The following is a 54359-nucleotide window of genomic DNA, read 5'->3' on the forward strand; positions in this document are numbered from 1 at the left end:
GACCGCGCGCTCGGCCGTGCGCACGGGTGCCGGCCGCGCCGGCACGATCGGGGTCGGGGCGGAAGGCGGCGGCGCGGCCGCGGGCCGGGTTCCGGCCGGCGGGGATTTCGGTGCGGGCTGAACGGGCGCCGGCGGCGGTGCCACAGCCTTCTCGGTTGCCGGCTTCTCGGGCGCGGGCTTCTCGGTCGCCGGCTTCGCCGCGGGCGGCTTCCCGGTCGCGGATTTCTTCGGCGGCGCCGGCTCGTCGGCGGGCAGGAAGTCCACCGCCACCTTGGTGCCGTCGCGCAGGACGCGATGGCTGGCCGCCGGATCCAGCGCGACCCGGACGGCACGATCGGAGACCACCTCGATGCCGCGGATCGGATCGAGGGTACGCCCCTTGAGCTGGCTGCGGTCGAATCTCGCGTCGGTATCGAAGGTGATCAGTGCACCGCCATCCTCGGCCTTCACCTCGACCTCGACGGCGCGGGTCCAATCGAAAACGAGGCGGCTGAAGGTCGGATGCTGGCCGCCACGGATCGCGACCAGCGGCGCGTCGGCGGCGAGCGCCGGCAGCGCGACCAGGCCGACGACGGCGACCAGGAAGATCAGATGCTCAGCGAGACGGCGCATCGGCGACGGCCTCCCGGACCACGATGTCGATTCTGGCCGAGCGGCGGCGCCGCTCGGCCTCGTCCAGATCCGCCGGCAGCGGCGCCAGGCGGCTTTCGCCATGCCCGAACACGGCGATCGGCTTGTCATAGCCGGCGGCGCGCAGGGCGCCTGCGAGCGCCACGGCACGGGCCAGCGAGACTTCCCAGCTGGCGGGCGCGCCATCGGGCCCGACCACCGATGCGGAATGCCCGTGCACCTCGATCCCGTTGGCGATCGGCATCAGCGCCTGGGCCAGCGCGGCGGCGGCGACATCGAGCTCGGCCGGCATCGTCTCCGCCTCGGCGGCGAGACCGGCGAGACGCACCACCACGGCATCGGGCAAGGGTTCGACCGTCACCATGAGCCGGTTGCCCGCCGCCTGCAGCTTGGTGGCCAGCAGGCCTTCGAGATAGCCGGTATCCAGGCCCGCACGCTGTTCGATGGTGCCGACGCCGTCGCGGCCCCACAGCGCCTTGAGCTCGCGCGCGCGCTCCGGGTTGAGCCGCTCGACCACCGAGCCGGCCACCGTGCGCCAGGCATCGGTGTTGATGCCGTAGGAGGCGAACAGCAGCACGAAGAACACCGAGATGAGCGACATCAGGTCGACCATCGTCACGATCCACAGCGTGCGCTGCACGCTTCGCCCGGCCGGCATGGCGCTGATCATCGCGCGCCCTCCGCCCGGCGCAGATAGAAGGAGAGCCGCACCCGATCGGGCGCCGCCGTCTCGATGCCGACCGCGATGCGGCGCGCCGGCGCGCCGCGACGGATCAGCTCGCGCGCCAGAGCCCCGGCCCGTTCGGGGACCAGCGGACGGCTCGCATCCTCCGGCGTCGCGAAGACGGCTTCGAGCTCGACGACGCGGCCATCGACCGGCTCGGCGATCGGCGCGGCCAGTGCCTCGATCAGGGCGGCGCCGGCCGCGGAGACGCGCGCCGAGCCGCGCTCGAACAGCCGGGCGGTCGGCAGCGCGACGGTGAGATTCGGTCCGTCACCGAGGCCGACCACCAGGACCTCGCCGGTATGCGGCGCCAGGCGCTGGCGCAGGTCGGCGGCCAGCGCCGCCTTGCCGTCGGTAACGGAGTCCGGCCCCGGCACGAAGCCTTCCGGACGCGCACCGCCGGCGCCGAAGGTCAGCGCCCGCTGCTGCGACAGCGCCACCAGCATGATGAAGAAGCAGAGCAGGATGAGGAACAGCGCCAGCAGCTGCGAGGCGTAGGCCATGTGCCGGTCCGCGGACCGGCTCGCGCCGGCATGCCGGACCGGTACGATCATGGCTCAGTCGAAGCTCGCCAGCAGGGCGTCGATCTCGGCCTGGGAGTTGCCCTGCCCGTCGAGCTGCGGCCCGTGCAGCAGCTTGGCATCCGGATCGCCCTCGTCTTCCTCGACGGCAGGGGCCGGCGGCGGGGCCGCGCCATCGGCGATGTGCGCCAGCGCGCCGATGCGCTCCTCGATATGGCGGATCGCCTTGATCACCTTGGAGATGCGCTGGCCGGTGATGTCCTGGAAGCTCGACGCTTCGTAGATGTTGGTGGCGATGTCGCGCAGAATGTCGCCGGTCGCCGCTTCCAGCTTCTCGGCGAGATCGGTGAGCTGCTCGGCGGCGCCGAGGAAGGTGCCGGCGGCCTGCTCGGTCGCCGCCACCACGGCGTCGAGCTCGTCCTTGGCCTGCGGCAGGCGCGAACGGATGTCGTCGGAACGGATCGCCGCCACTTCGCGGCGGGTATCCTCGATGAACCTGGCGAGCTCGGCGAGCTCGCGCCGCATCCCCAGCTCGCTTCCGGATAGATCGCCCTCGAGCGTGGCCACGACCTGTTCGGTCGCCGCCACGAGCTCCGCCATCGGGACCGTGTCGCCCATCTCCCCGCGCAACGCGTCGAGCCGGCTTACCAGCACCTGTGCCACCTCGGCCATCGTTGTCTCCCCGTCGCCCCGAAGGGCGGCTTAGAACTCGCCGATGACGCTCGACATCTTCTTCTTCAGGGTGTCGGCGTTGAACGGTTTCACGATGTAGTTGTTGACGCCGGCCTGCTTGGCGGCGACGACGTTCTCGGTCTTGCTCTCGGCGGTGACCATGATGAACGGCATGTCCTTCAGCCGCTCGTCGGCGCGCACTTCCTTGAGCAGCTGGAGGCCGGTCATCGGCTCCATGTTCCAATCCGAGATCACCAGGCCGTATTTGCCGGCACGCAGCTTCTCCAGCGCGGTGCTGCCGTCGGTCGCGAAATCGACGTTGTTGAAGCCAAGCTGCTTCAGCAGGTTGGTCACGATCCGGATCATCGTCTGGTAGTCGTCGACGACCAGGATGGACATTGCCTTATCGACCGCCATTTCCTACTCCACTCCGTCTCGCCCGGCCCGTCCGGCCATACTTCGTATGTGTACCCGCGAGGCTGTTACCTCGTGGTTAACTGGCGCCGCAAAGATCTCAGCCGGGCTTGCCTTTCGGCAGGATCGCCTCGGCTTTGGGCGCGGGCGCCGGCTTCGACGCCGCCTCCTCAGCCTTCGGCGCCGGGTCGCCCGGGTTGCGCCGGCCGGCCAGCTCGACCGTCATCGCCCGCGCCTTCTGCGGGTTCATCTGCGCCAGGATCGGCCCGAGCTTCGCCTCCTTCATGCGCTCGGCCACGTCGAGCAACACCGGCATGTCGAGCTCCTGGAAGATCCGCGCCGCATCGGCCGGCTTCATGCTCTCGTAGACCTTGACCAGGCCGCGCAGCCGCTTCTCCTCCTCCTCCTCGCGCTTGTCGGCGAGGACGGTGAGCTTGGCCTCGAGCGCCTTGAGCTCGTTGATGCGGCCTTCGATCCGCTTCTCGGCGGCGGCGAGCAGCGCCTCGCGGGCCACAATCCCCTGCTCGCGCTGCTCCAGCTCCTCGCGTCGGCGCGACAGGCTCTGCAGCACCTCGACCTCGGCCGCGGAAAAGCCCTGATCGCGCGGCAGAACGTTCGCGGTGGTCCTGGGCTCGGGCGTCTTCGGCGGCTCGGGCGTCGCCGACCGGACGGTGGCCGGCGGCTTCGGGGTTTCGGCATGCTTCGGTTCCGGCGCTTTCGCTTCGGCCGGCTTCGCCGCCTCGGCGGCGGGCTTGCCGGGCACCAGAGGCGTCGGCGCGCCCGCGGCCGGCTTGGCCGAGGGCTGGGCAGCGGTCGGGGCCGGGGTCTGGGCGCCGGCAACCGGTGCGCCGAGGAAGCGCCCGCCCTGCCAGAGATCGACCGTCTTCAGGCCGGCCAGCGCGGCAACGCCGATCAACGTCACCGGCAGCAGCCGGATGCGCGAACGCAACGTGCCCAACATCACTTCACCCGGCGCAGCACGCGGGCGAGATCGCGCTCGGCCTCGGTGCGGAGCTCGACCGGTTGAATGGCCGGCTGGGCGGCGGCCGGCTGCGTCGCACGCCGGGCCGAGCCGATGCCGTCCTCCAGCTTGTCGGCGAGGCGGTTGCCGGATTCGAGCATCAGCTGCAGATCGTCGGCCAGCACGCGCGCACCGCCCATCTTGTCGTCGAGCGCGGCGCCGATGCCTTCGCTCGTGGTCTTGAGGTCGGTGATCGCGGCGGCGGCGCGCGTGGTCGCGCGGTCCAGCTCGCCGATCAGCTTGCCCATCTCGGCGCGGGCATCGCGCAGCTCGCCGAGCCGGGCGTTGAGGCGCCAGCAGAACACGATGGTGGCGATCAGCAGCAGCGTCACCATGCCTTCGAGCAGCAACATCCAGTTCACGTCGGCACCCCGCTCATGGCAAAATCGGTTCGGGCTCAGCCCTGGCTCTGGCCCGGGCTCTGGTTCTGGCTCTGGGCGCCGGGCCCGCGCAGCACGCGGTCGACGCGCACGGCGACGCGGCCGCCGGCACGTCCCATGCGCCCGGTGACGATGTCGACCTCGCCACAGCGCAGCATGATCGAGCTGTCGGGCGCGGAGTTCAGCATGATGGTGGTGCCGACTTCGAGCGCCATGACCTCGGAGAGCATCATCACCTGCTCGTCCAGCACCGCCTCGATCTCCACCTCGGTGGCCCAGAGCTGGGTGGCGAGATGGTTCTCCCAGATCGAGTCACGACCGAACTTCTCGCCCATGAACATCTGCAGCAAGAGCTCGCGCACCGGCTCCAGGGTCGCATAGGGCAGCAGGATCTCGAGCTTGCCGCCACGATCCTCCATGTCGATGCGCAGCCGCACCATGATGGCGGCATTGGCGGAACGGGCGATGGTGGCGAAGCGCGGATTGGTCTCGATGCGGTCGTACAGGAACTGCACGGGCGAGAGCGGCTCGAAGGCGGATGACATGTCGGTCAGCACGACCGCGACCATCCGCTCGACCAGGTTGCGCTCGATCGTGGTGTAGGGCCGGCCCTCGATGCGCATCGCGGCGGTGCCGCGGCGGCCGCCCAGCAGCACGTCGACGATCGAGTAGATCAGCGACGAATCGACCATCACCAGGCCGTAATTGTCCCATTCCTCGGCGCGGAAGACCGAGATGATGGCCGGCAGCGGGATCGAGTTCAGGTAGTCGCCGAAGCGGATCGAGGTGATCGAATCGAGCGAGACTTCGACGTTGTCGGAGGTGAAGTTGCGCAGCGACGTCGTGAGCAGCCGCACCAGGCGGTCGAACACGATGTCGAGCATCGGCAGGCGCTCGTAGGAGACGAGCGCGCTGTTGATGATGGCGCGGATGCCGGAGCGGTCCTTGTCGCCGTCGCCGTCATTCTCGAAGCCGAGCAGACTGTCGATTTCGTCCTGGTTCAGGATGCGGGTCGACTTGCCGGGCGCCGCGGGCGCGCCGCCGGCATCATCGCCTTCGGCGCCGCCGTCTTCGGCGCCGCCGGCATCTTCCTTCTCCATCATCGCCGCCCATTCGGCGGCGGCTGCTTCGTCGTCGGTCGGTTCGGCCATGGGGTTACTGCTGCACCAGCATTTCCTTGAACAGCACGTCGTTCACCTTGATCGGCTGCACCGCATGGCTGACGCGGAGCAGGAGCTCTTCCTTGATGCGGTAGAGCCCGGCGGAGCCGGCAAGGTCGTCGGCGCGCAGCTCGCGGAGATAGACCTGGAAGTTGTCGATCACGCGGGGCATCAGCGCCTCGACCTTCTTCGGCGCCTCGATCTCCTCGAATTCCAGCGCGACCTTGAGCTTGAGATAGCTGGCCCGCCCGGTGCCGCCGGTATTCAGGTTCACCAGCATGTCGGGCAGGTCCAGGAACACGGTGTGCTTGGGCGGGGCTTCCTCAGCCGCGTGATCGTCCGACTTGTTGAACACGAAGAACCAGGCGCCGGCGCCGCCGATCAGCATCAGCAGCAGCGGCAGGACCACCAGTATGACGATCTTGCGCAAGCCGAAGCCTGCCTTGGGCACCGGCTGCGCCTGGCCATCGGCGCCTTCGATCTCGGCGTCCTGATCCTTGTCCTTCGCGGCCATCGGCGCCCTTGCATCCCCGAACGGAACTCGAGCCCAAACGGGCTCTTCGGTCCGGCGAAGGTGCGGCGTCCCTGGTTAAGATCCCATGAAAGCAAAGGTGTTTTCGGCAAATTTTGCCGGGCAGCGACTGCAGCCGGGACACCTCGAGCCGCGCTGACGATCGCGCCAAGCCCATGCGCCGAAACGGCTTTCGGTGTTGGCATGTTCCCTGCTGATCGGAAGCGCGACGCAGAACGCTGACCACACCGGACCCGAGGCTCATGGAAAACGCAGGTTACATCGGGCTCTCCTACCAGATGGCCCTGCACCGCCAGCTGGCGGTGATCGCCAACAACATCGCCAACTCGAATTCGACCGCCTTCAAGTCGGAGCGGCCGCTGTTCGAGACCGTGCCGGTGCGCCAGCAGGGCCGGCTGTACGAATTCGTGCAGGACAACGGCATCGTGCGCTCGCTCAATACCGGCCGACTGCGCGAGACCGCCAATCCGCTCGACATCGCCATCAACGGCAAGGGCTTCCTGACCGTCGAGACCCCGGCCGGCACCCGCTTTACCCGCAACGGCAGCCTGCGCCTCTCCGAGGACGGCCGGCTGGTCACCGCCGATGGTTACTCGGTCCTTAACGAGCAGGGCCAGCCGATCAACCTGAATCCGGCCGACGGCAAGCCGCTGATCGCCGAGGACGGCACCGTCTCCACCCCGGCGGGCGCGGCCGGCCGGCTGCGCGTGGTGCAGTTCGACAACGAGCAGCAGATGCGCAAGGTGTCGACCGCCCTCTACGCCACCGACGAGGAGCCGCAGCCGGCGCCCGCGGTGCAGATCCGCCAGGGCATGATCGAGGATTCCAATGTCGAGCCGGTGCTGGAGATGAGCGAGATGATCGAGGTCTCGCGCAGCTACCAGGCCGCGCAGCGCCTGATCGAGACCGAGCACGAACGCGAGCGCAAGGCGATCGAGCGCCTGGCGCGCGCCGCCTGACCCTATCGCAGTCCCTTCACTTTCAGACGGACGTTAGACCGCCATGCGCTCCCTCAACATCGCCGCCACGGGCATGCTGGCCCAGCAGACCAACGTGGAAGTCATTTCCAACAACATCGCCAACCTGAACACCACCGGGTTCAAGCGGCAGCGCGCCGAGTTCCAGGACCTGCTGTACCAGAACATGCGCCGCATCGGCGCCTCGTCCTCCGATGCCGGCACCATCGTGCCGACCGGCATCCAGATCGGCCTGGGCGTCAAGACCGGCGCGGTCTACCGCATCTCCGAGCAGGGCAACCTGCAGCTGACCGACAACACCTACGACATCGCCGTGTCCGGCACCGGCTATCTGCGCGTGCTGCTGCCGACCGGCGAGACCGCCTATACCCGCGCCGGGTCGTTCCAGCTTTCCCCCACCGGGCAGATGGTGACGCAGGAGGGCTACGAGGTGCAGCCCGGCATCACCATCCCGCAGGATGCGATCGGCGTGACCATCGACGCGACCGGCCAGGTGCAGGTGAAGATCGCCGGCCAGGTGGCGCCGACCAATGTCGGCCAGCTCGACCTGGCCATCTTCTTCAACGATGCCGGCCTCGAGGCGCTCGGCGGCAATCTCTACATGGAGACGCCGTCCTCCGGCGCGGCCCAAGTCGGCACGCCGGGCTCGGCCGGCTTCGGCAGCATCAAGCAGGGCTATCTCGAGACCTCGAACGTGAATCCGGTTTCGGAGATCACCAACCTGATCACCGCTCAGCGCGCCTACGAGATGAACTCCAAGGTCATCACGGCCTCGGACGAGATGCTGAGCCAGATCTCGCAGATGCGGTGAGGCAATCATGCAGATGATCCACTTCCTCCGCCCGATCGTCTTCCTCAGCGTCCTGCTGCTGGCCGCGCCCGGGGTGCAGGCCGAGACCGCGGACGAGCGCGCGGTGGCGCGCGAGCTGGCCAAGGCGCTGACCCGCGCCACCGGCGAGCTCGGCAACGTCACCCTGGCGAGCGCGGTGCCGGCGCTGGCCGGACCCAAGGCGGAGCTCGCGGTCAGCGAGGTCGATTTCGACCCGCGCTCGCGCCGCTTCACCGCCATGGTGGCGAGCGGCGGCGAAAAGATGCAGGTGGCCGGCCGCTTCGTCGTCGTGCAGCGCGTGCCCGTGCTGCGCCAGCGCGTCGCTTCCGGCGACGAGATCCGCGCCGCCGACGTGCAGTGGATCGAGATGGAAACCGCCCGCATGTCCGGCGACATCATCGACAGCGCCGGCGACGTGGTCGGCATGGCGGCGAAGCGCGACCTGATGGCGGGGCAGCCGATCCGCGGCCGCGACCTGACCCGGCCGGTCATGGTCGCCAAGGGCGCCATGGTCACCATGGTCTTCCGGTCGCAGTTCATGAGCCTGACCGCCACCGGCCGCGCCATCGAAGGCGGCGGCCGCGGCGACGTGATCCAGGTGATGAACCTGCAGAGCAAGAAGACCGTCTACGCCACCGTCACCGGCCCGAACCAGGCGATCGTCGGCGCCGGTGGCGCTCCGGTCGCATCCAATTGATTTCCTCCTGCGAGGACTTTTCCCGATGACCAGTTCCCGCCGCGCCCTCGCCACCCTCGCCGTGGCCGGCCTCGCCGCATCGCTCTCGGCCTGCAGCTTCGGCCAGCGCATCGCCAATGTCGGCACCGAGCCGAAGATGTCGCCGATCGAGGACCCGACCGAGCGGCGCAACTACCAGCCCGTCTCGCTGCCGATGCCGCGGCCCGATGTGGCGATCCGCCAGGCGAACAGCCTGTGGCGGCCCGGCGCGCGACAGTTCTTCAAGGACCAGCGCGCCGCCCGCATCGGCGACATCCTGACGGTCAACGTCAAGATCGCCGACAAGGCCAAGGTCAACAACACGACGACGCGCAGCCGCGACAATTCGGAAGGCGCGTCGATCCCGAACTTCCTCGGCTTCGAGACCAGCAAGATCCCGAAATGGTTCCCCGGCATCGACGTGGAGAACGCCGTCGGCGTGTCCTCCACCTCGGGCTCGACCGGCGTCGGCAAGGTGACACGCGACGAGACCATCGACCTCAAGGTCGCGGCAGTCATCACCCAGGTCCTGCCGAACGGCAACCTCGTCATCACCGGCAGCCAGGAGGTGCGGGTGAATTTCGAGGTGCGCCAGCTCTCGATCACCGGCGTGGTGCGGCCGGAGGACATCACGGCGACGAATTCGATCAACCACACCCAGATCGCCGAGGCCCGCATCGCCTATGGCGGCCGCGGCCACCTGACCGACGTGCAGCAGCCGCGCTACGGCCAGCAGATCTTCGACATCATCTTCCCGTTCTGAGCGGGAGCCGGGCTTAGGTCGGGGACGAGACGAAGGCGGCCGGTCGCTGGCATCAGCGGCCGGCCGTCGTCACGACGGGCCCTCGGCCCATCCGCGCTAGATGCCCAGTTCGCGGCGTTCCGGCACGACGACGGGCACGCCGTCCGGCTGAAATCTCGAATCCAGGGAATTGACGGTCGCGAGCGGCCGCGTCTGCGTCACCGACGCAGAGACGATGACGGCTCTCTCGCCCGGGCGCTCGCCGAAGCCGGCGTGACCGGTTGCCAGAAGAGCAAGGCCGCAGGCCGCCAAGAAGAGATCGCGCGCTGGCATGCGACCGTAACGCGCAGTCGGCCGGCGGGTTCCGGCAGCTTCGGGATTTCGACCGGCTCCGCCTGTCCCTGGCGGTCGATCAGTGCAGCAGGGCGGAGCGGTCGAGACGGTCGGCCCCGTCGACGGTGCGCAGAGCGCGAACGACCCGGCGCCAGAAGGCGGCTTCGGCGGTCTGGCCCTGCACCCGGCAGACATCGACTTCGAGCTGGGCCCGGGCCGTCGCCGCGGCGCCGTGCTCCATCAGCATCTCGTTCGCGTGGTCCAGCACGTCTTCGTGGCTACGCATGATCGGGAACCTCGAACTGAACGATGGCGTCAGGTTGCGGCGGAAACCGCGCGCGGGAAATTGCGCAGGTGGCCTATTCCGTTCGTCTAGTGGACCGTTTCGGCCGGGGCGTCAAATGGCGCCCGCCTCGCGCAAGCCGGCGATTTCCGGCGCCGAATAGCCCGCTTCGCCCAGCACCTCGGCGGTGTGCTGGCCGAGCCCGGGCGGCGGACGGTCGACCCCGCCGCCGCCATGGGCGAGCCGGAAGCCGGAGCCGGCCAGCGTCACCGGGCCCCATTCCGTGTTAACCGTCTGCAGCAGGTCGCGTCCCGCCACCTGCGGGTGGCGCACGATCTCCGGGATGGACCAGACGCGGGCCGAGGGGCAGTCCGCGCCCTTCAGCCGCTCCGCCCAGGTCTCGGCATCGGCGCTGGCCAGCGCGGCCTCGATCAGCGCGTGCAGCGCCGGGCCGTTGGCGATGCGCGAAGGCCAGTCGGCGAAGCGCGGATCCTGGAGCAGGTCGGCGCGGCCGATCGCGTGCATCAGGCTCGCGAACTGCTTCTCGGTCAGCACCGCGAGGACGAGATAGCCGTTGCCGCCGGTGCGGTAGAGATCGGCGGTCGGCTTGCGCGTCACCGAGAGATTGGCCGCCTGGCCGTGCACCCGGCCGGTCACCATATGCTCGGTCACCTGCTGGCCGAGGAAGCTCAGCATCGCCTCCAGCATGGCGACGTCGATCAGCTGACCCTTGCCGGTATGGGTGCGCTGGAACAGCGCGCTGGCGACGCCGAACGCTGCCGTCGCGCCCGCCGTCACGTCGCAGCCGGCGAAGCCGACCCGGGTCGGCCCCATCTCCGGATGGCCGGTGATCGACATCAGGCCCGACATCGCCTGGATCATGCCGTCGAAGGCGGCGCGGCCGCGCTCCGGCCCGGTCTGGCCGAAGCCGGAGACGGCGCAGTAGATCAGGCGGGGGTTGATCTCCGACAGTGCCTGGTAGCCGATGCCGAGCCCGTCCATCACGCCGGGCCGGAAGTTCTCCATCACCACATCGGCCTTGGTCACGAGGCGACGGACCACCTCGATCGCCTTCGGATTCTTCAGGTCGAGCGTCAGGCTGCGCTTGTTGGCGTTGACCGCCATGAAGCCGGGCGGCAGGCCGCGGCCCTCCCATTCCGCGCTGCCGCCGCCGCGCCGGGCGTCGTCGCCGCCCTTCGCCTCGACCTTGATCACGTCGGCGCCGAGCAGCGCGAGCTGGTAGCTGGCGAACGGGCCGGCCAGGACGCGGGTGAAGTCGAGGATGCGGACGCCCGCGAACGGCTTGGTCATTCCGCCGGCTGCGCCGCCACGCCGCTATCGATCCGCACCTTCTTCGCCACTTCCTTGCCCTTGTCGAATTCGGCGCGGCGCCGGGCGACTTCCTCCGGGCTCATGCGGGCGAGATTGTTGTAGTCGAGCTTCCAATCGGCATCGGCCGACCAGCGGATCGGCGACTGCACCGTGGTGCGCGGGCCGGGCGCCGTCTCCAAGGTGCGCAGCGCCAGTTCCAGCGTCTGCCGCTGGCTCGCCGGATCCTTCGGCTTGCCCGCGCTGTTGCCGAGCGGGAAGTCGCTGAACATGAAGCGCGGCACGCCGGCGAATTCGACGATGTCCTTGGCGCAGCCCATGATCACCGTCGGGATGCCGTTCGCCTCGAGATATCTTCCGACCAGACTCACGGTCTGGTGACAGACGGGTCAGGTGGGCACCAGGATCGCCGCGTCGATGGCGTCCTGGCGACAACGCCCGAGTATCTCGGGCGCATCCACGTCGAGCGTGGTGCGGTGGCTGCGGTTGGTCGGCGCGCCATGGAAGCGCGGGCTGAGCTCGAAGCGGCCTTCCTGCGCCAGCTGCCGCATCAGCGGCAGCGGGAACCAGGTATTGCTGTCCTCGGCGCTGGTGTGCTTGCGGTCGTAGCCGATATGGCTGATGCGCAGGTCGTGGTCGACCGCGCTGTCGCCGGAATAGACCTTGAAGAACTTGGCGGCCGAGTTGTACGGCGCGCCCGGCCCCTGGTCGCCCTTCTCCGGCTGATAGGGCGCCGCGGTGGTGATGAGCCCCAGCCGGGACTGCGCCAGCGGCTTCTTCAGCGGCGTGAACGGCACATCGACATACTGCGCCCAGCGATAGGGATTGTCGTAGCCCAGCGCCAGATAGTAGTCGCGCGTGCGCTGCATGTACTGGATCGGCACGTCATGCGGCGCCGCGAAGCCGAACTCATCCTGCTGCATATGGCGTTCCGTTCCCGCAACCGGTCATTCTGACGCGTACCGTATGATCCCCCCACCTCGCTTGGCAACCGTCCGGGCGCGGCGGCAGACCCAGGAGTTCGGCATGGCTCGACCCGAGAGCGACGGGACCCGGAGGCGGCCGCCCCGCCGCGACGGCGCCTGGCCCGCGGCCCTGCCGGCCCGGGTCGAACGCGCCATCCTGGCCCAGCAGGACCATAGCGAGCGGATCATCGGCTGGATCCATGCCGCGATCGTCACCCTGTTCGGCGTCCTCTACGCCCTGTCCCGCCCGGCCGAGGGGCGCGCGGTCGACCCGATGCCGTGGATGGTCCAGGACCCCGCGCTGATGCCGGCAGCGGATGCGATAGCCCGGCTTCTCACCAACCCGGTGCCCTGGGTGCTGATGCTCTATTCCCTGGCCACGGCCATCCGGCTCGTCTGGTCGTATCGGGCAAGGCTGCCGCCCTGGTCGCTCGTCGTCTCCATCGTCATCGACATGACGCTGCTGATGGCCCTGATCTGGAGCTTTCACGTCCAATACGACCAGCCGCCTGCCTTCTATCTCAAGGCGCCGACGCTGCTCTATGTCTTCATCTTCATTGCGCTGCGGACACTGCGCTACGAGGAGCGCTATGTGCTGATCGCCGGCGTCGTGGCTGCGGCGGGATGGCTGGTCCTGGTCGGCTATGCAGCGGCCTTCGATGCGAGCGGCGTGCCGACGACCCGGAACTACGTCGAATACATGACCAGCGCGCGCATCCTTTGGGGCGCCGAGATCGACAAGATCGTCACCATCCTGGTGGTCAGCGCCTTGCTCGGCCTTGCCATGCACAATGGCCGCAAGCTGCTGGTGCGGGCGATCGCCGAGGGCGAGGCGGCGCGGGACCTGAAGCGCTTCTTCTCGGACGATGTCGCCCGGCAGATCACCGGCGCCGACGAGCCGATCAAGCCGGGCGAAGGGCGGATCTGCGACGTCGCCGTATTGTTCATCGATCTGCGCGACTTCACGCGGCTGTCGCGCGACCTGCCGCCCGAGCAGACCGTCGCGCTGCTGGCCGATTATCAGGCGCGGCTGGTGCCCGTGGTCCGCGCACATGGCGGCTCGATCGACAAGTTCCTGGGCGACGGCATCTTGGCGAGCTTCGGCTGTGCGCGGCCTTCGCCGACCTACGCCGCCGATGCGCTGGCGGCGCTCGACGCCGTGATGGCGGAGGCGGCGCGCTGGAGCGACGAGCGACGGTCGGCCGGATTGCAGAGCATCAGGGTCGGCGCCGCCGTGGCCGCGGGCAGCGTGCTGTTCGGGGCGGTCGGCGACGACAACCGTCTCGAGTACACGATCATCGGCGATGCGGTGAACCTGGCGGCGAAGCTGGAGAAGCACACCAAGGTCGAGGGCGTGCGGGCATTGACCGACGCGGCGACCTACGAGCTGGCGCGGCGACAGGGTTATGCGGAAACCAAGCCGGCGCTGCCCGCAGCACGGCCCGTCATCGGGGTGGCGGAGCCGGTCCGGCTCGTCGTGCTGGCCTGATCCGGCACTGTTGTCACCGCCAAAAAGCGGAACGGCGCGACGCCCGGGCGTCGCGCCGCTTCGAATTCAACGTCCGTGGGACGGCTTCAATCGTCGCGATAGGTGCGCTCGCGCCGCTCGTGGCGCTCCTGCGCCTCGATCGACAGGGTGGCGATCGGCCGCGCCTCCAGGCGCTTCAGGCCGATCGGGTCGCCGGTCTCCTCGCAGAAGCCGTAGGAGCCGTCCTCGATCCGCTTCAGCGCGGCGTCGATCTTGGCGATCAGCTTGCGCTGACGGTCGCGGGCGCGCAGCTCCAGCGCCCGGTCGGTCTCGCTCGACGCGCGGTCGGCGATATCGGGCTCCTGCGCGGTGTCCTCCTGCAGGTGCTGCAGGGTCACGTTGGACTCGCGAACGATCTCTTCCTTCCAGCGCAACAGCTTGCGGCGGAAATATTCGAGCTGACGCGCGCTCATGAACGGCTCGGTCTCGGTCGGGCGATAGTTCTTCGGCAGCTGAATCCCCATCCCTCACTCCTCATCCACCACTCGCCGCCACCCCGTCCCGGATAACCCCTTGAATCGGGTCGGGTTTGCGGGGCGCGGAATATAGGCAGCACCACATGGCGCGGCAATATCGGTTCGATGACGCTGGGATGACGGCCGGGCGCTGCAGGCAATGTCAGAGGCCGAGCTTGGCAAGCTCCACCTCCGCGCGCAGTTCGATCTCCGCCAGCACCTCGGCCAGTCTCGGGTCGTCAATGGCCGGACGGCCCTCGCGCGCCAGCCGGGCCAGCTGCTGCAGGCCCTCGCGCGAGATCTGTCCGGTCAGCAGGCCAATTCTGATTTCTTCAAGCCGATCAAGAAGATCGTTGCCGCGGCGCACGGCGCGCTTGCGTCCGCTGCCGGCCTGGTCGACCTCCTGCAGGGCGAGCAGGGCATCGACCGCGCTGGCCGGCGCGGCGCCGCCGCTGCCCGGCGCCGCCGGGGTTTCCGAGGCCAGCGCCGAGGTGAAGCTGCCGTCGCCCGACCGCCCGCGCCGGGCGGGGCCGCGCGTCTGTACCTGGTTCGGACCCGCAGGGCCGGTGATCTTCATACGGCGGCTCTTCTAGTGCTGCCCAAGGCGTTGCTCAAGCGGAATGGCGGCAGGTTTTGCCGGCCTCCGGCTTCCTTTGCCCGGCCCGGTCGGACAGCACTTTCATACGACATTGAAATTAATGGGAGATTTCTACGGACAGCGATGGCACGGATCTCGCTAGCAGGAAACCCGACAGAACGCCCTCGGATTCAGCACAGAACGCGCCCGATGCTCTCCTTCCTGCCCCGACTGCTCCTTGCGACGGTCCTTGCCCTGGCCTCCGGGCCGGCCTGGTCGGCCTATCGAATCAAGGACATCGCCGATTTCGAGGGGGTCCGCGACAACCTCCTGGTCGGCTATGGCCTGGTGGTCGGCCTGAACGGGTCGGGCGATTCGCTGCGCAACTCGCCGTTCACCAAGCAGAGCCTGGAGGCGATGCTGGAGCGGATGGGCGTCAATATCCGCGACAACAACGCCAAGACCGACAACATCGCCGCCGTGATGGTGACCGCCGCCCTGCCCGGCTTCTCCCGCCAGGGCACGCGGATCGACGTGACGGTCGGCGCCATCGGCGATGCCAAGAGCCTGCAGGGCGGCACCCTGTTGGTCACCCCTCTGATGGGCGCCGACGGCGAAGTCTATGCCGTTGCCCAGGGATCGATCGCGATCGGCGGCTTCAAGGCACAAGGCGCGGCGACTTCGATCGTCCGCGGCGTGCCGACCTCCGGCAAGATCGCCAACGGGGCGATCGTCGAGCGCGAGGTCGGCTTCGAGCTGGCCAGCATGCCGTCGGTCCGCATCGCGCTGCGCAATCCCGACGTCACCACCGCCCGCCGGGTCGCCTGGGCGATCAACCGGCATCTCGGCCTGGGCGCAGCGCGCCTCAGCGATCCCGCCACCGTCACTGTGGTGGTGCCGGAGAAGTACAAGGACAATGTCGTCGAGCTGATCGCCGATATCGAGCAGCTGCAGGTCGAGCCCGACCAGACCGCCCGCGTGGTCATCGACGAGAACAACGGCATCATCGTGATCGGCAACGAGGTCCGCATCTCGACCGTCGCCGTGGCGCAGGGCAACCTCACCGTGAAGATCACCGAGACGCCGCAGGTGTCGCAGCCCGGCCCCTTCGCGCCCGGCCCCGGCGTGGTGCCCGGCATTCCCGGCGCCCAGGGCACCGGCGCCTCGACCGGCAACGTGCCGGTACCGCGCCTCGACGCCCAGGGCCGTCCGGTGCTGGACGCCGGCGGCAATCCGGTCTTCGACCTGGTGCCGCAGGCGATCCCCGGCACCGGCACGCCCAACATCCAGCCGACCCCCGGCCAGATCGGCGGCGGCGCACAGACCGTGGTGGTACCGCGCACCGACGTCCAGGTCGACGACCAATCCGACCGCCGCCTCGGCGTGCTGAAGTCGGGCGTGACGCTCGGCGAGCTGGTCAACGGCCTGAACAGCCTCGGCATCGGCCCGCGCGACATGATCTCCATCCTGCAGGCGGTCAAGGCGGCGGGCGCGCTGCAGGCCGACATCGTGACGCGCTGACATGACCGACGCCGTCTCCTCCCGCCCCGACGCGCTGCTCGGCCTCGGCCCGCAGGCGCCTTCGCCGAAGCAGGGCGCCGAAGCGCGCGCCCGCGAGGCCGCGCAGCAATTCGAGACCATGTTCATCACCCAGATGCTGGAGCAAATGTCGACCGGCCTGAAGGCGGACCCGAATTTCGGCGGCGGCCCGGCCGAGGGCATCCACCGCTCCATGCTGAACGAGGAATACGCCAAGCAGATCGCCAGGCGCGGCGGCATCGGCGTCGCCGACGCGATCTATCGCGAGATGCTGCGCATGCAGGAGGTCAAGCCGTGAGCGCGAACCCGGCCCCGACAGCAGCTCAGTCCATGAGCGTCGCCGACAAGTTCCTGGCCGCAGCGGCCGAGCTGGTGCCGGCGCTGGAAGCGGAGACCGAGGCGCTGCGCGCCTTCGATCTGGCGCGCCTGCCGGTCTGCCTGGTCGCGAAGGAGAAGGCTGCCAACGTCTATGCCGAGCAGGTCGCGGCCGTGCGCGCCGAAATGGCCAAGGGCACGCTGCCCCCGCAGGCTCGCGAGCGGCTGAAGGTGGTGGTCAGCCGGATCGACATGGCCGGCGCCCGCAACGCCATCGCGCTGCAGGCGGCGACGGCCGCGCATCGCAAGGTGATCGACGTGATCGCCCGCGCGGCGGAGCGGCGCTCCGGCCGCGTCGCCGCCTATAGCAACAGCGGCCGCATGGCCGAGGCGCCACGCGGCGCCCGTCCGGCGACTTCGCTGATGCAGAGCCAGGTGGCCTGAGCCATGTCGCTGAATATCGGCATCCTCAACGCCGTCACGGGACTGCGCGCCTCGCAGACGGCGCTGGTCACCATCTCGACCAATATCGCCAACGCGAATACCGAGGGCTATTCGCGCAAGACCATCCAGTTCCAGAGCATGGAGCTCGGCGGGCTGGGCGCCGGCGTCAGCATCGCCGACGTGCGCCGCGAAAGCTCCGAGGTGCTGGTGCGCGATTCGCTCGCCGCCGGCTCGGGCCTGGAGCAGCGCCGCACTATGGAAGCGATGCTCGGGCGCATCGAGACGCTGTTCGGCGGCGTCAACGACGACGACAGCATCGGCGCCACCATCGGCCGGTTCCGCGATGCCATGCAGAAGCTGGCCGAACAGCCGGAGAATACCGGCCTGCAGATGGCCACCGTGCAGCGGGCAACCGAGGTCGCCACGCTGTTCAACACGCTCGCCCGGCACATTCAGGCGCAGCGGCTCGACGCCGAGCGCGGCGTCGATGCCGGCGTCCAGTCGATCAACACCGAGATCGCCAATATCGACGAGCTGAATCGGAAGATCGCCCAGCTGCGCGCCATCGGTCAGCCGATCGGCGACCTGGAGGACAAGCGCGACCTGGCGGTCAAGCGCATCTCCGAAGAGGTCAACATCCAATCCTATACCCGCGAAGACGGGTTCATGGTGATCGCCACCGGCAACGGCCGCGTGCTGGTCGATTCGAGCGGCACTTATCCGCTGGATTTCAGTCCAGCGTCCTTCGTCGGCCCGTCGAGCCCGTTCGACACCATCGATGTCGGCGGCTTCGACATCACCGGCGAGATCCGCACCGGCCGCATGGCCGCCTATATCGAGATGCGCGACACCGTGCTGCCGGCGCTGTACAACGAGCTGAACCAGCTCGCCCAGAGCTTGCGCACCAACGTGACGGCGACCGGGCTCGCCACCACCGACAGCGCGGTCGATCCGGGCGTCGACACCAACCTGCTCTTCGTCGCCACTTCCGCGACCGATTTCGTCGGCACCTTGCAGGTGCATCCCGACCTGCTGGCCGACCCGGCCCTGCTCGCCGGCACGCCGACCATCGACCTCGACATCAGCCGCGACCTCGCCGACGCCCTGACCAACACGGGCTATACCTTCGCCGCGGTGGCGAACGGCCTGCCGGCGCTGACCAAGAGCTTCGAGACCTATGCCCAGTCGATCCTGGGCGACATCGCCAATCGCCGCGCCAGCGCCAAGGCCGATTTCGACTACCAGGAGACCTTTGCCCAGGCGATCAACGCCAAGCTGAGCGCCGTCGCCGAAGTGAATATCGACGAGGAGCTGGCGCAGCTCCTGGTGTTCCAGAAGTCCTATGCCGCCGCCGGCCGGGTGATCCAGACCACGAACGAGATGTTCGACACCCTGCTCAGCGTGATCACCTAGTGACGAGGGCCTGAACCATGAGCTCGCGCGTCGGATCCGCCACCCAGCAGGCCTTGCTCCTCGCCCGCATCCAGGAGGTGCAGGCCCGCCTGACCACGTCGCAGGGGCAGCTCTCCGACGGATTGAGGACCGACAAGTTCTCCGGCCTCGGCGTCAACACGACCAAGTTCCTCGATCTGACCCTGGACCTGGAGAAGACCGACACCTATCTCGACAACATCCGCGTCGCCAAGGACCGCATCAAGCTGACCGACCAGCTGCTGGGCGGCATCAACGACGTGACGCGCGACCTCTACGGAGTCACGCTGGCGACCCCCGCCGACTATGCCGGCCTCGCCGTCTCGGCGCGCGGCAACCTGATCTCGTTCGCCGCGCTCGCCAACGAGAAGGACGGCACCCGGTCGCTGATGGGCGGCACCAACGTTTCGGGACCGGCCGTGGTGATCTACGAGCCCGGCACCGGCCCGGTGGCCGACGGCGTAACGGTATTCGGCTCCACTGCCGCCGGCGCGACCAATACCGGCTATCGCTATCAGATCCTCGCCACCGGCACGGATACCGATACGGCGATCCAGCTCGACGAAAGCTCGCGCGTGCAGACCCAGGTCAATCTCAATCCAGCGGCGCCGGCGACGCAGAATGCCTTCACCATGGCACTCGACGCGCTGGTCAACCTGGCGGACTTCACGTCGGCGGCGAATCCGAACCCGACCGATGCCGAGATCGTAACGGCCCGCGACAGCCTGCGCGTCGCGCTCAACGGCTCCACCACCATCACCGGCATGGATGCGCTGCGCACCCAGGCCAGCGCCCGCGCGACCACGGTCGACGCGATCGAGAGCAACCACAACAACTTCAAGAAATACGTCGAGGACAGCCTGACCTCGATCCAGGGCATCGACACCGCCGAGATCGCGGCGCAGATCACCCTCGACCAGACCCGGCTCCAGGCCTCCTACTCGGCCCTCGCCCGCCTCAACCAGCTCACCCTGCTCGACTACCTGCGCTGATCGCACGGGCAAGCCCGGCGGCGCGGTCGAAGCCGAGCGTCGTGCTGGTCAGTACCGGCACGGCGAGATCGGCGAGCCGCTCGGCCGCCGGGGCCATCGAGGCCTGGGCCAGCACCACCACTTCCGCATCGCCGAGCGCCGCGCGCACCGCGTGCTCGATCGCGGCGGCATAGCCCGCCGCGTCGCCGGCGCGGAACAGGTCGAAAGCGCCGGCGGCGAGCTGCAGCCGGCATGAGACCTCGCGGCCAGACGATGCCGCCACCTCCTCGAACAAATCGCGCGTCGGCCGGAGCGTGCTCTCGACCGTCGCCACGATCAGGATGCGCCGCGCCGCCGCGACGGCCGCCTCGGCCATGACGCGGTCGACGCGCAGCACCGGCACGCCGAGGCCCCTGCCCGCCGCCTCCGCCGCGGCGCCGATGGTCGAGCAGGTGCAGAGCACCGCATCGGCATCCTGCGCCGCCGCGCGCACCGCGGCGCCGATGCGTGCCGCGAGCGCGGGCGAGATGCCGCCTTCGGCCAGCGCATCGGCGAGCAGGCCGGCTTCCACTTTGTGCCGCGTCGCCAGGCCCGGCGCGCGCTCGCGCGCCAGCCCCTCGAAAGTCGGCACGTGGGCGTCGGCGGTGTGCAGGAAGGCGAGGCGGGCCAAGGTCAGTACATGCCGGTCTTGTAGTTCTCCTCCAGCCGCTGCTCGGCCGCCGGCACGTCGAAGCCGCCGCCGACCTGGTCGGAGATCATGCGCGCCAAGGTCGGCAGCGCGCTGCGCGGCTGCTTGTAGTCGTCCAGCCACAGCTTGGAACGGCGCAGCGCCTTGGCGCAGTGGAGCATGGTCTCCTCCACCTCGACCACCAGCGCGGATTTCGGTGTCTTGCCCTGCACCACCATGCGGCCGAGCAGCGCCGGATCGGTCGAGACCCGGGCCTTGCCGTTGATGCGCAAGGTCTCGTCGATGCCCGGGATCATGAAGAACAGGCCGACCGCCGGGTTCTCCAGGATGTTGGAGAAGGAATCCATCCGGTTGTTGCCGGGCCGGTCGGGGATGGCGATGGTCTTGCGGTCGAGGACCAGGACGAAGCCCGGCGCGTCGCCGCGCGGGCTGACATCGCCGGCGCCGTCCTTGCGCGAGGTGCCGAGGCAGAGGAAGGGCGACAGCGCGATGAAGGCGGCGCAGTGCTTGTCCACATGGTCGATGCACTTGCGCTCCGCCAGCGGCGACGGCTTGCCGTACAGCGAGCGCAGGCTCGCCTCGCCATCGATCCCTGTACTGGCGATCTCGGTCGCGACTGAGGGTTCGTCCATACGGTCCATTACCCCTACTCCAGAACTGGTTGCGTCGACCCGGAAGCCATTTCAGCATTCCCCGCGGCCGGGTACAAATCGGGAATGTCTCTGCTTGCGCCCAAGCTGCCGGAATCGCCGCTGCCGGACTCGCCGCTGCCCGAGCCCTTCGCCGGCTGGTTCGCCGGGCGCGGCTGGCATCCGCATGCGCATCAGGTCGAGCTGCTGGCCGCCGCCGAGGCCGGTCACTCCGCCCTGCTGGTGGCGCCGACCGGCGGCGGCAAGACGCTCGCCGGATTCCTGCCCTCCCTGGTCGACCTGACCCGCAGCCCCCGCGCCGACAAGCGCAGCCTGCACACGCTCTACATCTCGCCGCTCAAAGCGCTGACCGTCGACGTGCACCGGAACCTGGAAGTGCCGGTCGGCGACATGCGGCTGCCCATCGAGATCGAGACACGCACCGGCGACACGCCGGAGAACCGCCGCGTGCGGCAAAGGGTGCGGCCGCCCGACATCCTGCTGACCACGCCGGAGCAGATCGCGCTCCTCACCGCGCATCGCGACGCGCCGATCCTGTTCGGCCAGCTCCGCTACATCATCGTCGACGAGGTGCATGCACTGGCCGGTGGCAAGCGCGGCGACCTGCTGGCACTCGGCCTCGCCCGCATCGCCGGCCTCGCCCAGCAGCCAAGGCGCATCGGCCTGTCGGCGACCGTCGCCGACCCCGAAACGCTCGGCCGCTGGCTCGCGCCGCTCGCCCCGCCGAGGCTGGTGCGCGGCGCACCGGGACCCAAGCCCGCCGTGCGCATCCTCGCCTCCAAGCAATACATCCCCTGGGCCGGGCACACGGCGCGCTATGCCTACCCGGAGATCCTGCAGGCGGTGCGCGAGGCGAAAACGGCGCTGATCTTCGTCAACACGCGAAGCCAGGCCGAGCTTATCTTTCAGGAGCTCTGGCGCATCAACGACGACAACCTGCCGATCGCGCTGCATCACGGCTCGCTCGAGGTCGGCCAGCGCCGCAAGGTCGAGGCGGCGATGGCGCGCGGCGACCTACGCGCCGTGGTCTGCACCTCGACGCTCGATCTCGGCATCGACTGGGGTGCCGTCGACCTGGTCATCCAGATCGGCGCGCCGAAGGGGGTGAGCCGCCTGCTGCAGCGGATCGGGCGGTCAAACCACCGCTTCGATGCGCCGTCGCGCGCGCTGCTGGTGCCGTCCAACCGGTTCGAGGTGCTGGAATGCCGCGCCGCCATCGCGGCCATCGCCGAGAACGACCTGGACGGCGACCGCGCCCGGCCCGGCGCCCGCGACGTGCTGGCGCAGCACATCCTGGGCGTCGCCTGCGCCAGTGGCTTCGACGCCGCCGAGCTGCACGCCGAAGTCGCCAGCACCTTGCCCTACAGCGATCTCGACCGCGCGGAGTTCGACCGCATCGTCGATCTGGTCGCCACCGGCGGCTATGCGCTGCGTGCCTATGACCGCTATCGCCGCATCCGCCAAGGCCCGGACGGCAAGTGGCGCGTGGTGCATCCGGACGTCGCCCGTCTCTACCGGCTGAACGTCGGCACCATCGTCGAGGAGCCGATGATCCGGGTCCGCCTCGGCAACCGCGTGCTGGGCGAAGTGGAGGAATACTTCATCGAGCAGCTGGTGCCGGGCGACACTTTCGTCTTCGCCGGCGAGGTGTTGCGCTTCGAGGGCCTGCGCGACATGGCGGCCTTCGTCACCCGCGCGCCCGGCGCCGACGCCAAGGTGCCGGCCTATGCCGGCGGCAAGTTCCCGCTCTCCACCCTGCTCGCCGCCCGGGTGCGCCGGCAGATCGCCGACGCCGCCAGGCGCAAGACCAGCCGCGACCAGGTCGACGAATGGCTGCAGATCCAGGCCTGGCGCTCGGTGCTGCCGGAGCCGGACCAGCTGCTGGTGGAGACCTTCCCGCGCGGCAACAGGTGGTATCTCGTCGCCTATCCTTTCGAGGGCCGGCTCGCGCACCAGACGCTCGGCATGCTGCTGACCCGGCGGATGGAGCGCATGCGGTTCCGCCCGACCGGCTTCGTCGCCAGCGAATACGCGCTGGCCGTCTGGGGCCTGCACCGGGCGGAGCGGATCGATGCGCTGTTCGCCGAGGACATGCTGGGCGACGACCTGGAAGGCTGGCTCGCCGAATCGAGCCTCTTGAAGCGCACCTTCCGCCACTGCGCCATCATCGCCGGCCTGATCGAGCGCCGGCATCCGGGCCTCGAGAAGAGCGGACGGCAGGTGACGTTCTCGTCCGACCTGATCTATGACGTGCTGCGCAAGCACGAGCCGGATCACGTGCTTCTGAAGGCAACCTGGGCCGATGCGGCACATGGCCTGTTGGACGTGCGCCGCGTCGCCGACATGCTGGTGCGGGTGCAGGGCCGGATCGTGCACCGCGCGCTCGACCGCATCTCGCCGCTTGCCGTGCCGGTGATGCTGGAGATCGGCAAGGAGCCGGTCTGGGGCGAGGCGCAGGACGCGATGCTGGCCGAGGCGGCCGACGTGCTGATCGAGGAAGCGACGAGGTTGGTGTAGCGCATGATGGTCAATGGGGCGCGGCTGGTGCCGGATCCGTCTGGGGCGTTGTGGTGGCCGGGCGAGAAGACGCTCGTGGTGGCGGATCTGCATTTCGAGAAGGGCTCCTCCTTCGCGACGCGCGGGCGCAACTTCCTGCCGCCCTACGACACCCGCGCGACGGTGGAGGCGCTCGCCCGCCTGGTGCGGCACTACACGCCGAAGCGGCTGATCGCGCTCGGCGACAGCTTCCACGACGACGGCGCCGCCGGCCGCCTCCACATAGACGACGTCGCGCGGCTGAAGCGCGTGGCCGAGCAGACCGAACTCGTCTGGATCGCCGGCAACCACGATCCCGTCCCGCCGGACGGCCTCGGCGGCCGCGTCGAGGAAGAAGTCGTGATCGGCCCGCTCCGCTTCCGCCACATCCCCGAGGGGCGCGAGGCCGGCGAGGTGGCGGGCCACCTGCATCCCAAGGCAACCGTGGTGGTGCGCGGCCACGGGCTGACCCGGCGCTGCTTCGTGACCGACGGCGTGAAGCTGGTGCTGCCCGCCTTCGGCGCCTATGCCGGCGGCCTGGATGTGCGCGACCCGGCCTTCCTGCCGCTGTTCCGCCGCCGCTTCACCGCCTGGATGCTGGGCGATGCCCGCGTCTTCCCGGTGCCCGCCGCCCGGCTCGGCGCCGCAGAGAGCGAGGCGACGGCCTGACGCGAGATGAAATCAGATCGCGCTGCGAGGTGATGCAAACTGGAGCGCCGGGAGCCCCCACTCTCGGCGGGCTACTTGATTCACACATCTCTCAGCCATCGCGGTGAAAGCCCTCTCCGCCCTCGAAGAGGGGGGAGAGGGTTGGGTGAGGTGGGGAGGATATGGGTCGGGATTGTGCGCAAGCGCGGATGCGTTGCGTGCAGTACGTATTCGGTTAAGCCAAATCAGCGAAGTCGTCATTGAACCGCTCGGCGGAATATCTCGCACGCCAACCGCCGCTTCCCATGTACCAGCCAGACAGCTCACTCCCGCCATCAGTAGCCAGATCGATCTCCCTCCCGCTCTTGCTCACGAACTTGAGTCGCAGCAGACCCTGGTCAATGGCATTCAAGAACTGAAATAGGACCTCGTCCACCGCATCCGGTATCACACCGGCGATGGCAGCGGGTTCTTCGACACAATGCCGCCATCGCATCGCGGCCGGCGAACGAGCGTCCGGCTGTAGTAGGCCGTCGCAGTTGCGAACGGCAGCATCCCTAATCTGCTGGATCAATACCGCGGCAAACTCTTCAAGGTCGGGATCTTGCATAGATCGCTCCATGGGGCGCCCACCGACGAAGACTACTCCAGGCTCCGATGCTCCGACATCGTCCACCCCGCATGCCATGGGCCGCGGTCTTTGCCGGATGCCGACTGCGCGCACACGAATCTCGTCGAGAAGCGGCGCGCCCCACCTCTCCCCAACCCTCTCCGCCCCTAAGGGGCAGAGAGGGCTTCCCGCACCGATTTTGGGAACGCGCTCGTTTGCTGGTCCGCGATTCTCTAGATCAGCGCGCGCAGACCGTAGGCGAGTAGCGCTACTGCCGCGAGGCCGCCGAGGTAGAGGGCGGCGAACCAGAGGGCGCGGGTCAATGGTAGCCCTCACCTTCGGCCACCTTGCCGCGGAACACCCAGTAAGCATGCGCGGTGTAGGCCAGGATGATCGGGATCAGGATGACGACGCCGACCAGCAGGAACTTGAGGCTGGAGGGCGAGGCGGCGGCCTCCCAGATGGTGATCGCCCGCGGCACCGCGTAGGGCCAGAGGCTGATGCCGAGGCCGAGATAGGCGAGCAGGAAGATCGCGACCGTGAGCAGGAACGGCGCGAGCTCGCGGCCACGCCGGAGGCTCTGCCAGAGCTGCGCGCCGGCCGCGACAGTAGCGAGCGGCACCGGGGACAGCAGGAGCAGACGCGGCCAGGCGAACCAGCGCTCGGCGATCGCCGGCTGGGCGAGCGGGGTCCACAGGCTGACCACGCCGACGAAGCCGAGCACGACGACGACGAGGCGCATCGCCCAGTCCCGCGCCCAGGCCTGCAGGTGCCCGTCGGTCTTCAGCACCAGCCAGCAGGCGCCGAGCAGCGCATAGCCGGCGACGAGGCCGAGGCCGGTCATCAGCGCGAAGGGCGTGGCCCAGGCGAAGGGGCCGGCCGCCGCGTCGAAGCCCTCGACGAAGCGGCCGAGCACGATGCCCTGCATCAGCGCCGCGACGGTGGAGCCGCCGGCGAAGGCGGCGTCCCACAGGCCGCGGTCGCGGCCCTGCGCCTTGGGATGGAACTCGAAGGCGACGCCGCGCAGCACCAGCGCGATCAGCATCAGGATGATCGGCAGGTAGACCGCCGGCAGCACGGTCGCGTAGGCGACCGGGAAGGCGGCGAGCAACCCGCCGCCGCCGAGCACCAGCCAGGTCTCGTTGCCGTCCCAGACCGGGGCGACCGTCGCCATGATGCGGGCGCGGTCGCGTGTGTCGGCGAAGGGCGCCAGGATGCCGAGGCCGAGATCGAAGCCGTCGAGCAGCACGTACATCGCCACCGCGAAGGCGATGATGCCGGCCCAGATGATGGGTAGGTCGAGCTCGCTCATGCGCGGCCTCCGTGCCAGGCGATGCCCGGCGGCGCGGCCTCCTTCGGCGCCTCGATGCCACGGTTGATCAGCCGCGCCACGTACCAGAGGAAGGCGCCGAGCAGGCCGACATAGACGATGACGAAGAGCGCGAGCGAGGTCAGCACCTCGCCCCGCGTCACCGGCGAGACCGCGTCGGCGGTGCGCATCAGGCCGTAGACCACGAAGGGCTGGCGCCCGACTTCCGCCACCAGCCAGCCGGCCAGCACGGCGATGAATCCGCTCGGGCTCATCGCCGTCAGCGCCCAGAGGAGCCAATTGGGCAGCCAGCGGCTGCCCGCCAGCCTGCGGCGCCAGAGCCGCCAGGCCGCAACCCAGGCCACCGCCACCATCAGGAAGCCGATGCCGACCATGACGCGGAAGGCGAAGAACACGATCGGCACGTTGGGCCGGTCGGCCGGCGGCACTTCGGTCAGGCCCTTCACCTCGCCGTCCAGGTCGTGCGTCAGGATCAGGCTGGTCAGCTTGGGGATGGCGATCTCGAAATGATTCTTCTCCGCCGCCATGTCGGGCAGCGCGAAGAGGACCAGCGGCACGCCGCGCGCGGTCTGCCAGAGCCCTTCCATCGCCGCGACCTTGACCGGCTGATGCTCCTTCACGTTGAGCCCGTGCTGGTCGCCGAGGAAGACCTGCAGCGGTGCCAGGATCGCCGCCAGCACGACGCCGAGCGCCAGCGCGCGCCTGGCCTCGTCGCCGGCAACGCCGCGCAGCAGCTGCCAGGCCGAGACGCCGGCGACCGCGAAGGCGGAAGTGAGGAAGGCGGCCGTCACCATATGCGCCAGGCGGTGCGGGAAGGACGGGTTGAAGACGATGGCCCACCAGTCCTCCGGCACGAAGCGGCCGCTGACCAGGACGAAGCCGGCGGGCGTCTGCATCCAGGAATTGGCGGCGAGGATCCAGAAGGCGGAGATCACCGTGCCGACCGCCACCATGGCGGTGGCGAGGAGATGGAGGCGCGGCCCCACCTTGTCCCAGCCGAACAGCATGATGCCGAGGAAGCCGGCTTCGAGAAAAAACGCCGTCAGGACCTCGTAGCCCATCAGCGGCCCGAGGATGTCGCCAGTCGCCTGGGAGAAGGCGCTGAAATTGGTGCCGAACTGGTAGGAGAGCACCACGCCGGAGACGACGCCCATGCCGAAGGCGAGCGCGAAGAGCCGGACCCAGAAGCCGTAGATGCGGCGCCAGGCCGCATCGCCGGTCTTCAGCCACAGTGCCTCGACGACCAGCAGGAAACCGGCGATCCCGATGGTGAAGGTCGGGAACAGGATGTGGAAGCCGATGGTGAAGCCGAACTGGATGCGCGCGAGCAGGGTCGCGTCGAAATGTTCCATCCCGCCCTCCTGACGCCACGGCCCTCACCCAATTCACATAGGGCGCCGCGGGTTTCCGTGCAGTGCGAGATTCCGCCGCACCGCCTCCGGCAGGAACTAGTTGATCGCCGCTTCGCTCGCCGGATCGCCGGCAATCCGGCTGTGCCACATGATGCGCGGCTCGGTCATGTCCCAGGGCATCGCCCGGTGCAGCAGGCAGCGATTGTCCCAGATCACGGCCTCGCCCGGCTTCCAGCTGTGGTGATAGGTGCGCGGTGCCTGGCAGGCGAACTCGACCAGGCCGTCGAGCAGGCGCTCGGATTCCTCGGGCTCCATCCCGGGGATGTTGTGGGCGTGGCGGCCGATCAGCAGCGACTTGCGGCCGGTTTCCGGATGCGTCTTCACCAGCGGGCGGAGCGGCACCGGCCCGTCATGCAGGCCATAGCCGCTGTACTCGCTCTTCTTGTCCTTGTGCTGGAAGCCGGCCTTGGCCTGGCTGTAATGCAGCGAGTGATAGGCCGAGAGCCGCTCGACGCGGTCGCGCACCGCTGCGTCCAGCGCATCGTAGGCCGCGCGCATATCGGCCCAGCCCGTCTCGCCGCGCGCCGACGGCACCACCTTGGCCGAGAACACCGCACCCTTGGCCTGCAGCGGCATGTAGGTGCTGTCGGCATGCCAGCCCATATTGCCCTTCAGGATCTTGACCACGTCGTCGTTGTCCGCCTCGCGGCGGAGCGTGCCGTCGGATTTCACGTTGCTGATCGCCGCCATCTCGAATTCGAGCGCGCCGAAGCGCCGCGCGAAGGCGATCTGCTGCTCGCGGGTCAGGAACTGCCCGGGGAAGATCAGCAACGCATGCTCGAGCCAGGTGGCGTAGAGCTCGCGGAAGGCCGGCTCGTCCAGGTTGGCGAGCTTCAGGTTGGTCACCACGGCGCCGAAGGTGGCGTCGACCGGGGCGACATCGAAATGCTGCGGCATTGCGCTTCCTCCGCACAGAACCGGCCGTTCTCGGCCGTTGCCGGAGAGTATAGCAGCGTCATTTCGTCCTGCCGGGCGCCGCCGCCCATCGGCGGAACAGGCTCGCCGTCGCTTCGTCCATGGCGAAGAAGCTCTCCACCCGCAGCTCCTCGGCCGTCACGTCGCGCGGGGTGCCGAGCGTGGCGATGGCGGTGAACAGGTTGAGCGCGGTGCCGTCCTTGCGGAAGCGCATCGGCAGGACGGGGCCGCCATCGCTCTCCTCCGTCGCGGCGTCGACGGCCTGGCGCACGCCGTCATAGGCGAGCAGGCGGGCGAGCAGCGCCGCCGTCGCCGCGTTGCCGTCGGCGGCCGCATCGGCCTCGACGCTGCGGATGAAATGGCGCACCACTTCCCGCCAGTTCTCCAGATAGGGCCGGAGCACACCGGGCGCGACCAGCGCATCGGCCATGTTGATCGCCGTGCCGGGCGCGACCGGGCCGACCAGGAACTCGACCAGCCGCACCGCCGCGCCATTGGCCTGGAGCAGGTTCCAATGCCGGTCGACCGCGACCGCGGGAAATGGTTCCTGCTGCGCCAGCATGAAGTCGACGGCGCTCCGCACCTGCGCCATCGCCGGCGCGGCGAGATCGGTCTCGCGCCAGACCGGTGCGAAGCCGGCGGCGACCAGCAGCGCGTTGCGCTGGCGCAACGGCACGCTGAGCGTATCGGCGAGGCGCAGCACCATGTCGCGGCTCGGCTGCGCGCGGCCGAGCTCGAGGAAGCTCAAATGCCGCTGCGAGATGCCGGCTTCGCCGGCCAGCGCGAGCTGCGAAAGGCCGCGCCGCGCGCGCCACCATTTCAGCCGCGCAGCGAAGTCGTTCGCGCGCGCATCCGTCCGCTTCTGCATGAATACCTCCGGCGTAGTTGCGCGCCGGCCCTCCTCCGCCACGATGCCACAGCGCCGGATGCGCGGCACGGGGGAAGCGGTGACCAGAGAATACCAAGATGGGTGAAGGGCTGGGCGTTCTGCTCGCCATCGTGTCGAGCGCGCTCGGCGGCAGCGCGGCGGCGATCACCCGCTATCTGGTGACGAGCGCCGATCCGGTCACCATCGCGCTGCTGCGCTGGGGCATCGGCTTTGCCTGCGTGGCGCCGGTGGCGCTGGCCTTGCGCGTGCGCTGGCCGGCGCGGCGCGACTGGCCGGCGGTGGCGGCGCTCGGCATCGCCTTCTTCGGCCTGTTCTTCATCCTCTACAACATCGCCGTCGGCTACACGACCGCCGCGCGCGCCAGCCTCGCGCTGGCTACACTGCCGCTGCAGACCATGCTGATCGGCGCCGCGTTGCGCATCGAGCCGCTGACGCGCCGCAAGTCCGCCGGTGTCGCCGTCGCCATGCTGGGCGTGGCGGCGGCGCTGGCGACCGGTCTCGCCGCCGCGCCCGCCGGCGCGTGGCGCGGCGAGCTGATCATGATCGGCGCGGTGTTCTGCATGGCGTTCTACAACGTGCTGTCGCGCCCGTTCATGCAACGGTCGAGCGCGCTCGGCTTCCTCGCCGTCGGCATGGGCGCCGGCGCCGCGGCGCTGCTCGCGGTGGCCATGCTGACCGGGCGAATCGCGGTGCTGCAGCAATTCGGCCCAAGCGAATGGGCCGCCGGCCTCTATCTGGGCGCCGGCGGCGGCGCAGCCGCTTTCATCCTGTGGGTGCTCGCCTTGCAACGTGCGAGCCCGACCCGCGTCGCCACCACGATGACGGTGAACCCGGTCGCCGCCGGCCTGCTGGCGACGCAGCTGGTCGGCGAGCCGATCACGCCGAACCTGGTGCTCGGCCTGGTCGCCGTGTTCGCCGGCATCTGGCTGGCGACGACGGAAGCGCGCAAGCGCGTGCCGGCTTGAGCCGAGCTTGCGCAGGCACGGAACCTGCAGGCGGCGCGACGGAACCGACCGGAGGCCACCGCATGCTGACCATCACCGCCATCATCCGCGCCCGCCGGGGCAGCGAGCAGACCATGCGCGAGGCATTGCTGGACGTCGCCGCCCATGTCCGCGCCAACGAGCCGGGAACGCTCGGCTTCTACATTGCGCAGGGCGGCGACGATCCCCGCCTGTTCACCACCTATGAGCGCTTCGCCGACCGGGCGGCGATGGACCGGCACAACGGGTCCGACGTCGTCGCCCGCTTCTTCGCCATCGCCAGGCCGATTCTCGACGGCGAGGTGGTGCTGGTGACGGGCACGGAGAACTCGCACAAGGCGTAATCGTCTACGCCACAACCACGCTCACCTGGCGCGCATCACGCCAGCGATCCAGCGCAGCGCTTCCTCCCGGTCGCGGAAAGCCTCGACCAGATCGCCGCGCCCGGCCAGCTCGGAATACGAGCGGAACATGCGGATCATGCCGTAGCCGACTTCGTCGGCGACCACGAAGGCGCGCGGCGCGCCGGGGACGAAGGGCGTGCCGGCGGCGATCCGCTTCACCGCATCGGTATCGATCGCCGCCGCATCGGCCCGGGTGTAGTCGAACAGCAGCGCGAAGGCGGGATCGAAAGCCGGGTCGGCGCGCACCTGGGCCTGCGCCGCCGCCAGCGTTTGGAGCGTGACCTTGCCGATATAGGTGACGATGACGAGGCGGCGTGCCGGATCGATCTCCCAGGTGATCGACGGCACGGCCTCGTCCCCCGGGCCGGTCATCGCCCGCGCGCTCGCTCGATGCCCTCGCGAATCATGCGCTTGGCCGCATCCGGCCCGACCCATTCCACGATGGTGACCCACTTGCCCTTTTCCAGGTCCTTGTAGTGCTGGAAGAAGTGGGCGATCTGGTCGAGCAGGATCTTCGGCAGGTCGCTGTAGCTGGTCACGCCAGTGAAGAAGGGATGCAGCTTGTCGACCGGCACGGCGATGATCTTCTCGTCCTCGCCCGCCTCGTCCTTCATCAGCAGCGCCCCGATCGGCCGGCAGCGGATCACGGCGCCCGGCACCACCGGCGTCTGGCTCACCACCAGCACGTCGACCGGATCGCCGTCGCCCGACAGCGTGTGCGGCACGAAGCCGTAATTCGCCGGGTACTGCATCGAGGTGTGCAGGAAGCGGTCGACGAACAGCGCGCCCGATTCCTTGTCGAGCTCGTACTTCACCGGCAGCCCGCCCTGCGGGATCTCGATGATGGCGTTCACGTCATCCGGCGGCGCCACGCCGGTCGGGATCTTCGAGACGTCCATATGGAGCCTCCTGGACTTAAGGTGGCGCCGATCTTACGCCTGCTCCCGCCCCTTCAGCATCCCGACCAGTTGATCGTGCACGCCCGGTGCGGCCGCGAGCACCGAGGGATGCCGCGTGCCGAGGGTGGCGAAGTCGAGCTCGTCGCCGTTGACCGTGGTGCTGCGCGCGCCGGCTTCTTCGAGGATCAGGTGGGCGGCGGCGATGTCCCAGTCGCTTTTCGGCGTCATGGAGATCGCCGCCTCGAAGTCGCCGGCCGCCACCTTGACCATGCGGTAGGCGATCGAGTTCATGTATTTGAAGCTGGCGCCGGGGGTCTGCTCGATCCACTTGTTGCGCTCGAAGGTGCGCTGGCTGGCGAGCAGGCGGGCGCCGGCGAGATCGGGGCGTGCGCTGGCGCGGATCGGCTTGTCGTTCAGCCGGGCGCCGCCGCCGGCCACCGCCTCGTACATCTCCCCCGTCGCCGGGTTGAACACCGCGGCGGCGACCGGGCGGCCCTGGTCGACCAGGGCGGCGCAGACGGTGAATTCGGGCTTGCGCTGGATGAAGGCGCGGGTGCCGTCGATCGGGTCGACCACCCAGACGCGGTCGGCATCGCGGGCATGCTCGTCGGATTCCTCCGACAGCCAGCCATAGCCGGCCCTGGCTTCGTAGAGGCGCTGGTGCAGCAGCTTGTCGATGGCGACATCGGCCTCGCTGACCGGGTCGTCGGGATATTTCTCCCAGGTCTTGAAGCTGCCCTCGAAGAAGACGCGGGCGAGCGCGCCCGCCTCGCGCACCGCCTCGATCAGGAGCGCGTGGTCAGCCTGGAGATCGGCCATCAGGTGCCGGCGACCGTCATGCCCTCGATGCGCACCGTCGGGCTGTCGGTGCCGTAGCGGAAGGTGAGGTCGCTGGCCGGCGTCAGCCGGGCGAACATGTCCTTCAGATTGCCGGCAATGGTCAGCTCCGAGACCGGGTAGGCGAGCTCGCCGTTCTCGATCCAGAAACCGGCCGCCCCGCGGCTGTAATCGCCGGTCACCGCATTGACGCCGAAGCCAATAATCTCCGTGACATAGAGGCCATGTTTGATGTCGGCCATCATCTCATCCGGACTCTGCTTGCCGGGCGCCAGGTAGAGATTGGTGGTGGAGGGCGAAGGCGGGCCGCCGGTGCCGCGCGCGGCATGGCCGGTCGACTTCAATTTGAGCTGGCGCGCCGAGGCGCTGTCGAGCAGCCAGGTGGTGAGCTCGCCATTGTCGATCAGCACGGTGCGCTGCGTCGCCACGCCCTCCCCGTCGAACGGCTTGGAGCGCAGCCCGCGTTTCCTGTGCGGGTCGTCGATCACCTGGATGCCGGGCGCGAAGACCGGCTTGTGCAGCCGGTCCTTCAGGAAGCTGGTGCCGCGCGCCACCGCCGGGCCGGTGACGGCGCCGGCGAGGTGGCCCAGCATGCTGCCGGCCACGCGCGGATCGAACACGATCGGCACCGCCTGGCTCGGCATCTTGCGCGGGTTGAGGCGCGCGACCGCCTTCTCGCCGGCGGAGCGGCCGACTTCTTCCGGGCTCGCCAGCTCCGACAGGTGGCGGACGCTGGCATAGTCGTAGTCGCGCTCCATGCCGGTGCCCTCGCCGGCAATGACGCTGGCCGAGACGCCGTGATGCGAGCCGATATAGGCGCCTGCGAAGCCTTCGGAGGTCGCCAGCGCCACCAAGCCGACCGACCAGTCGGCCCCGGCCCCTTCCGAATTGGTGACGCCCTTCACCGCCAGCGCTGCCTCCTCTGCCGCCTTGGCGCGGGCGACGAGATCCTCCGTCGTCGGCTCGACGTGGTCGCGCAGGTCGAGATCGGGCCAGCGCTTGGCCAGCAAGTCGCGGTCGGCGAGGCCGCAATAGGGATCTTCCGGTGCCGCCTTGGCCATGGCGACGACGCGCGCGACCGTCGCGTCCAGCGCGGCGGAAGAGAGGTCGGTGGTGGAGACGAAGGCCTGGCGCCGCCCGACCAGAACGCGGATGCCGAGATCCTGGCCTTCCGAGCGCTCCACATCTTCGAGCTTGCCGAGGCGGAACGAGATGTTGAGCGAGGCGCCCTGCACCATGATCGCGTCCGCCGCGTCGGCGCCGGCCCGCTTCGCCCGCGCCATCAGGTCGGTGAGCAGGTCGAGATGCTGCTGGCGGCGATCCGGGAATGACATGGCGGCACTCTTCGATGAAGGAATGGAATCAACCTCGGCGCTTCAGCAGCTTGAGGCGCAGCGCGTTCAGCCGGATGAAGCCCTGCGCGTCGAACTGGTCGTAGACGCTGTCTTCCTCGAAGGTGACGTGCGCGAGGCTGTAGAGCGATTTCGGCGACTTGCGGCCGACCACGTTGACGGAGCCCTTGTAGAGCTTGAGGCGCACGGTGCCCTCGACATGCTCCTGGCTCTTGTCGATCAGGGCCTGCAGCATCTCGCGCTCCGGCGCGAACCAGAAGCCGTTGTAGATCAGCTCGGCATAGCGCGGCATCAGCTCGTCCTTCAGATGCGCCGCACCGCGGTCGAGCGTCACCTGTTCGATACCGCGATGCGCGGCATGCAGGATGGTGCCGCCCGGGGTCTCGTAGATGCCGCGGCTCTTCATGCCGACGAAGCGGTTCTCCAAGAGGTCGAGCCGGCCGATGCCGTGCTTGCCGCCGAGCTCGTTCAATCTGGCGAGCAGCGCGGCCGGCGACAGCTTCTGGCCGTTCACCGCGACCGCGTCGCCCTTGAGGAACTCGACCTCGACATACTCGGCCTTGTCCGGCGCCTTCTCAGGATCGACTGTGCGGGAATAGACGTAGTCCGGCGCCTCCTCCCAGGGGTCCTCCAGCACCTTGCCCTCGGCGGAGATGTGCAGAAGGTTGGCGTCGACCGAGAACGGCGCCTCGCCGCGCTTGTCCTTCGCGATCGGGATCTGGTGCTTCTCGGCGAAATCGATCAGCGCGGTGCGCGAGTTCAGCTCCCATTCGCGCCAGGGGGCGATCACCTTGATGGCGGGGTCGAGCGCGTTGTAGCTGAGCTCGAACCGCACCTGGTCGTTGCCCTTGCCGGTCGCGCCATGCGCCACCGCATCGGCGCCGACCTGGTGGGCGATCTCGATCTGGCGCTTGGCGATCAGCGGCCGGGCGATCGAGGTGCCGAGCAGATAGAGCCCCTCGTAGAGCGCGTTGGCGCGGAACATCGGGAACACGAAATCGCGGACGAACTCTTCCTGCACGTCCTCGATGAAGATCTGCTTCACGCCGGCCATCTGGGCCTTGGCGCGGGCCGGCTCCAGTTCCTCCCCCTGGCCCAGATCGGCGGTGAAGGTCACCACCTCGCAGCCATAGGTGACCTGCAGCCATTTCAGGATCACCGAGGTGTCGAGGCCGCCGGAATAGGCGAGCACCACCTTCTTCACGTCACGCTTTGCCACGTCTGTTCAGCCTTCGTTGGCGGGGGTTCGGAGAGCGGCGGAGTATAGGCGGGCGCCCGGCGCCCGCAACGGCCGGGCAGCGATCCCCTTTGATGCAAGGCGATCTTGCAATTTTTGCACGAGAAGGACCGCCCCCTTATGATCCCGGCACCCATGCACCGAACGGCACCATGTTCCAGCTCCTGAAACGCCGGATCCTCGGCCTCGACCCCGCGCGGTCGCTGCGCCGGGTCGCCGAATACGACCTCGATCGCGGCTACGACGATTATGCGGCCGCCTGCCGGCAGGCCGGCCCGGCCCCGGACGAGCCGGCGAACGAGGCCGAGCTGCGGACGACGGCCGAGATGCAGATGCAGGGCGTCAGCTGTCTCGACGTGCTGAGCCCCGCGGCGACCGAGGCGCTGCGCCGCCGGGTGGTTGACCTGCCGGTCGTCCCCCCGCGCACCGAGGAGATCGACTACAGCGACACCTTCGACGTGCCGGAGGCATTGGTCGGCGACCTGGTCGAGGCCTGCCTGCCCGCAGCGGTGGCCGGCGCCGTCGGCCGGCATTTCGGCTCGCATTTCTTCGTCTATGGCTGCCACATGACGCGGCTGCGCCCCGGCATGCCGTCGAAACGATCGATGCTCTGGCATTGCGACAGCGGGCCGACGCGGCACCTGAAGCTGCTGGTCTATTTCGAGGACAGCCGCGTCACCGGCGGCAACACCGCCTTCCTGGACCGGCAATCGAGCGACGGCTTCCTGGAGCAGGGCTATACGTTCGGGCCGGTATCGAGCCGGCGCGACGACCTCGGCACGCTGGCGCGCCGGCTCGGCCTGCGCTTCGCGCCGCAGAACTGGGACGTGAAGGCAGGCCAGGGCCTGCTGTTCGAGCCGGCGCGGGTTCTGCACCGGGGCGTCGTGCCCGACCGGGCGCCGCGCCATGTCTTTACGCTGGTGCTGCTGCCGAGCCCCAGGCCCTGGACCGAGATCCATGCCGCGCGGGGCCGCCGCGTGCCTGTCTTCAAGGGCCAGTTCCCGAAATCCGCAAAGGAGTTGCCGGCCGGCACGTAGGCGATTTCGCTGGCGCACCTATATTGCTTCGATATATTGGCCTGACATGTAGGCACAACAACAATTCCGCAACGAAGCAATGGATATCCGCACACTCTGTCTCGGCATCCTCACCCTCGGGGAGGCCTCCGGCTACGAGATCAAGCAGGCCTTCGAGGAGCATTTCAGCCGGTTCTACGAGGCGAGCTTCGGCTCGATCTACCCCGCCCTCGCCAAGCTGACCGATGACGGCATGGTCACCTGCACCGAGCAGCCGCAGGACCGCCGCCCCGACAAGAAGGTCTACCGCATCACCGCCTCCGGCCGGCTCGAATTCATCGACGAGCTGATGAAGCCGCCGGGGCGCGACCGGCTGCGCTCGGAATTCATCGCCACCTTGATGTTCGCCGACCTGCTGCCGACCCGGCACCTGGCCGACCTGCTGGACGAGCGCGTCCACGATTGCCGCGAGGCGGTGGCGGAATGGCGGGCGCGCGAGGCCAAGGGCAGGCTGACGCCGGGCCAGCGCTTCGTGCTCGGCTACGCCATCGCCATGCACGACAGCATGGCCCGCTATATCGAGGAGAACCGCCACCTGATCGAGGGACACGCTCTGCTGGCGCCGTCCAGCTCGGGCGCCTGATCGCCGTCCAGCAAAGTCCGTAAAGAGTCTCGGGGGGAAACGTGACAGTGCCGGCCGGCGTCGAGGCCGATTTCGTCTCGCCGCGCGCCCGCGGCGAATATGTCGCGATCAGCGCCGCTCTGTTCCTCGCCTGGTTCGCCTGGTCGACCCAGGCGATGCTGGCCGTGGTGCTGGCGCAAGAAGGCTTCGAGCCCGCCATGATCGGGCTGATCATCGGCATCGGCATCATCCCGTCGCAGATCGCGACCCTGACCGCCGGCAGGCTGATGGCGCGCACGCGGCCGCTGGCGGTCGCCATCACCGGCTTCGCGCTGATGCTGGCCGGGCATGTCGCGCTCGAATGGGTGCGCGAGATGTGGGTGCCGCTGTTCGCCGCGCGTCTGGTGCAGGGCGCCGGCCAGGGGCTCGGCGTCACTGCCATGATGGTGGCCTGCCAGCGCCGTCTGACCGACCGGCGCATGGTCTATTTCTTCGGCATGTTCACCAGCATGCTGTCCTTGCCGAACGTGATCGGCCCGCCGGTGGCGGAACTCTATCTCGAGGGCATCGGCACCGACGGCCTGTTCCTGGTGACCGGCCTGCCGATCGTGGTGGCGATCGCACTCCTGCTGCGGCCGGTCGGCCATGAGACGCCGCCGCCCGCCCGCGCCGCGCAGGGCCCCGGCTATCTCGCGCTGATCACCCACCCCGGCACGCGGATGGTGCATCTGCTGACCGTCGCGGCCGGATTCCTGTGGGGTTTCGTGCCGGCCTTCCTCGCGCTCCTGCTGCTGCAGCGCGGCCTGCCGGCCTGGAGCTTCTTCTCGGTGATGACGGTGACTCTGTTCGGCTCGCGCTTCGGGCTGCTCGCCGGCGTGCATGCGCTGCCGCGCCATGTCGTGGTGGCAGGCGGCATGGCGCTCTATGGCCTCGCCTATCTGCTGCTCTGGGCGACGCCCGCGCTCTGGGCGACCATCGCCGCCGCCATCGCCTTCGGGCTCGGCCATTCGACCGCGTTCCCGATCCTGTCGGTCTGGTCCTCGATGCGCTTCCCCTCGGCCGAGCGCGGCCGCGCGGTGGCGCTGGCACAGCTGCTGTTCTCCGGCGGCAGCGGCATGGCGCCGCTCGCCGGCGGCGCGCTGATTCAGATCTTCGGCCTTTCCAACCTGCTCGCCGCCATGGGCCTGGTGCCGCTCGCGCTTGGCGGGCTGATTCTGCTCCGGCGCCGCGACCGCGCCTAAGGCTGCGGCGGCTCCGCCAGCTGGACCGGCCGCGATGCCTCCGCCTCGCGCGCCATGCGCCGCGCCGTTGTCACCGAGAACGGCAGGCTGCCGAGATAGGCGAGGCCGATCAGCGCCAAGGTCCACCAGGTGAAGTTGATCAGCGCGGCGGCGAGCACGGCGACGCCGATCAGCGCCGGCAGCATCATCTCGCGGCCGATCCGCACCTTCTTCATCGAGAAGGTCGGCAGGCGGCTGATCATCAGGAAGCCGATGCAGAGCAAGGCGACGGCATTCAGATAGGCCGAGCGGAAGCCCGCGTCGCCGAGCTCGAACGACAGGAACATCAGGACCAGCGCGAGGCCGCCGCCGGCCGGGGCCGGCACGCCGGTGAAGAAATGGCTCTGCCAAGGCGGCGGGCTCGGCTCGTCCAGCGCCGTGTTGAACCGCGCCAGGCGCAGCGCCGAGCAGGTGGCGAAGACCAGCGCCGCGGCCCAGCCGAGGCCGCCGATCTGGTGCAGGGTCCATTGATAGATGACGAGCGCCGGGGCGACGCCGAAGCTGACGAAATCGGACAGCGAATCGAGCTCGGCGCCGAACCGGCTGGTGCTCTTGAGCAGCCGCGCGAGCCGGCCGTCCAGCCCATCGCAGATGCCGGCAACCAGGATGGCGAGCGTCGCCTTGTCCCACTGGCCCTGCAGGCCGTAGCGGATGGCGGTGAGGCCGGCGAACAGCGCCAGCACCGTAATGGCGTTGGGCAGCAGCGCGTTGATCGACTGCCGCTTCAGATGCGGCCGGGGCGGGCGCAGCACCTCAGCGCACCTCGCCGCGGCGGGGCAGCTCGGTCGCGGCGGCATCGGCGATCACCGTCTCGCCGCCGATCGCCGTCATGCCGACATCGACCAGCGGCACCATGCCGTCGTCGAGATAGACGTCGCAGCGGCTGCCGAAGCGGATCAGGCCCATGCGCTCGCCGGTGCGCACCACCTGCCCCTCGTGCAGATCGCAGACGATGCGGCGCGCGACGAGGCCCGCGATCTGCACCAGCGCGATGCTGCGCCCGCCGTCGAGATCGATGCGGGCCGACTGGCGCTCGTTCTCCTCGCTCGCCTTGTCGAGGCTGGCATCGAAGAACCTGCCGGGGCGATAGACCAGCTTGCCGATGGTGCCACTGAGCGGCACGCGGTTCACATGCACGTTGAACACGTTGAGGAAGATCGAGATGCGGAGCCTGGGGTCCGGCCCCATATCGAGCTCGGGCGGCGGCGGCGCCCGCTCGATCAGCTGCACCACACCGTCGCCCGGGCTGACCACCAGCCCCTCTCGCACGGGGACGGTGCGCGGCGGGTCGCGGAAGAAATAGGCGCACCAGGCGGTCAGCACCAGGCCGAGCCAGCCGAGCGGCGCCCACAGCCAGAACAGGACCAGCGTCACCACCAGGAAGATGGCGACGAAACGCCAGCCTTCGCGGTGCAGCGGAACCAGAACCGAACGAATGGTGTCCATTACCTTCCCGACGCTTGCGCCCCCGGTGCCATCTACCAGGGTTTACCTGATTGGGCCAACTGGGCCGGCCGCCTGCCCCACCGGCCTCCGCAGATCGCGCGGCGCGGCCTGGAAGTTCCGCCGGATCAGGCGCCGGAGCGCCGTGGCGTCGCCATAGCCGATCCGGCGGGCCACCTCCTCCACCGGCAGGCCGGTGGTTTCCAGCAGGTGATGGGCGCGGGCGAGGCGGATCGATTGCAGGAAGGCGGAAGGCGAGCGCCCGGTCGCCTTCAGCACGCGGCGGTGCAGGGTGCGTTCGGTGACGCGCAGCGCCCGGGCCGCTTCCGCCACGCCGAAGCTGTCGCCGATCTTGCGGTTGGCCATGCCTTCCAGGCGCGCGACCAATTCGTCGGCATGGCGCAGATGCGACCAGACCATGTAGCGCGCCTGGCTCGGCCGGCCGTCGATCAGGAGGTAGCGCGCGGCGAGATCGGCGACCTTCGGGCCGCAATCGCGGCGCAGCAGATGCAGCATCAGATCCATCTGCGCCAGCGCCGCGCCGGCGGTGGCGATGCGCCCGTCCTGCACCACCATGCGGCCGGTCTCGAGCCGGCTGTCGGGGAAGAGCCGGCGGAAGGCATCGGCGAGCCACCAGGCCGTGGTGGCGCTGCGGCCAGCAAGCAGTCCGCCGGCACCGAGCAGGAAGACGCCGGAGCAGGACGCCGCGACGGCGCCGCCCTGGGCGTGATGCCGCCGGGCCAGTCGCGCGAGCAGCTCTACGTCCGACGCGGCGAGGCGGAGCGCGATCTCGGCCGGCTCGACGAAACCGAGGCCGGGGATGATCAGCGTGGTGCGGCCGAGCCGGGTGCGGGGCCCGAGCGGATCGGCCGACAAGGTCAGGCCCGGCCCGAGGCGCACGGCCGGCGCCGGCGACAGCACCCGCCACTCGAGCGCCGGCTTGCCCAGCGCTTCGGCAATGCGCCGGGCGGCGGCGAGGGCGTCGAGCGTCAGCGCCGTGGCGGCGCCGAGCGCGCCGTCGAGTACGGCGATGGTGTAGTGCGGCATGTCCGATTTGGCTCGTTCAATGTCGGATCGGACACTAGTCGCGACAGCCGCCGGGGCACAACTCTCCTCTCCACCGGATCGATCACGGCGAGACACCATGACCCAGCCCGCCATCACGCTCGAGCAGATGCTCCGCCAGTTCAACCGGCCGCGCCGCCTGGAGCGGAGCCCGGCCGAGGAGGCTTTCATCGCTTCCGGCCTCCACTCGACCATTGTCCATCGTGGGCTGCGGCTCGCCGCCTGGACCTGGCCCTCGACCGGGACCCGCGTTCCGCGCGTGCTGCTGGTGCATGGCTGGGACAGCCAGGCGAGCCATCTCGGGCCGATCGGCAGCGCCCTGGTCGCGGCAGGCTATGGCGTCACCGCCTTCGACGCGCCGGCGCACGGCCAGTCGGAGGGCGAGACCTCGAGCGTGGTGGAGATCGGCCGCGCCATCCTCACGGTGGCGGAAGCAGCCGGCCCGTTCGACGCGGTGGTTGCCCATTCGGTCGGCTCGCCCTCGGCGCTCTACGCCTTCGCCAACGGCCTCACCGCGCGGGCCAGCATCCACATCGCCGGACCGGCCTCGCTCGAACGCGTCCTGGCCAGCCGCGCCCGCGCCGCCGGGCTGCCGGCGGATCAGCTGGCGGAGTTCCGTCGGCTGGTGGAGGCCGATATCGCCGCCCGGATCGAGGACATGGAGCTCGCCAACCTGGCGCATGGCTTCCGCCATCCCGCCCTGCTGCTGCACGCGCCGGAGGATGCCGAGATCCCCTTCGCCGAGAGCGAGGCGCTGCACCGCGCTTGGCCCGGCTCGCGCCTCGCGCCCCTGCCCGGCCTCGGCCACCGCCGCATCATCGGTGCGAGCGAGACCGTGGCGCTCGCCATCGACTTCCTGGACGAACAGCTCCGCCGCGGCATGGGAGACCGGAAGCGGGCCTAGCCGGCGTCCTCCTCCGCCTCCGCTTCTTCCACGGCCTGGATGCGCTCGCGCGCCTCGGCGGCTTCCTGCTGGCGGGCCCACATCTCGGCGTAGTGGCCGGCCTGGGCGAGCAGATCCGCGTGGCGGCCGCGCTCCACCACCTGGCCGCCTTCGAGCACCAGGATCTCGTCCGCGTGCACGATGGTGGAGAGCCGGTGGGCGATGATCAGCGTGGTGCGATTCTCCGAGACCTCGCGGAGCGAGGCCTGGATCTCCTTCTCGGTGCGGGTGTCGAGCGCCGAGGTCGCCTCGTCGAACAGCAGGATCTTCGGGTCCTTCAGGATGGTGCGGGCGATGGCGACGCGCTGCTTCTCGCCGCCGGAGAGCTTGAGGCCGCGCTCGCCCACTTTCGTCCGCCAGTTGTCCGGCAGGTGATCGACGAAATGGTCGATCTTGGCGAGCCGCGCGGCGCGGCGGATCTCGTCCTCATCGGAGCGCGGCCGGCCATAGCGGATGTTGTAGCGGATGGTGTCGTTGAACAGCACCGTGTCCTGGGGAACGATGCCGATGGCGGCGCGCAGCGACGCCTGCGTGACCTGGCGGATGTCCTGGCCGTCGATCCGGATCGCGCCCGACTGCACGTCGTAGAAGCGGAACAATAGCCTGGAGATGGTCGACTTGCCGGCGCCGGAGGCGCCGACGATCGCCACCGTCCTGCCGGCCGGCACGCGGAAGCTGACGCCTTTCAGGATCGGGCGCCGGAGGTCATAGGCAAACTGCACGTCATCGAACTCGACCTCGCCGCCTTCGAGGCGGAGAGGCGTGGCGCCCGGCGCGTCCCGCACCTCCTCGTCGACGGCGAGCAGGTTGAACATGCGCTCCATGTCGACCAGGCTCTGCTTCACCTCGCGATAGACCATGCCGAGGATGTTGAGCGGCTGGTACAGCTGGATCAGGAAGGTGTTGACCAGCACGAAATCGCCGAGCGTCATCTCGCCGCGGGCGACCCCCTGGGCCGCCAGCAGCATCACGGTGACCAGCCCGCCGGCGATGATGATGCCCTGTCCGACGTTGAGAGCCGACAGCGACAGCTCGCTCTGCACCGCGGCGTGCTGATAGCGCTCCAGCGCGCGGTCGTAGCGCGAAGCCTCGTGCGGCTCGTTGCCGAAATACTTGACCGTCTCGTAGTTGAGCAGGCTGTCGATGGCGCGGGTATTGGCCTCGGCGTCGCGCTCGTTCATCTCGCGGCGCAGCTTGATGCGCCATTCCGTCATCACCAGCGTGACGGCGACATACAGCACGATGGTGACGAGGGTCGCCGAGGCGAACCAGCCGTCATAACGCAGCAGCAGCAGCGCGACGACCAGGCCGATTTCGAACAGGGTCGGCAGGATGTTGAACAAGGTGAAGGACAGCGCGAACTGGATGCCGGCATTGCCGCGCTCGATGGCGCGCGACAGCCCGCCGGTCTGGCGCTCCAGATGGAAGCGCAGCGACAGCCGGTGCAGGTGCTGGAAGGTCTCCAGCGCGATGGTCCGCACCGCGTGCTGCGACACCTTGGCGAAGATGGCGTTGCGCAGCTCGCCGAAAGCCTGCGCCATGATGCGCGCCAGGCCATAGGCGAGGATCAGCGCGACGGGCACCGCGACCAGGGCGACGGCCGGCCGGTCCAGCGCGTCGACCGCATCCTTGTAGAAGAACGGCACCGAGACGTTGGCGAGCTTGGCCAGCACGATCAGCACGGCTGCGGCGACCACCCGGGCCTTCAGGTCAACTCGACCCGGCGGCCAGAGATAGCGCAGCAGAGTGGCGATGGTCTTGAGATGCCCCCGCGACGGCGGCTCGCCCGCTGGCGCCTGCACGAAGCCCTGCATGTTCCCGACCCTAAACCGCCCTTTCCAGCCCGCGCGCCCGCCCACTCAACATGTGTTGGCAACATATGTAGATATCTTCACCGAAACTTAAGGTGGTTCGGGCTGTCATCCGGGGCAATCCTTTTCCACGCGTTGGTGCCATGCCGTTGACGAAGTACGCGAATTCCATCGAGGCCCTGGCACTGGCGTTTCCGGTGAAGTTCCGCTTTGGCTGCCTCGGCATGGCCTTCGAGGCCGTGGCGACGATCGAGGGCGAGGGCCAGGGCGAATCCTGCCGGCTCACCCTCGAGGCCGATCTCGGCCCGGTGCCGTTCACGGCGGAAAGCCCGCAGGCGCGGAGCCTCAGGCTTGCCTTGTTCAACCTCGCTCCTGGCGCGGCTGACGACCGACGCTTCGTCGAGCGGCAGAACCGGCTGATCCTGGTGACGACCGCCACGCTGGAGGCCAATCCCCCGGCCCGGCGGCTGGTCGCCGCAGCGGTGGCCCAGGTGCTGCGCTGCCGGCCGGAGCTGGCGCTGGCCGCAGAGACCGCGGCGGTCACTGCCCGGCGGGCGGCTTCCCGGCCGCCGGCGCCGGAACAGGTCCCGCCGGCAGCGGCGGAACCGGTCCCCCAGGCTTCGGCAGCGTGAAGATCTGGCCCGGATAGATCAGGTCCGGATCGCGGATCTGAGTCTTGTTGGCCTGATAGATCACGGTATAGGCGGCGCCGCGCCCATAGGTGCCGCGCGAGATCTGCCAGAGGTTGTTGCCGGGCTGCACGACCACACGGCCCTCTTCCACCCTGATGTCCTCCGGCGCGGCGCGGCTGAACGGCAGCTCGATGCGCGAAGCGACCTTGCCGGCCTCGCGCACCTGGTCGACGCGCAGGGTATAGACGCCGGGATCGACCCGCTCGACGAGCCTCGTCTCCCAATGGCCGGCGGCATCGGCGACGGCGGTGCCGACCGGCTTGTTGTTGATATAAACCTGCACGGTGGCCCCGGGCTCGGCCCGGCCGCTGAGCCGCACATCGCCCTTCTCGTCATAGTCGACGCTGTCGAGGCTGAGCCCCTTGGTCGCCTTGAGCTCCTCCCCCCGCGAGGGCACTTGCATCAGGCGGCTGGCGCCGGTCTGCGGCGTCAGCACGGCGATCGCCTGCTGGCCCTGATCGTCCGGGCCGCAGACCGGCACCACCACGACCACCGTGTCGGGCGAGCTCACCGGCTCCTGGCCGTCGAACTGGGCGGCAAGGCGCAGCTCGCGCGAGCCGCTTTCCAGCGGCAGGTCCGGCACCAGCACCCATTCGCCGCGCGGATCGGCCTTGACCCGGCCGAGCTCGCGCGTGGGGGTCGAGACGATCACGGTGGCGCCTGGCGCGGCGCGGCCGGCGATCACCGCGGTGCAGGAACGGCTGACCCGCACGATATCGAAGCTCGGCGGCACCATCGGCTGGGCCTTGGAAGCCTCCGTCTCGGCCGGCGCCGCCGGCGGCTTGACCTCGGGATCGCCTTTGCCCGAGCCGGTGGTGCCCGACATGACGTCCGGCTGGCGCGTGGCAACGCGCCCCGGCTCCGGCGGGCGGACAAGGGAGAAGTAGACGATCAGCGCGGCGCCGATGACCGCAAGGCCGACGAAGATCCAGTTACCGCGCAAGTCGGGTGCGTCCTTCGAATTGACGCGACTGTAGAGACCGCCGCCCCGGCTTACAACGCCGGGGGACGGGAGGGCTCATCCCAGGAACCTCAGGCAAGGGGTTCCGACAGCTCCACGAGGTTGCCGTCGGGGTCGCGGCAGTAGATCGAGAGGATACGGCCCGTCGCGCCGGTGCGCTCCGCCGGCCCGAGCAGGATGGCGATACCGCCGGCGCGCAGCCGGTCCGCCATCGAGGCGACCGGGCCGTCGATCAGGAAACAGAGATCGGCGGTGCCGGGCATCGCCAGCGCCGCCTTGGGCTCGAACTCGCCGCCCAGCGGATGCAGGTTGATCTTCTGGCGGCCGAAATGCAGCGACACGCGGCCAGGGCCGTAATGCTGCACCGTCATGCCGAGCCGCTCGTAGAAGCCGATGGTTGCGGCGATGTCGCGCACGGTCAGCACGAAATGGTCCAGGCTCACGATCACGGCGCGGCCTCCTCGGCGAGCCATCGGAGATAGTCGGGATTGCCGTCCAGGATCGGCAGCGAGACGGCGCAGGGCACATCGTAGCTGTGCAGCTCCTTCACACGCGCCACCAGCGGGGGAACCAGCGGCGCCCGCGTCTTGGCGATCAGCACCGCCTCCTCCGCCATCTCGACGGCGCCCTGCCAGCGATAGATCGAGCGCATGCCGGGCAGGATGTTGACGCAGGCGGCGAGCCGCGCCTCGACCAGCACGCGGCCGATCTTCTCCGCCTCGTCGACCGAGCCGGCGGTGATGTAGACGAGACGAAGGTCGCTCATGCGCGCCGGCTCGCATGCGCCAGCGCCGTCGCCACCGTGATCACGGCCAGCGCGCCCGCCTGGTGCGCCAGGCCGAGCGCCAGCGGCACCTGGGCGAGCAGGGTCCAGATGCCAAGCGCGAATTGCAGGGCGACGCCCGCGAGCAGCCATCCGGCCAGCCGCCGCGCCGGCGATGGCGGCAGGCGGCGCGCGCGCCACCAGGTGACGAGCGCCGCGGCGGCGACCACGATCGCCATCAGGCGATGGTTGAACTGCACGGTGAGAGCGTTCTCGAAGAGGTTGAGCCAGGCGGGCGCGGCGGCGAACAATCCTTGCGGCACCAGAGCGCCGTCCATCAGCGGCCAGGTGTTATAGGCCATGCCGGCATCGAGCCCGGCCACCAGACCGCCGAGCAGTATCTGCAGGAAGATCAGGGCGAGAGTGAGGCGCGCGGGCCCGCGCAAGACGGCGGCGGCCGGAACCGTCTGCGGCACGATGACGCCGCGGGCGGTCCAGATCAGGCCGATCAGGATCAGCACGGCGAGGCCGAGATGGGCAGTTAGCCGGTATTGGCTGACATCGGTGCGCTCCACCAGCCCCGACGCCACCATCCACCACCCGACCGCACCCTGCAGGCCGCCCAGCAGGAACAGCACGATCAGGCGCGGCAGCAACGCGCGGTCGATGGCGCCGCGGATCAGGAACCAGATGAAGGGCAATGCGAAGGCGACGCCAATGAGGCGCCCGAGCAGGCGGTGCGTGTACTCGATCAGGTAGATGCGCTGGAAGGCTTCCAGCGACATGCCCTTGTTGATCAGCTGGTATTCCGGGATCTGGCGATACTTTTCCATCTCCGCCTGCCAGGCCTCGTGGCTGAGCGGCGGGATGGCGCCGGTGACCGGCTTCCATTCGGTGATCGAGAGACCTGAATCGGTCAGGCGGGTATAGCCGCCGACCAGCACCATCAGCGCGACCAGCGCGGCAATGACGGCAAGCCAGGTGCCGACCGCGCGGGTCGGCCGCGCCGCCGCGCCGAGCCGGCCGGCCGCGACCGCCGTCAAGCCGGCCTCACGGATGCAGCACCACGCGGCCCAGGATGCGGCCGGCCTTCAAGTCCTCAACCGTCTGCCCGGCCTGCGCCAGCGGCCGGTTGGAGATCGGCGGCGACTGCACCAGACCCTTGCGGCCAAGCTCGAGCAGCTCCTGTAGCTCGTCGAGCCGGCCGGTCATCGAGCCCTGCACGGTCCAGCTGCGGAACGGGAACATCGGCACCGGCACGGTGAAGCTGCCGCCGAACAGGCCGACGATGACGAGCTTGCCGCCCTTGCGCAGCACCGAGGTGCCAAATTTGGTCGAGCTCTCGGCGCCAACGAAATCGACCGCACCCGCGACGCCGCCGCCGGTCTGCGCCACCAGGCGCTTCACCGCGTCGGCGGCGGTGGAGTTGATCACGTCGGCGGCACCGGCCTGCTTCGCCAATTCGAGCTTCTTGTCGTCGATATCGGCGACGATCGGCGCCACGCCGGTCACCGCCTTGGCGAGCTTCACACCGGCAAGGCCGACGCCGCCGGCGCCGATGATGAGCAGCGCCTGGCCCTCGCTGAGCTTGCCGATCTTCTTCAGCGCGCTGAACGCCGTGAGGCCGGAACAGGCGAAGGTGCAGGCGAGGTCGTGCTCGACGCCCGTGTAGTCGAGCAGGTAGCGCGCATGCGGCACCAGCACGTGGTCGGCGAAGCCGCCATCGACATTGACGCCGATCTGCCGCGGCTTGTTGCAGAGATGCTCGTCACCGGCCTTGCAGGTGGCGCACTGGCCGCAGCCGATCCAGGGATAGACGACGCGGCGGTCGCCGACCTTGACGCCGCTCGCCTCGGGGCCAACCGCCACCACTTCGCCCGCCACTTCATGGCCCATGGCGAGCGGCAAGGTGTCGCTCGACACCGCCGGCACCTTGCGGCCGCCGCCCATGTCGAAATGGCCTTCCCAGATATGCACGTCGCTGTGGCAGACGCCGCAGCCGGTCATCTTCAGCAGCACCTCGGTGCCTTTCGGCGCCGGGTTGGCTTCCTTCATCTCGGCCAGAGGCGCGCCGAACTGCGTGATGCGATAGGCCAGCATGGGAGTCCCTCCGACGTTCTGTTCTAGGCGGAGAGCGCCGCCTGCCGCTCGCTCTTCCGCTTGCGCACGCTATCCGACTTAAGCTGGCCGCAGGCGGCCATGATGTCGCGGCCGCGCGGCTGGCGCACCGGCGAGGAATAGCCGGCATTGAAGACGATGTCGGAGAAGGCGCGGATCGCCTCGTCGCTGGAGCACTCGTAAGGCGCGCCCGGCCAGGCGTTGAACGGAATGAGATTCACCTTGGCCGGGATGCCGCGAATCAGCTTGACCAGCGCCCGGGCATCGGCGGGACTGTCGTTGACGCCCTTCAGCATCACGTATTCGAAGGTGATGCGGCGCGCATTGGTGGCGCCGGGATAGGCCTTGCAGGCGGCGATCAGGTCCTTCAACGGATACTTCTTGTTGAGCGGCACGATGACGTCGCGGATGTCGTCGCGCACCGCGTGCAGGCTGACCGCGAGGTTGACGCCGATCTCCTCGCCACAGCGCTGCATCATCGGCACCACGCCGGCGGTGGAGAGCGTGATGCGCCGCTTGGAGATCGCGATGCCCTCGCCATCCATCACGATCTTCAGCGCCTTGGCGACGTTGTCGAAATTGTACAGCGGCTCGCCCATGCCCATCATCACGATGTTGGAGAGCAGCCGGTCGCCCACCGGGCTCGGCCATTCGCCGAGCGTGTCGCGCGCCACCATCACCTGGCCGACGATCTCAGGCGCGGTGAGATTGCGGACCAGCTTCTGCGTGCCGGTATGGCAGAACCGGCAGGTCAAGGTGCAGCCGACCTGGCTGGAGACGCAGAGCGTGCCGCGATCCTCTTCAGGGATGTGGACGCTCTCCACCTCCTCGCCGTCGGGCAGCTTCAGCAGCCACTTGCGGGTGCCGTCGAAGCTTTCCAGCGCACGCGAGACGTCGGGGCGGCCGACCTCGCAGGTCTCCGCCAGGCGCGCGCGCAGGTCCTTCGCCAGGCTGGTCATGGCGTCGAACGAGCTCGCGCCGCGATGGTAGATCCAGTGCCAGAGCTGGCCGGCGCGCATCCTCGCGCGGGCGGCCGGCTCGCCGAGCTCGACCAGCAGGTCGGCGAGCTCACGCCGGTCGAGGCCGACCAGGACATGCCGGCCGGCGGAGGGCGGCGTCCGATCCGCCACCGCCACCTCAGGGGCGAGCGGCGCCGACGCCGGGGCGATGGTCATTTGCAGCGGTCGGCGATCGCCTTGAGGGCGGCGGTGACACCGCTGAGCGAGTAGCTGTCAGTGGTGGCGCTGCCCTTCTCGGGCGTGGCCGATACCTTGAGCGCGTTGCCCTTCATCATCGCTTCGACGAATTCCCGCTCGCGCGCCGCGTCGTGGATCCAGGCCGTCTCGCGATAGCCCTTCTGGCCCGACGGCATCAGCTCGAAGGCCTCGGTATCGATCGTCGCCGTCACCTTGGTGTTCTGCTTGATCGCATAGCCGACATAGACGCCGACCTCGTTCTTCACCTTGTCGGCGGTGCGGCTGGAAACCTGGATCTGCACGGTCGAGCGCTTCAGGCCCTTGCTGTCGCTCGATTTCGGCTTGGTGGCGATGTAGCACACCTTGTTCTTGCCGTCCGCGATCTCCCAGGCGGACCATTCGCCGAACGATCCGATTGATTTGGGGGGCGAGGCGGCCAGCGCAGCCTGAGCCGCGCCGGCGGCAAAAGCGGCGGCGAGCGCCGCAACACGAATCCATGCGAGTCCAAGCATGTCCGGTTTCATAGCCAATGCCGCACCGCATTTCCAGCCTTTGCGCCTTACGAGCGTGGCCGTAAGAAGAGCGCCGATGGACCCCACCAGCCCGGACACCACCCGCGACCTCTTCGCCGACCTCGTCGCGGCCATCGCCGCCGGGCGCGACCGGGCGGCTTTCGTAAAGCTGTTCGAGCATTTCGCGCCTCGCGTGAAGAGCTACCTCATGCGCCTCGGCTGCCAGGCCGCGGAGGCGGACGAGCTGGCGCAGGAATCCCTCCTGGCGGTCTGGCAGAAGGCCGCCACCTTCGACCGCCGGCAATCCGCGGTCTCGACCTGGCTGTTCACCATCGCCCGCAACAAGCGGATCGACGCGATCCGGCGCGCACGCCGACCGGAGCTCGACCCGGAAGACCCGGCGCTGGTGCCGGCCACGCCCGAGCAGGCCGACCAGATCCTGCAGGCGGCGCAGTCGGCACGCCAGCTCCATACCGCCATTGCCGGCCTGCCGGAGGACCAGCGCGAGCTGCTGGTGCTCGCCTTCTTCCAGGAGAAGTCGCACAGCGACATCGCCGTCGCCACGGGATTGCCGCTGGGCACGGTGAAGTCTCGCATCCGGCTCGCCATGCAGCGCCTCAGGGCCGTCATCGAGGAGCGGTAAGGCGATCCCGGAACGATCACGAAGCCGATAGCCGCCTGAAGGCGGCGCAAACAAGCGCGTTACATCCGGCATCCAGCAACGCCTCCCGCGCGAAACAGGCACACGACAGCGGAGCCGGTCCGGCTCTCGCGTCGCTCACCGAACTGACGCAAAGGGAGATCTCCCCGTATGAGCCAAATCGTCAAGGCGCCGGATGTGCGCCTCGTGCCCGCACGCCGCCGCTTCCTCGGCACGCTCGGCACCGCCACCCTCTCCGCCACCGCTGTCGCCATCCTCGCCGGCTGCGAGCGCATGGCGACCGCCCAGGGCGGATCGGCCGCGAACGACGTGCAGATCCTGAACGTCGCCCTCGGCCTGGAGCAGGAAGCGATCACCGCCTACCAGCTGGGCGCCGAGAGCGGTCTCCTGCAGAAGCCGGTGCTCGACGTCGCCGTGGCGTTCCAGAGCCACCACAAGGAGCATGCCGGCGCGCTGGAAGCCACCATCAGGAAGCTCGGCGGCGCACCGGTGGCGCCCAAGTCGAAGGACGAGTACGCCCGCGCGCTGAACGCCGCCTCGCTCCGGAACCAGACCGACGTGCTGAAGCTGGCGCAGCGGCTCGAGCGCGGCGCGGCCAATGCCTATATCGGCGTGATCCCCTCCTTCGGATCCAAGGACCTGGCCAAGGTCGCCGCTCGGCTGGCGGCGGACGAGACCATGCACTGGACGGCGCTGACCTCCGCGCTGGCCGAGCCGCTGCCGAAAGGCGCGCTGTCGTTCGGCGGTTGACTTCACTCCCTCACAACCGTCGCACCCCCGCCGGCGGGACACCTCCAAGCCCGCCGGCGGATGTGCACCGGAGACGAAGGCCATGTGCCGCGCCGCGACCGCCGCCATCCTGACGCTCGCCGGCCTGCTGATCGCGGCCGGCGCCGTGCACGCCGCCGACCCGGAACGGGGACGCGAACTCTACGAGGCGCGCTGCACGGGCTGCCACTCGATCGACGCCAACCGCGTCGGCCCGATGCATCGCGGCGTGTTCGGCCGCAAGGCCGGCTCGGTCGCCGATTTCACCTATTCGCCGGCGGTCAAGGCTTCGGCGATCGTCTGGAACGACGCGACTCTGGATCGCTGGCTCGCCGGACCGCAGAAGCTGATCCCGGGACAGCGGATGAACTTCACCGTCGGCCAGCCCGAAGACCGCGCCGACATCATCGCCTATCTGAAGAGCGACGCGGCGCGTTAGCCGGTGCGTTCGTCGCCGCCAACTGCGCAACCGGCGGCGGTACTTCATCGCAACAATAATAAACCCTTAAACTCCCGGGCCGTAACTTGCGGGGCCGATTCCTCACTGTTAGGGTGTGACAAAACGAGGCTTTGGGTCGGTCAGAGTCGCACTGAAACGGTTGGCCGGCGCGAAACAACTGGGAGGTACCGCAATGCGCATGCGCGCGATGATAGCTGCACTGATCGTTACGCCGGCTTTCGCCCTCGCCGGGACGGCCGCCGCTCAGACGGTCGACGGCCCGAAAGTGACCTGGAAGGCCGGCGCCTGGGGCAAGCCCCGCGCGGCCAGCAAGGGCTTCGACACGGTTGCCAAGTACGTCAAGGAAAAGACCAAGGGCAACTTCACCATCACCGTCGGCTACGGCACCTACGGCGACCCGAAGGAGCTGCTCGACCTGCTCTCGGTCGGCGCGCTGGAAGCCACCAACATGTGCTCGTCGTATCACCCCGAAAAGCATCCGGGCTATACGGCGCTCGACCTGCCCTTCCTGCCCTTCCCCAATGGCGACGTGCAGGAGAAGGTGCACGAGAAGTTCCACCAGCATCCCTACATCCTGCAGGAGATGGCGAAGTGGAAGGCGAAGCCCTACATGTCGACCCTGCTGCCGCAATACGAATTCGTCGGCCGCAGCTCGCCGCCGCCGAAGACGGTGGAAGGCTGGAAAGGGCTGCGCGTGCGTGCGATCGGCGGCATCGGCGCGGCCATGGCCAAGGTCGGCGCCATCCCGACCTCGGTGCCGGCGCCTGAAGTCTACACCATGCTGGAGCGCGGTGCGGTCGATGCGGCCTCGTTCCCGTCCACCTACGCGCATGGCTCGTACCGGACCTACGAGGTCGGCAAGTGGTTCACCTCGAACCTCTCGCCCGGCACGCAGGCCTGCCCGGTGATGCTCAACATCGATGCCTGGAACAAGCTGCCGAAGCAGTATCAGGACCTGCTGATGGAGGCCAAGGGCCCGGGCTATGTCGAGCAGAAGAAGGCCTATGGCGAGGCGGACGAGAAGTACCTCGCCGAGTTCAAGCGCAAGAAGCTCGAGTTCATCACCTATTCCGAGGCCGATCTGAAGAAGTTCGAGGAGATCGGCGGCAAGCCCGTATGGGACGAGTGGGTGGCGGAGAAATCCAAGCAGGGCGTGCCGGCCGCCGAGCTCTTGAAGCTGATCCTCGACACCGCGAAAGCCGCGGCGCCGAAGAGCTGATCGGGTCCATCGGCCCCGGGGCACAACCCCGGGGCCGTTTGATTTCGAGGCCAATCACTCAGGGCCAATATCAATAAGGGGAAGCAAGTTGTGACGGGGACGGCCGCGGAGGCCGGGCCGCCGACCAGTCTGGTCGGCCGCCTCAGCCTCCTCTATTCGAGACTGGAAAACGCGCTGAACCTGGCGGCGGCCGTCGCCATCTTCGCGTTGATGATCATCGGCGTGATCCAGATCGTCGGCCGGACGCTGTTCAATCTCGGCATCTATGGCTATGTCGATTGGATTGAGCAGTTCGCCGTCATCTACGCCATCCTCGGCATCGCCTATTGCCAGCGCTACGGCAGCCATATTCGCATGGAGATCGTGCTGACCCTGCTCAGGGGCCGGGTGCTCTGGGCCTTGGAAGCGTTCGGCGTGATCGTCGGCCTGATCCTGGTCGGGCTGCTGATCGACACCTCGTGGGATCACTTCATGCGGGCGTGGACGCGCGGCGATTCCTCCATGGACATCCGCCTGCCCGTATGGCCCGCCAAACTGATCGTGCCGATTGCGCTGACCACGTTGTGGCTCCGGCTGCTGCTGCAGCTGCTCGGCTATCTCCGCATGTTCGCCGATCCGAGCCGGGTGCCGGAGGCGGTGCCGGTGGTCGAAACACCGGAAGAACTGGCGCGGCACGAGATCGAGGACGCACTCGGTCGCAATCTGCCGCCGAATGACCCGTCGCGGGTGATCTGAGTATGGAACCGATTGAAATCGGCACTATCGGGGCGCTCTCGCTGGTCGTCCTGGCGGCGCTCGGCGTGCGCATATTCATCGCGGCCGGGGTCGTGGGCACCATCGGGCTGGTCGCCATGATCGGACCTACCGCAGGCTTACAGGCCGCCGGCACGGTGCCGCACGCCAAATCGGCGTCCTACACGCTCTCCGTGCTGCCGATGTTCATCATCATCGGCTATCTCGCCTACTACGCCCGCATCACGCAGTCCTGCTTCGAGGCGGCGCGGCGCTGGCTCGGCTGGCTGCCGGGCGGGCTAGCCATCGGCACCGTCTTCGCCGTCGCCGCCTTCTCCGCCGTGTCCGGTGCGTCCACGGCCGCGGCGGCGGTGTTCGCCCGCGTCGCCATCCCGGAAATGCTGAAGAACGGCTACAACCGGCGCCTGGCCGCCGGCGTTGTGGCTGCCGGCGCGACGCTGGATTCGCTGATCCCGCCTTCCGGCCTGCTGGTTATCTACGGCATCATCGTCGAGGAATCGATCGGCAAGCTGCTGATCGCCGGCTTCGTGCCGGGCTTCATCTCGGCGCTGGTCTACACCGCGATCATCATCTTCCGCTGCAAGCTCGACCCGACCCTGGGGCCGCCGGTCGGCGGCTATTCCTGGCGGCAGCGTCTTGAGAGCCTGCCCGGCACTTTCCCGGTCTGGCTGGTGATCGGCCTGATCTTCAGCGCCATGTATTACGGCTGGGCGACGCCGACCGAGGCCGGCGCGCTCGGCGCCTTCTCGGTGCTGGTGATCGCGCTCTGGTACGGCATGAGCTGGGGCGACCTGAAGAAGGCGCTGGCCGACACCGCCAAGCTGACGGTGATGATCTTCACCGTCATCTGGGGCGTGCTGATCTTCGTGCTGTTCCTCGGCTATGCCCAGCTGCCGGAGACGATCGCCCAGTGGGTGACCGACCAGGCGCTGCCGCCGATCGTCATCCTGCTGCTGATCTACCTGATCTATTTCATCCTCGGCTGCTTCATGGATGCGATCGGCATGCTGCTCCTGACCCTGCCGATCGTGTTTCCGGTGATCGTCAATATGGGCTACGACCCGATCTGGTTCGGCATCATCGTGGTCAAGCTCTGCGGCATCTGCCTGCTGACCCCGCCGGTCGGGCTCTGCTGCTATGTGGTGAACGGCGTCAGGCCCGATATCCCGCTCGGCGACGTGTTCCGCGGCATCTGGCCCT

At 68.9% G+C, this 54359-nt stretch carries 62 protein-coding genes and 1 pseudogene (1 of these 63 running past the window's edge); 25 read left to right on the plus strand and 38 right to left on the minus strand.

The genetic code is table 11. The annotated features are described in order from the left end of the window. The 9 genes and pseudogenes from DT074_RS08570 to DT074_RS08610 all read right to left on the minus strand — a co-directional run. Positions 1-612, minus strand: a pseudogene (locus DT074_RS08570) (hypothetical protein); the annotation flags it as partial. Beyond that, entirely contained in the window at positions 596-1300 is a 705-nt protein-coding gene (locus DT074_RS08575; RefSeq protein ID WP_119419423.1) for a flagellar motor protein MotB, read from the minus strand. The gene DT074_RS08575 and the pseudogene DT074_RS08570, both read right to left, overlap by 17 nt. Further along, positions 1297-1857 (minus strand): hypothetical protein, encoded by a 561-nt coding sequence (locus tag DT074_RS08580; RefSeq protein ID WP_162914737.1) that lies wholly within the window; start codon positions 1855-1857, stop codon positions 1297-1299. Before DT074_RS08580 ends, DT074_RS08575 begins: the two co-directional genes overlap by 4 nt. Before the next feature lie 54 nt (positions 1858-1911). Continuing rightward, a complete protein-coding gene (locus tag DT074_RS08585; protein WP_119419425.1) occupies positions 1912-2547 on the minus strand; it encodes a protein phosphatase CheZ in 636 nt (211 codons plus the stop codon). A gap of 30 nt (positions 2548-2577) precedes the next feature. Next, complete coding sequence (locus tag DT074_RS08590; RefSeq protein ID WP_119419426.1) at positions 2578-2964, minus strand: response regulator; 387 nt, start codon at positions 2962-2964, stop codon at positions 2578-2580. Positions 2965-3061: 97 nt separating this feature from the next. Then, the gene (locus DT074_RS08595) at positions 3062-3922 is read right to left on the minus strand and encodes a MotE family protein (RefSeq protein ID WP_119419427.1); all 861 of its coding nucleotides are present in this window, start codon (positions 3920-3922) and stop codon (positions 3062-3064) included. Further along, complete coding sequence (locus tag DT074_RS08600) at positions 3922-4335, minus strand: DUF6468 domain-containing protein (protein WP_119419428.1); 414 nt, start codon at positions 4333-4335, stop codon at positions 3922-3924. Before DT074_RS08600 ends, DT074_RS08595 begins: the two co-directional genes overlap by 1 nt. Before the next feature lie 44 nt (positions 4336-4379). Continuing rightward, positions 4380-5513, minus strand: coding sequence for a flagellar motor switch protein FliM (gene fliM / locus DT074_RS08605; RefSeq protein WP_119419429.1), 1134 nt, complete (start codon positions 5511-5513; stop codon positions 4380-4382). A 4-nt stretch (positions 5514-5517) separates the two neighbouring features. Then, on the minus strand, positions 5518-6036 hold the full coding sequence (locus DT074_RS08610; protein WP_119419430.1) for a flagellar basal body-associated FliL family protein: 519 nt from the start codon (positions 6034-6036) through the stop codon (positions 5518-5520). 260 nt (positions 6037-6296) lie between these two features. Here DT074_RS08610 and flgF point away from each other — a divergent pair, with 260 nt between their 5' ends. From flgF to flgH, 4 genes are read left to right on the plus strand one after another with little or no spacing between them, the layout of a single operon-like run. Then, positions 6297-7013: a flagellar basal-body rod protein FlgF gene (flgF, locus tag DT074_RS08615; RefSeq protein ID WP_119419431.1), complete on the plus strand. Its 717-nt coding sequence runs from the start codon at positions 6297-6299 to the stop codon at positions 7011-7013. Positions 7014-7056: 43 nt separating this feature from the next. Then, positions 7057-7842: a flagellar basal-body rod protein FlgG gene (gene flgG, locus DT074_RS08620; RefSeq protein WP_119419432.1), complete on the plus strand. Its 786-nt coding sequence runs from the start codon at positions 7057-7059 to the stop codon at positions 7840-7842. Between the two features lie 7 nt (positions 7843-7849). Then, the gene (gene flgA, locus DT074_RS08625) at positions 7850-8557 is read left to right on the plus strand and encodes a flagellar basal body P-ring formation chaperone FlgA (protein WP_119419433.1); all 708 of its coding nucleotides are present in this window, start codon (positions 7850-7852) and stop codon (positions 8555-8557) included. 25 nt (positions 8558-8582) lie between these two features. Continuing rightward, on the plus strand, positions 8583-9338 hold the full coding sequence (flgH, locus tag DT074_RS08630; RefSeq protein WP_119419434.1) for a flagellar basal body L-ring protein FlgH: 756 nt from the start codon (positions 8583-8585) through the stop codon (positions 9336-9338). Between the two features lie 96 nt (positions 9339-9434). Here flgH and DT074_RS08635 read toward each other — a convergent pair whose 3' ends face one another. The 4 genes from DT074_RS08635 to DT074_RS28680 form a co-directional block, all read right to left on the minus strand. Then, complete coding sequence (locus DT074_RS08635) at positions 9435-9650, minus strand: hypothetical protein (RefSeq protein WP_119419435.1); 216 nt, start codon at positions 9648-9650, stop codon at positions 9435-9437. 79 nt (positions 9651-9729) lie between these two features. Next, positions 9730-9936, minus strand: a complete 207-nt coding sequence (locus DT074_RS08640; RefSeq protein ID WP_119419436.1) for a hypothetical protein — start codon at positions 9934-9936, stop codon at positions 9730-9732. 111 nt (positions 9937-10047) lie between these two features. Beyond that, on the minus strand, positions 10048-11244 hold the full coding sequence (locus DT074_RS08645) for a CaiB/BaiF CoA transferase family protein (protein WP_119419437.1): 1197 nt from the start codon (positions 11242-11244) through the stop codon (positions 10048-10050). After that, on the minus strand, positions 11241-12185 hold the full coding sequence (locus DT074_RS28680) for a glycine reductase (protein WP_119419438.1): 945 nt from the start codon (positions 12183-12185) through the stop codon (positions 11241-11243). Before DT074_RS28680 ends, DT074_RS08645 begins: the two co-directional genes overlap by 4 nt. Before the next feature lie 103 nt (positions 12186-12288). Here DT074_RS28680 and DT074_RS08655 point away from each other — a divergent pair, with 103 nt between their 5' ends. Next, the gene (locus DT074_RS08655; protein WP_119419535.1) at positions 12289-13716 is read left to right on the plus strand and encodes an adenylate/guanylate cyclase domain-containing protein; all 1428 of its coding nucleotides are present in this window, start codon (positions 12289-12291) and stop codon (positions 13714-13716) included. A gap of 86 nt (positions 13717-13802) precedes the next feature. Here the strand turns inward: DT074_RS08655 and dksA are convergent, their stop codons facing one another. Next, entirely contained in the window at positions 13803-14219 is a 417-nt protein-coding gene (dksA, locus tag DT074_RS08660) for an RNA polymerase-binding protein DksA (RefSeq protein WP_119419439.1), read from the minus strand. 154 nt (positions 14220-14373) lie between these two features. Next, positions 14374-14787, minus strand: a complete 414-nt coding sequence (locus DT074_RS08665; protein WP_119419440.1) for a flagellar assembly protein FliX — start codon at positions 14785-14787, stop codon at positions 14374-14376. 210 nt (positions 14788-14997) lie between these two features. Here DT074_RS08665 and DT074_RS08670 point away from each other — a divergent pair, with 210 nt between their 5' ends. Genes DT074_RS08670 through DT074_RS08690 form a run of 5 tightly spaced genes read left to right on the plus strand, consistent with a single transcriptional unit; the run spans position 14998 to position 19508 of the window. Further along, on the plus strand, positions 14998-16308 hold the full coding sequence (locus tag DT074_RS08670) for a flagellar basal body P-ring protein FlgI (RefSeq protein ID WP_368744549.1): 1311 nt from the start codon (positions 14998-15000) through the stop codon (positions 16306-16308). 1 nt (position 16309) lies between these two features. Further along, positions 16310-16624 (plus strand): rod-binding protein, encoded by a 315-nt coding sequence (locus tag DT074_RS08675; protein ID WP_119419441.1) that lies wholly within the window; start codon positions 16310-16312, stop codon positions 16622-16624. A 32-nt stretch (positions 16625-16656) separates the two neighbouring features. After that, positions 16657-17085: a hypothetical protein gene (locus DT074_RS08680; RefSeq protein WP_119419442.1), complete on the plus strand. Its 429-nt coding sequence runs from the start codon at positions 16657-16659 to the stop codon at positions 17083-17085. A 3-nt stretch (positions 17086-17088) separates the two neighbouring features. Continuing rightward, positions 17089-18498, plus strand: coding sequence for a flagellar hook-associated protein FlgK (gene flgK, locus DT074_RS08685; RefSeq protein WP_119419443.1), 1410 nt, complete (start codon positions 17089-17091; stop codon positions 18496-18498). Positions 18499-18515: 17 nt separating this feature from the next. Then, positions 18516-19508: a flagellin gene (locus DT074_RS08690; RefSeq protein WP_119419444.1), complete on the plus strand. Its 993-nt coding sequence runs from the start codon at positions 18516-18518 to the stop codon at positions 19506-19508. Here the strand turns inward: DT074_RS08690 and DT074_RS08695 are convergent. Together DT074_RS08695 and DT074_RS08700 are read right to left on the minus strand one after the other, a co-directional pair. Continuing rightward, a complete protein-coding gene (locus DT074_RS08695) occupies positions 19483-20157 on the minus strand; it encodes an aspartate/glutamate racemase family protein (protein WP_119419445.1) in 675 nt (224 codons plus the stop codon). The genes DT074_RS08690 and DT074_RS08695 overlap by 26 nt on opposite strands. A gap of 2 nt (positions 20158-20159) precedes the next feature. After that, positions 20160-20816, minus strand: coding sequence for a pyridoxamine 5'-phosphate oxidase family protein (locus DT074_RS08700; protein ID WP_368744550.1), 657 nt, complete (start codon positions 20814-20816; stop codon positions 20160-20162). 75 nt (positions 20817-20891) lie between these two features. On the opposite strand from DT074_RS08700, the gene DT074_RS08705 reads away from it, so the two are divergent. After that, positions 20892-23342, plus strand: a complete 2451-nt coding sequence (locus tag DT074_RS08705; protein WP_119419447.1) for a ligase-associated DNA damage response DEXH box helicase — start codon at positions 20892-20894, stop codon at positions 23340-23342. A gap of 3 nt (positions 23343-23345) precedes the next feature. Beyond that, positions 23346-24029: a ligase-associated DNA damage response endonuclease PdeM gene (gene pdeM, locus DT074_RS08710; protein WP_119419448.1), complete on the plus strand. Its 684-nt coding sequence runs from the start codon at positions 23346-23348 to the stop codon at positions 24027-24029. Between the two features lie 214 nt (positions 24030-24243). Here pdeM and DT074_RS08715 read toward each other — a convergent pair whose 3' ends face one another. The 5 genes from DT074_RS08715 to DT074_RS08740 form a co-directional block, all read right to left on the minus strand. Further along, the gene (locus DT074_RS08715) at positions 24244-24618 is read right to left on the minus strand and encodes a hypothetical protein (protein ID WP_162914739.1); all 375 of its coding nucleotides are present in this window, start codon (positions 24616-24618) and stop codon (positions 24244-24246) included. Between the two features lie 319 nt (positions 24619-24937). Then, on the minus strand, positions 24938-25930 hold the full coding sequence (locus DT074_RS08725; RefSeq protein WP_119419451.1) for a cytochrome d ubiquinol oxidase subunit II: 993 nt from the start codon (positions 25928-25930) through the stop codon (positions 24938-24940). Beyond that, complete coding sequence (locus DT074_RS08730) at positions 25927-27300, minus strand: cytochrome ubiquinol oxidase subunit I (protein ID WP_119419452.1); 1374 nt, start codon at positions 27298-27300, stop codon at positions 25927-25929. The genes DT074_RS08725 and DT074_RS08730 overlap by 4 nt, the downstream gene beginning before the upstream one ends. Positions 27301-27396: 96 nt before the next feature. Beyond that, positions 27397-28257 carry a TauD/TfdA dioxygenase family protein gene (locus DT074_RS08735; protein ID WP_119419453.1) on the minus strand — a complete coding sequence of 287 codons (861 nt, stop codon included), beginning with the start codon at positions 28255-28257 and terminating at the stop codon, positions 27397-27399. Positions 28258-28315: 58 nt separating this feature from the next. Continuing rightward, positions 28316-29143, minus strand: a complete 828-nt coding sequence (locus DT074_RS08740; protein ID WP_119419536.1) for a helix-turn-helix domain-containing protein — start codon at positions 29141-29143, stop codon at positions 28316-28318. 98 nt (positions 29144-29241) lie between these two features. Between DT074_RS08740 and DT074_RS08745 the strand changes: the two genes are divergently transcribed. Together DT074_RS08745 and DT074_RS08750 are read left to right on the plus strand one after the other, a co-directional pair. Next, the gene (locus DT074_RS08745) at positions 29242-30129 is read left to right on the plus strand and encodes a DMT family transporter (RefSeq protein ID WP_119419454.1); all 888 of its coding nucleotides are present in this window, start codon (positions 29242-29244) and stop codon (positions 30127-30129) included. Positions 30130-30191: 62 nt separating this feature from the next. Continuing rightward, positions 30192-30491, plus strand: coding sequence for a putative quinol monooxygenase (locus DT074_RS08750; protein ID WP_119419455.1), 300 nt, complete (start codon positions 30192-30194; stop codon positions 30489-30491). Between the two features lie 21 nt (positions 30492-30512). On the opposite strand, the gene DT074_RS08755 is transcribed toward DT074_RS08750, so the two are convergent. Genes DT074_RS08755 through DT074_RS08775 form a run of 5 tightly spaced genes read right to left on the minus strand, consistent with a single transcriptional unit; the run spans position 30513 to position 34858 of the window. Further along, entirely contained in the window at positions 30513-30923 is a 411-nt protein-coding gene (locus tag DT074_RS08755; protein WP_119419456.1) for a hypothetical protein, read from the minus strand. Beyond that, on the minus strand, positions 30920-31450 hold the full coding sequence (gene ppa, locus DT074_RS08760; protein WP_119419457.1) for an inorganic diphosphatase: 531 nt from the start codon (positions 31448-31450) through the stop codon (positions 30920-30922). The genes DT074_RS08755 and ppa overlap by 4 nt, the downstream gene beginning before the upstream one ends. A gap of 33 nt (positions 31451-31483) precedes the next feature. After that, complete coding sequence (locus DT074_RS08765; protein ID WP_119419458.1) at positions 31484-32269, minus strand: inositol monophosphatase family protein; 786 nt, start codon at positions 32267-32269, stop codon at positions 31484-31486. Beyond that, the gene (locus DT074_RS08770) at positions 32269-33621 is read right to left on the minus strand and encodes a TldD/PmbA family protein (RefSeq protein ID WP_119419459.1); all 1353 of its coding nucleotides are present in this window, start codon (positions 33619-33621) and stop codon (positions 32269-32271) included. The genes DT074_RS08765 and DT074_RS08770 overlap by 1 nt, the downstream gene beginning before the upstream one ends. A 28-nt stretch (positions 33622-33649) precedes the next feature. Then, complete coding sequence (locus tag DT074_RS08775; RefSeq protein WP_119419460.1) at positions 33650-34858, minus strand: argininosuccinate synthase; 1209 nt, start codon at positions 34856-34858, stop codon at positions 33650-33652. Positions 34859-35028: 170 nt separating this feature from the next. Between DT074_RS08775 and DT074_RS08780 the strand changes: the two genes are divergently transcribed. The 3 genes from DT074_RS08780 to DT074_RS08790 all read left to right on the plus strand — a co-directional run bounded on the left by DT074_RS08780 (position 35029) and on the right by DT074_RS08790 (position 37755). Further along, a complete protein-coding gene (locus DT074_RS08780; protein ID WP_119419461.1) occupies positions 35029-35913 on the plus strand; it encodes a hypothetical protein in 885 nt (294 codons plus the stop codon). 79 nt (positions 35914-35992) lie between these two features. After that, positions 35993-36535, plus strand: coding sequence for a helix-turn-helix transcriptional regulator (locus DT074_RS08785; protein ID WP_119419462.1), 543 nt, complete (start codon positions 35993-35995; stop codon positions 36533-36535). 41 nt (positions 36536-36576) lie between these two features. Further along, positions 36577-37755: an MFS transporter gene (locus tag DT074_RS08790; protein WP_162914740.1), complete on the plus strand. Its 1179-nt coding sequence runs from the start codon at positions 36577-36579 to the stop codon at positions 37753-37755. Here the strand turns inward: DT074_RS08790 and pssA are convergent. The 3 genes from pssA to DT074_RS08805 are packed head-to-tail and all read right to left on the minus strand — an operon-like array spanning position 37752 to position 40284. After that, on the minus strand, positions 37752-38546 hold the full coding sequence (gene pssA, locus DT074_RS08795) for a CDP-diacylglycerol--serine O-phosphatidyltransferase (RefSeq protein ID WP_119419537.1): 795 nt from the start codon (positions 38544-38546) through the stop codon (positions 37752-37754). The two genes, DT074_RS08790 and pssA, sit on opposite strands and share 4 nt — an antisense overlap. Position 38547: 1 nt before the next feature. Then, the gene (locus tag DT074_RS08800) at positions 38548-39240 is read right to left on the minus strand and encodes a phosphatidylserine decarboxylase (RefSeq protein WP_119419464.1); all 693 of its coding nucleotides are present in this window, start codon (positions 39238-39240) and stop codon (positions 38548-38550) included. A 42-nt stretch (positions 39241-39282) separates the two neighbouring features. Further along, positions 39283-40284, minus strand: coding sequence for a GlxA family transcriptional regulator (locus DT074_RS08805; RefSeq protein WP_119419465.1), 1002 nt, complete (start codon positions 40282-40284; stop codon positions 39283-39285). Positions 40285-40381: 97 nt separating this feature from the next. Between DT074_RS08805 and DT074_RS08810 the strand changes: the two genes are divergently transcribed. After that, on the plus strand, positions 40382-41206 hold the full coding sequence (locus DT074_RS08810; protein ID WP_162914741.1) for an alpha/beta hydrolase family protein: 825 nt from the start codon (positions 40382-40384) through the stop codon (positions 41204-41206). On the opposite strand, the gene DT074_RS08815 is transcribed toward DT074_RS08810, so the two are convergent. Next, the gene (locus tag DT074_RS08815) at positions 41203-43059 is read right to left on the minus strand and encodes an ABCB family ABC transporter ATP-binding protein/permease (RefSeq protein WP_119419467.1); all 1857 of its coding nucleotides are present in this window, start codon (positions 43057-43059) and stop codon (positions 41203-41205) included. The genes DT074_RS08810 and DT074_RS08815 overlap by 4 nt on opposite strands. A gap of 140 nt (positions 43060-43199) precedes the next feature. On the opposite strand from DT074_RS08815, the gene DT074_RS08820 reads away from it, so the two are divergent. After that, positions 43200-43688: a hypothetical protein gene (locus DT074_RS08820; RefSeq protein WP_119419468.1), complete on the plus strand. Its 489-nt coding sequence runs from the start codon at positions 43200-43202 to the stop codon at positions 43686-43688. On the opposite strand, the gene DT074_RS08825 is transcribed toward DT074_RS08820, so the two are convergent. The 7 genes from DT074_RS08825 to DT074_RS08855 all read right to left on the minus strand — a co-directional run bounded on the left by DT074_RS08825 (position 43597) and on the right by DT074_RS08855 (position 49298). Next, entirely contained in the window at positions 43597-44691 is a 1095-nt protein-coding gene (locus DT074_RS08825; RefSeq protein ID WP_119419469.1) for a LysM peptidoglycan-binding domain-containing protein, read from the minus strand. The two genes, DT074_RS08820 and DT074_RS08825, sit on opposite strands and share 92 nt — an antisense overlap. A gap of 89 nt (positions 44692-44780) precedes the next feature. After that, complete coding sequence (locus DT074_RS08830; RefSeq protein WP_368744551.1) at positions 44781-45158, minus strand: VOC family protein; 378 nt, start codon at positions 45156-45158, stop codon at positions 44781-44783. Further along, positions 45155-45475, minus strand: a complete 321-nt coding sequence (gene cutA / locus DT074_RS08835; RefSeq protein WP_119419471.1) for a divalent-cation tolerance protein CutA — start codon at positions 45473-45475, stop codon at positions 45155-45157. The genes DT074_RS08830 and cutA overlap by 4 nt, the downstream gene beginning before the upstream one ends. Further along, positions 45472-46515, minus strand: coding sequence for a COX15/CtaA family protein (locus DT074_RS08840; protein WP_368744552.1), 1044 nt, complete (start codon positions 46513-46515; stop codon positions 45472-45474). The genes cutA and DT074_RS08840 overlap by 4 nt, the downstream gene beginning before the upstream one ends. A gap of 7 nt (positions 46516-46522) precedes the next feature. Then, complete coding sequence (locus tag DT074_RS08845; protein ID WP_119419472.1) at positions 46523-47572, minus strand: alcohol dehydrogenase; 1050 nt, start codon at positions 47570-47572, stop codon at positions 46523-46525. 23 nt (positions 47573-47595) lie between these two features. Beyond that, a complete protein-coding gene (gene rlmN, locus DT074_RS08850) occupies positions 47596-48765 on the minus strand; it encodes a dual-specificity RNA methyltransferase RlmN (RefSeq protein ID WP_119419473.1) in 1170 nt (389 codons plus the stop codon). Further along, on the minus strand, positions 48762-49298 hold the full coding sequence (locus tag DT074_RS08855) for an invasion associated locus B family protein (RefSeq protein WP_162914742.1): 537 nt from the start codon (positions 49296-49298) through the stop codon (positions 48762-48764). Before DT074_RS08855 ends, rlmN begins: the two co-directional genes overlap by 4 nt. Before the next feature lie 76 nt (positions 49299-49374). Here DT074_RS08855 and DT074_RS08860 point away from each other — a divergent pair, with 76 nt between their 5' ends. The 6 genes from DT074_RS08860 to DT074_RS08885 all read left to right on the plus strand — a co-directional run. After that, entirely contained in the window at positions 49375-49941 is a 567-nt protein-coding gene (locus tag DT074_RS08860) for a sigma-70 family RNA polymerase sigma factor (RefSeq protein ID WP_119419475.1), read from the plus strand. Positions 49942-50109: 168 nt separating this feature from the next. Then, positions 50110-50709 carry a ferritin-like domain-containing protein gene (locus DT074_RS08865; RefSeq protein ID WP_119419476.1) on the plus strand — a complete coding sequence of 200 codons (600 nt, stop codon included), beginning with the start codon at positions 50110-50112 and terminating at the stop codon, positions 50707-50709. An 82-nt stretch (positions 50710-50791) separates the two neighbouring features. Next, entirely contained in the window at positions 50792-51166 is a 375-nt protein-coding gene (locus DT074_RS08870; protein WP_119419477.1) for a c-type cytochrome, read from the plus strand. A gap of 193 nt (positions 51167-51359) precedes the next feature. After that, the gene (gene dctP / locus DT074_RS08875; protein ID WP_119419478.1) at positions 51360-52406 is read left to right on the plus strand and encodes a TRAP transporter substrate-binding protein DctP; all 1047 of its coding nucleotides are present in this window, start codon (positions 51360-51362) and stop codon (positions 52404-52406) included. Between the two features lie 90 nt (positions 52407-52496). After that, the gene (locus tag DT074_RS08880; RefSeq protein ID WP_119419479.1) at positions 52497-53141 is read left to right on the plus strand and encodes a TRAP transporter small permease subunit; all 645 of its coding nucleotides are present in this window, start codon (positions 52497-52499) and stop codon (positions 53139-53141) included. 2 nt (positions 53142-53143) lie between these two features. Then, positions 53144-54359 carry the 5' portion of a TRAP transporter large permease gene (locus DT074_RS08885; protein WP_119419480.1) on the plus strand. It continues 74 nt past the right edge of the window, so only the first 1216 of its 1290 coding nucleotides appear in the window; it begins with the start codon at positions 53144-53146; its stop codon lies off the right edge, out of view.

The organism is Desertibaculum subflavum, from assembly GCA_003576705.1.
Lineage (GTDB): Bacteria > Pseudomonadota > Alphaproteobacteria > Ferrovibrionales > Ferrovibrionaceae > Desertibaculum > Desertibaculum subflavum.

Coding starts and splice junctions, on each gene's coding strand:
- DT074_RS08725 (WP_119419451.1), bottom strand. CDS start 25,930: ATGAGCGAGCTCGACCTACCCATCATCTGGGCCGGCATCATCGCCTTC.
- DT074_RS08870 (WP_119419477.1), top strand. CDS start 50,792: ATGTGCCGCGCCGCGACCGCCGCCATCCTGACGCTCGCCGGCCTGCTG.
- pdeM (WP_119419448.1), top strand. CDS start 23,346: ATGATGGTCAATGGGGCGCGGCTGGTGCCGGATCCGTCTGGGGCGTTG.
- DT074_RS08740 (WP_119419536.1), bottom strand. CDS start 29,143: ATGCAGAAGCGGACGGATGCGCGCGCGAACGACTTCGCTGCGCGGCTG.
- DT074_RS08800 (WP_119419464.1), bottom strand. CDS start 39,240: ATGGACACCATTCGTTCGGTTCTGGTTCCGCTGCACCGCGAAGGCTGG.
- DT074_RS08670 (WP_368744549.1), top strand. CDS start 14,998: ATGCTCTCCTTCCTGCCCCGACTGCTCCTTGCGACGGTCCTTGCCCTG.
- DT074_RS08700 (WP_368744550.1), bottom strand. CDS start 20,816: ATGGACCGTATGGACGAACCCTCAGTCGCGACCGAGATCGCCAGTACA.
- DT074_RS08805 (WP_119419465.1), bottom strand. CDS start 40,284: ATGCCGCACTACACCATCGCCGTACTCGACGGCGCGCTCGGCGCCGCC.
- dctP (WP_119419478.1), top strand. CDS start 51,360: ATGCGCATGCGCGCGATGATAGCTGCACTGATCGTTACGCCGGCTTTC.
- DT074_RS08715 (WP_162914739.1), bottom strand. CDS start 24,618: ATGCAAGATCCCGACCTTGAAGAGTTTGCCGCGGTATTGATCCAGCAG.
- DT074_RS08705 (WP_119419447.1), top strand. CDS start 20,892: ATGTCTCTGCTTGCGCCCAAGCTGCCGGAATCGCCGCTGCCGGACTCG.
- DT074_RS08610 (WP_119419430.1), bottom strand. CDS start 6,036: ATGGCCGCGAAGGACAAGGATCAGGACGCCGAGATCGAAGGCGCCGAT.
- DT074_RS08635 (WP_119419435.1), bottom strand. CDS start 9,650: ATGCCAGCGCGCGATCTCTTCTTGGCGGCCTGCGGCCTTGCTCTTCTG.
- DT074_RS08865 (WP_119419476.1), top strand. CDS start 50,110: ATGAGCCAAATCGTCAAGGCGCCGGATGTGCGCCTCGTGCCCGCACGC.
- DT074_RS08585 (WP_119419425.1), bottom strand. CDS start 2,547: ATGGCCGAGGTGGCACAGGTGCTGGTAAGCCGGCTCGACGCGTTGCGC.
- DT074_RS08730 (WP_119419452.1), bottom strand. CDS start 27,300: ATGGAACATTTCGACGCGACCCTGCTCGCGCGCATCCAGTTCGGCTTC.
- flgG (WP_119419432.1), top strand. CDS start 7,057: ATGCGCTCCCTCAACATCGCCGCCACGGGCATGCTGGCCCAGCAGACC.
- flgK (WP_119419443.1), top strand. CDS start 17,089: ATGTCGCTGAATATCGGCATCCTCAACGCCGTCACGGGACTGCGCGCC.
- flgF (WP_119419431.1), top strand. CDS start 6,297: ATGGAAAACGCAGGTTACATCGGGCTCTCCTACCAGATGGCCCTGCAC.
- DT074_RS08765 (WP_119419458.1), bottom strand. CDS start 32,269: ATGGCCGATCTCCAGGCTGACCACGCGCTCCTGATCGAGGCGGTGCGC.
- DT074_RS08680 (WP_119419442.1), top strand. CDS start 16,657: ATGAGCGTCGCCGACAAGTTCCTGGCCGCAGCGGCCGAGCTGGTGCCG.
- DT074_RS08655 (WP_119419535.1), top strand. CDS start 12,289: ATGGCTCGACCCGAGAGCGACGGGACCCGGAGGCGGCCGCCCCGCCGC.
- DT074_RS08770 (WP_119419459.1), bottom strand. CDS start 33,621: ATGTCATTCCCGGATCGCCGCCAGCAGCATCTCGACCTGCTCACCGAC.
- DT074_RS08595 (WP_119419427.1), bottom strand. CDS start 3,922: ATGTTGGGCACGTTGCGTTCGCGCATCCGGCTGCTGCCGGTGACGTTG.
- DT074_RS08690 (WP_119419444.1), top strand. CDS start 18,516: ATGAGCTCGCGCGTCGGATCCGCCACCCAGCAGGCCTTGCTCCTCGCC.
- DT074_RS08640 (WP_119419436.1), bottom strand. CDS start 9,936: ATGCGTAGCCACGAAGACGTGCTGGACCACGCGAACGAGATGCTGATG.
- rlmN (WP_119419473.1), bottom strand. CDS start 48,765: ATGACCATCGCCCCGGCGTCGGCGCCGCTCGCCCCTGAGGTGGCGGTG.
- DT074_RS08750 (WP_119419455.1), top strand. CDS start 30,192: ATGCTGACCATCACCGCCATCATCCGCGCCCGCCGGGGCAGCGAGCAG.
- DT074_RS08590 (WP_119419426.1), bottom strand. CDS start 2,964: ATGGCGGTCGATAAGGCAATGTCCATCCTGGTCGTCGACGACTACCAG.
- DT074_RS08785 (WP_119419462.1), top strand. CDS start 35,993: ATGGATATCCGCACACTCTGTCTCGGCATCCTCACCCTCGGGGAGGCC.
- DT074_RS08845 (WP_119419472.1), bottom strand. CDS start 47,572: ATGCTGGCCTATCGCATCACGCAGTTCGGCGCGCCTCTGGCCGAGATG.
- DT074_RS08780 (WP_119419461.1), top strand. CDS start 35,029: ATGTTCCAGCTCCTGAAACGCCGGATCCTCGGCCTCGACCCCGCGCGG.
- ppa (WP_119419457.1), bottom strand. CDS start 31,450: ATGGACGTCTCGAAGATCCCGACCGGCGTGGCGCCGCCGGATGACGTG.
- flgA (WP_119419433.1), top strand. CDS start 7,850: ATGCAGATGATCCACTTCCTCCGCCCGATCGTCTTCCTCAGCGTCCTG.
- DT074_RS08745 (WP_119419454.1), top strand. CDS start 29,242: ATGGGTGAAGGGCTGGGCGTTCTGCTCGCCATCGTGTCGAGCGCGCTC.
- cutA (WP_119419471.1), bottom strand. CDS start 45,475: ATGAGCGACCTTCGTCTCGTCTACATCACCGCCGGCTCGGTCGACGAG.
- DT074_RS08665 (WP_119419440.1), bottom strand. CDS start 14,787: ATGAAGATCACCGGCCCTGCGGGTCCGAACCAGGTACAGACGCGCGGC.
- DT074_RS08645 (WP_119419437.1), bottom strand. CDS start 11,244: ATGACCAAGCCGTTCGCGGGCGTCCGCATCCTCGACTTCACCCGCGTC.
- DT074_RS08755 (WP_119419456.1), bottom strand. CDS start 30,923: ATGACCGGCCCGGGGGACGAGGCCGTGCCGTCGATCACCTGGGAGATC.
- fliM (WP_119419429.1), bottom strand. CDS start 5,513: ATGGCCGAACCGACCGACGACGAAGCAGCCGCCGCCGAATGGGCGGCG.
- flgH (WP_119419434.1), top strand. CDS start 8,583: ATGACCAGTTCCCGCCGCGCCCTCGCCACCCTCGCCGTGGCCGGCCTC.
- DT074_RS08675 (WP_119419441.1), top strand. CDS start 16,310: ATGACCGACGCCGTCTCCTCCCGCCCCGACGCGCTGCTCGGCCTCGGC.
- DT074_RS08600 (WP_119419428.1), bottom strand. CDS start 4,335: ATGTTGCTGCTCGAAGGCATGGTGACGCTGCTGCTGATCGCCACCATC.
- DT074_RS08575 (WP_119419423.1), bottom strand. CDS start 1,300: ATGATCAGCGCCATGCCGGCCGGGCGAAGCGTGCAGCGCACGCTGTGG.
- DT074_RS08820 (WP_119419468.1), top strand. CDS start 43,200: ATGCCGTTGACGAAGTACGCGAATTCCATCGAGGCCCTGGCACTGGCG.
- DT074_RS08735 (WP_119419453.1), bottom strand. CDS start 28,257: ATGCCGCAGCATTTCGATGTCGCCCCGGTCGACGCCACCTTCGGCGCC.
- DT074_RS08860 (WP_119419475.1), top strand. CDS start 49,375: ATGGACCCCACCAGCCCGGACACCACCCGCGACCTCTTCGCCGACCTC.
- DT074_RS08580 (WP_162914737.1), bottom strand. CDS start 1,857: ATGGCCTACGCCTCGCAGCTGCTGGCGCTGTTCCTCATCCTGCTCTGC.
- DT074_RS08815 (WP_119419467.1), bottom strand. CDS start 43,059: ATGCAGGGCTTCGTGCAGGCGCCAGCGGGCGAGCCGCCGTCGCGGGGG.
- DT074_RS08855 (WP_162914742.1), bottom strand. CDS start 49,298: ATGCTTGGACTCGCATGGATTCGTGTTGCGGCGCTCGCCGCCGCTTTT.
- DT074_RS08810 (WP_162914741.1), top strand. CDS start 40,382: ATGACCCAGCCCGCCATCACGCTCGAGCAGATGCTCCGCCAGTTCAAC.
- dksA (WP_119419439.1), bottom strand. CDS start 14,219: ATGGGGATTCAGCTGCCGAAGAACTATCGCCCGACCGAGACCGAGCCG.